Source organism: Telluria sp. ZT3P39, assembly GCF_059685935.1.
The window spans coordinates 1-57,671 of sequence record NZ_JCASIH010000001.1 but is presented as its reverse complement, the minus strand read 5'-3'; the positions used below and the strand labels follow the sequence as shown (position 1 = coordinate 57,671).

Here is a 57,671-nt window from a genome sequence, read left to right as displayed (position 1 = left end):
GCCCATAGTTGTTTCTTCTTACCGAATTGCATGTCAATCTCCTCGTTATTGTGGTCCCCTCCAAGGGGGCGGCCGTGGTGCGGAATACATCTCCAGACAGGTATACGCAGTCCGCACCTTATCGGATTCAAATTATTTTTATTTCATTAATGCCCGGTAAATGTGATAATTTTGTCCAGTCATCGTTAGCAAATTCGGCGATTTTTCTCTCTGCTTAGAAAGATTTTGTGGCTCAATCGATAAATTTGCCAAATCCATTAGATATGAACGCGTGGATTCGTGGCGCAGCGCTGAAAGATGTGCTTGCTTTCCGGAATTTGTACGACGCCAGCTCGCCGCGGCTGTTCGGCCTGGCCTTGCGCATCCTGCGCCGCCGCGAACTGGCCGAGGAGGCGCTGCAGGAAAGCTTCGTCTCGATCTGGGACCATGCGCGCGACTACCAGGAAGGCCTGGCGGCCCCGATGACCTGGATGTCGACGATCGTGCGCAACAAGTCCTTCGACCTGTTGCGGCGCCACCGGCACGAGGCGCAGCTCGACGGAGGCGAGTTCGACGATGCGGTGATGGCGACCCTGCACGACCCGGTCGCCAATCCTGCCGATCTGCTCCAGATGAGCAGCGAAGCGAAGGCGCTGGCCGCCTGCATGGCCGCGCTCGAGGAGCCGCACCGGCATGCGGTGGGATTGGCCTTTTTCCATGATTTGTCGCACAGCGAAGTGGCCCGCCAGCTCGCCCTGCCGCTCGGTACGGTGAAGACCTGGATCCGCCGCAGCCTGTCGCGGCTGCAAGCCTGCCTGAGCGGAAGGAGAGCGGGATGAAACTGCGCGACAACGAACCCTTGCGCGAGCGGCTGGCTGCCGAGTACGTGCTGGGCACCTTGCGCGGACGGGCGCGCCGGCGCTTCGAAGGCCTGATGCATGGCGACGCGGCGCTGCGCCGCACGGTGGCCGAGTGGGGGGACAAGATCGGGGCGATGGCGGAATTCGTGCCGGCGGTGGCGCCGCGCGCGCAGGTCTGGCGCGCAATCGAAGCCCGGCTCGGCCTGCACCGGCCGGCGCCGACGTGGCAGTTCTGGCGCCACGGTTCGCTCGGCTTCTGGCGCGGCCTGGGCGTGGCCTCGAGCATGGCCGCGGCGCTGCTGCTGGTGAGCGTGATACAGCAGGCACCGCAGCAGCCGGCGGTCAGCGATATCGCCACCCTGCTCGACGAGCAGGCCCGCACCGCGCTGCTGGTCACGGCCGACCGCGAGCGCAAGCTGCTCACTGTACGCCTGGTGGCGACCCAAGCGCTCAGCCCCGGACAGGCGCTGCAGCTGTGGGCGGTGCCGCTGCAGGGCAAGCCGCGTTCGCTCGGCGTGCTGGGTGGTGGGCGCCGGCTGGCGCTGCCGCTCACGGCGCAGGCGATCGGCGCCGACGTGGCCTTGCTGGCGGTCAGCCTCGAGCCGGCGGGCGGCTCGACCGACCCGGATGGCCCGAGCGGACCGATCCTCTACAAGGGCGGCTGGGTCAGGGTGATGTAGGGGCGGCCGCTCAGGCCGCGGGCATCGTGAAGGTAAATTCGGTCACGCCGCCGGCGGAAGTGGCCGTGACGGCGCCCGCGTGCCCGCGGGCAATCTGGTCGACGATATACAGGCCCAGCCCCAGCCCTTCGCTGCCCTGGCGCGACGCTGCGCGCCAGTAGGGCCTGAACAACTGCGTCACGACGTCGGCCGGGATGTCGGGGCCGCCGTTGACGACGTGCAGCGCGAACACGCCGTTGTCGACATGGGCATCGACCACGATCGGTTCGGCCTGGCTGCCGTGCAGGACGGCGTTCTTCAGCAAGTTGGAGAGCAGTTGCGACAGGCGGTCGGGATCGCAGCGCAGGCGCATTCCCGCCTCGACGCGGCTGTCGATCTGGCGTTCCGGATACACGTCGCACAGTTCGTCGACCACCTGGCGCAGGAACAGGTCTGCGTCAGGCGTGTCGCGCAGGTCGAGGGCGATGCCGCCGCCCATGCGGCCGCGCGTGAAGTCGACCACGTCGTCGACCAGCGCCGCCATGCGCGTCGTGCTGCGGCGGATGCGTTGGGCCACCTGGCGCGTGACCGGGTCCTGGTGCTTGAGCAGCAGGATCTCGGCGCCGGAACGCACCGCCCCGAGCGGCGTACGCAGGTCGTGCCCCAGCACGGCGATGAACTGCTCGCGCAGTTCCGCCGTCTCGCGCTCGGACAGCAGCTCGCCTTGCACGTGTCCGAGCGCCTGCTCGGCTTCGAGCTGCTTCGAGATGAGTTCCGCGAACAGGGTCAGCGTCGAGACGGTCGTCTCGCCGGTCAGGCGCGCCGGTTCGGGATCGAGCCCGCACAGGGTGCCGAAATACTGGCCGCCCGGGCGGAAGACGGGAATCGAAAAATAGCTCTGGAAACCGTAGATGCGCGGCGTATGGTGTTCGTGGTAGCGGGCGTCCTCGCGCACATGGTCGATGATCACCGCCGCTTTGGTGTCGCGCACCTGTTCGCACAAAGTCGTGGTGACGTCGAGGCTGCCGCCCGGCTTGAGGCCGAATTCGAGCCCGTCGAGCACCGCGCAGGCGGTCCAGGAATACTGGGTCACATGGGCGATGCAGACGAAGCGCAGCCCGGTGATGGCGGCGACGGTTTCGAGGATCTTCGGGACGGCTCCGATGGCCTGGATTTCGTTGACGAATGGAAGGATGTCGTCTGCCATGGAACGCTCTGCAAATGGATGTCAGGCCGGTATCGTAGCACCGAATCGCACCCCCTCGTTCAGCTGTTACACGTCCAGCGGCCGTCGGCATAGACGCGTTCGTCGCCGAGGTAGACCGCGTCGGTGACCGCGAATACGTCGATGTGGAAGCGCGCATCCTTGCGCTTGAAGCCCGGTTTCGTGTACACGCCATGCTTGGCGCCGAGCGACAGGTGGATGCCGCACATGCGCTCGTAGGTGCCGATATCGTCGACCCGGCGCTCGCGCGTGAAGGCGCGGTTCATGCCGAAGCCCAGCTCGCGCACCCAGACTTCGCCCTCGATCTCGGTGATGTTGTCGAGCACCTGCTGGAATGCCGGCGTGGCGTTCTCGGTGCCCACCACGCGCCCGCGTTCGATGATGAGCGTCACCGGGACCTCGGGCCGGTTCGACCGGTAATTCGTATCGCCGAAGACGTGCACCTGCACGCGGCCATGCACCGCTTCCAGGTCGAGCGCCTCGGTGAACACTTCGCCGATCGGGAACTGGCCGCCGACGTTGTGCATGTCGCTGTAATCGCCCACGTTCAGCTTGGCCGGCTCCAGGCTTGACGCAAAGCTGAGCGTCTCGCCGCCGCCCTCCACGCGCGCATGGGCTGCCTTGTCGATCCGGGCTTTCAGCGCACGGCCGACGCCGCGGAAATAGGCCGGGTCATAGGCCAGCGCCTCGATATAGTGTTCCGACTGCGGGCCCGGCATGCGCGACAGGTGCACGTGCTCGATTACCTTCAGCCCCAGCTTGAACAGCTCGACCCGGATACGGAAACCATCGAGGCGGAAATTGGTCGATTGCAGCAACACCACCAGGTCCTTCGGCGCCATCGCGCGGAAGGCCGCCAGCACCGCTTCCGGAGTGGCGGCATCGAAGTCGATGAACACCGCGTCGGGCAGGTTGCGGCGGTAGCCTTCGAGCAGCGCGCGCGCCAGCGGAGTGCGGGTGTCGTAGACGACCAGCGCGGCGTGCGCCGGGCCGTGTTCGAGTGCATGCGCGAGCACGTCGTGAAGGTGCGTCGTGGCGGCGGCGATGGCGCCTGGCGGCAGGTCGTCGGTGGATTCGGGAGTATGCATGTCTGGCGGGGGAGATCGGAAGCCGGGCCGCCATTATACGGACGACAGCCAAAAGTTCCCCGCACCGCCGCCCAATCAGCCCGTTTATTGATCCCAAAAGTGTCATGGCGCGCTACCCCGTGTACGGCGCGCCGCGAGCCAGTCGCGAGCGCTATGATTTGAGCAACAACAAAGCCCGCATGGGCTGGGTTTCAATCGATCAAATGACTGCAAAAAGGGGCACCGAGGTGGCGGCATGACATACAGATGGGAAACGCCTGCCAGTGTCTGGCAGGAAGACGAGCGCAGCGGGGAGTTCGAGCTGCTGGCAAGCGAAGGCCTGGGCCGCATCGACTGGCAGGCCCACGCCCACAGCCGCCTGCCCGACGTCGCCCGCCTGCTCGGCGCCTCCTTGCCCGACGCCTGCAGCTGCGCACCCATCTATCCGGAAGGTTTCGCCTTTTGCCCGAACTGCGGCCGCGGCTTGCTGCGGCTGCCGGCATTGCCGTCGCGCCAGGCCGGCTGGTGGGGCCCGGGCGTGGACGCCATGCTGCCGCGCCATGTGCCGCATGGCTTGCCGGTCACCTCGCTGCCGCTGGGAGACAGCCTGGAAGAGCGTCCGGCCGCGCCCCACGTCGGCCGCCACGACCTGGCGATGCCGGCGCCACCCAACGCCCAATGCGTGTTCGCAGCTTCGCACTACGGCTTCCCCGAGCAGCGCCTGCTGGCGCTGGCCCACACGCGCGGCGTGCTGCAATACTGGGACCCGGTCGCCGGCCTGTGGCATGTCATGGCGCCGGACGACGGCGCCGCCAGCCTGGCCTTCACCGCCTCCTGCTATGCCTGGCTGCCGGTACGCGAGCCGCGCCGCGGCGAGGTGGCGATCGTTCCCACCACCAGCGGCCTGTACCGGCTCTGGATCAACCCGGTCAGCGAAACCTATCGCACCGAGCCCGTGCTCGAGGCGCCGCTGGTGGCCGCACCCGGCGCCATGCGCCGCCACATCGCCTGCCTGGTCTGCCCCGACGCCGACGCGGGCGGCGCCGTGCGCCTGTGGAGCGCGCGCAGCGACCTGCTCGAAGTGGAAGAATTCGCCTGTCCGGATCTTCCCCGGGCCGGGTGGTCGCGCCCGATCGGCTATGACGGCCGCCTGTTCTGGCTGCACGAACAGGGCCAGCTGGCCTGGCGTCCGGGCGAGCCGCCGCTGTTCACGCCCTGGCCTCCCGGCTGGCAGCCGCGCCTGGATTTCGGCGGCCCGACCCAGAGCCGCGACGGGCGCCTGTGGCATATCGGCCATGACGGCCAGGGCTATTCCTTCCTCGAGCTGGGCACGGACCGTCCCGCGGATTCAGCTCCCGAACGTGCGCCGATCGACGGCGCGCGCCTGGGCTTTGCCAACTTCCTGTTCCGGCGCGGGCATCCGGTGGTCGACGAGCCCTGGTCCGGCGAGCATATCGAAGACCTGAACCAGGACGACACCCTGGTGCTGCCGCTGCTGCGCGCCTTCAACAACAACCGCAGCCAGCCGAGCGGCCTGGTGCTGCGCTTCCACAAGTACACCGGCCGCGCCGAAGAAGCGCTGGAGGCGCGCGTGCTGCCGCGCACCACGGTCGAATGGATCGGCAGGCGCAACGTGATCCTCGATGAGGTGGTGCGCCTGTCGCGGCCCCTCGACTGCCTGCCCTTCGTGTACGCGGGCTGCCTGTGGCTGCACCATCCGGACTGGAACGCCATCCGCGGCTGGCGCCTGGAAGAGACGGCGTGATGGCGGCCGCGATCAAACAACTGGCGGCGGCCTTGCTGCTGCTGATGTCGAGCGCATTGCCCGCAGCCGCGACCCCGCACGTCTTCCTGGTGCAGAACTCGGGCTGGATGGAGCCCTTCTATACCGATCCGCAGTCCCAATTCAAGCCCTTGATCGGCGCGCTGGCCGGCGCCGTGGTGCAGCCGGGCGATGCGCTGGTGCTGGCCGCCTTCAACCAGTCCCTGCCGGGCGCGCCCTCGCCCAGGGCGCTGCTTTCCTTCAAGGCCGACCCGAAGACCGTGCGCAGCCGGGTGGGCGGCGCATTGGCCGGCCTGGACACGGCGCGCAAGCCCGGCAGCGCCGCGCTGGCCGACACCGACCTGGGCGAAGCGGTGCAGGCGGCGATCGGCACCGCGCTCGGCGGCAAGCCCGGCATCGTCTGGCTGGTGACGAACAACCGCAACAGTCCGAACAACGACCAGGCCACCGCCGCGCGCAACCGCGAATTCTATGAGCTGATCCACCGCGGCGCGGCGATCGACAAGGTGGTGGCTTTCCCGCTGCGCATGCCGGTCCAGGGCAAGCATTACCAGGCCAATGGCCTGATGGTGTATGCGTTCGCGGTCGGCGCGCCCGGTACCCGCGCGCTCGATGCGCTGCTGGCCTCAGGACGCATCGCCGGCGTGATCACCGAGCAGCCGGCGCGCCTGAAGCCCCTCGACCGCGACACCGTGCGCCTCAGTCCCGCGCAGGTGGAAAACGCGCCCGGCGTGGCCTTCTCGCAGGCGCAGGGTGGGGCGCTGCGCGCCGACGTCGACCCAAATGCGACTACGCCCAAGGCCAGCATCCGGTGGAACCTCGAGAACACGATGTACCCGTACACCATTACCTCGGCCACGCTCAGCGCGCGCTCGATGCTGGCCGGCGAAGACCGCAAGATCGACCTGGCCAGCACCCGCGTAAGCAACCTGGCGCCGGGCAAGCCGGTGCCGCTCGGCTCCACCATGCAGCTGCCGGTGGCCCAGCTGCCCGATAAATGGTCGATGCAGGCGTTGAAATCGGCCGGCTCGGCCTATGTGTTGCCGGGCCGGATCGAGCTGCACCTGGCGAACCAGAAGCTGGAGTTATCGCAGGCTTTCCGCCAGCGCATGGCCGCGCTGTTCCCGGGCGACCCGCTGCCCGAGATCTTCACGCCGCCGGGCACGGTGCAGGCCTCGAACGCGGTGCTGCCGCTGGAGGTGCGGGTCCATTACGGCATGGGTCCGCTGGCGGCGCTGGGCGGCATTGCGGCAGCGCTGCTGGCGGCGCTTGGCGCCGCGGCATGGGCCTATGGCCGGCCGCGCGTGGCCCAGGTTACCGTCGAGGACGAACTGTGCACCATGCGCGCCCGCCCCGGCACGACCCAACCGATTTACGACAAGGCCGGCGCCCAGGTGGCGCAGCTGAAAACCACCCTGTTCGGCCACCAGCTGCTCGACCTGCGCGAAGGCGCGCAGGTCCGGCTCGGCCGCTGACAAAAACAAGAAAGGAATCCCTCCCCATGCAAGGAACCCAGTCACCTTCAGCGCCAATCCCGGCCGATCCAGGCTTCAAGCTGCCCGAAGAGTCGGCCTCGCCCCAGGATTCGCTGCCGCAAACGTCTCCGGACACCGCCGGCCGGCCGGTCGAAGTCGTGCCCGGTACCACGACGGCGCCGGTTCCCGCGACCGATACCTCGACGCGCGACCTGGCCATCGGTGCGGTGGTGTTCGCGGTGCTGCTGGTGGTGTATTTTTTTGTGCGCAACGCCTACGTGCATCACCTGGTCGTGCGGCGCGTCGCGCCATCGTCCGCGGGCAGCGCCGGCTGGATGCTGTTCGTGGGACTGGGCTTTTTATCGGCCGCCGCCGTGCTGGCGATCATCAATGCCAGCAAATTCCTGACCGTCGCCGTCACCGGCCCGCTGGTGGCGGTGGGCGTGATCGCACTGGTCGCGGCGCTGTTCGTCGGCCGCCGCTAAGCCCCAAGTAAAAATCGAAAGAACACGATATGGCAGATTTCCCCAACCCAGCAAGCCTGAACGCCAAATCGGAGCTCAAGGTCGACCTGCGCCCGACGCTGTTCATCGGCGCCGGCGGCACCGGCATGGAAGTGATGATGCGCATCCGCCGCCGCATCCTGTCGGCCGTCTGGAACCGGCACCACCCGACGCGCGTCGAATCGATCGGCGACTTCCCGGTGGCGCGCTTCCTGCACTTCGACCTCGACAACAATGCCGTCATCGACGAGGGCAAGTCGCAACGCACCGACCCCTGGTATGAACTGGTGAAGCTGACCGACGAAGAGCGCCTGGTCGAGCCGCTCGACCTGCCGCAGTATCACGAGTCCGACGACAGCCTGGCGCGCTTTCCGCTGATCGAAAGCTGGATGCCGCTGCGTCCCAAGAAACTGCGCTCGCTCGGCATCGACCCGTCCAAGGGCGCGGGCCAGATCCGCGCGCTGGCCCGGCTCTACCTGTTCGACAAATATCCCAAGCTGCGCGGCCGCATCAAGGGTGCGCTCAATTTCCTGAGCAGTAATGCCGGCATCGAGCGCAAGGAAAACTACCAGCGCCTCGGCCTGCAGGTGGATACCTCGAAATTCCGCATCGTCGTCATCGCCTCGTGCGCCGGCGGCACCGGCGCCGGCAGCGCGATCGACCTCGGTTGGCTGTCGAAAGCCATCGCCCGGCAAGAGGTATCCGACAGCCAGGTCGACCTGGTGATGTTCATGCCGGGCGGTTTTGCCAAGGCCAACAAGGAACGCACCGAGGCCAATGCCTACGCCACGCTGATGGAACTTGAGACCGCGATGCGCGACATGAACGCACGGGTGGCATGGATGGACCCGGACAGCATCGCGGGCAAGGGCGCGCCTTTCGACGACGTGTATTTCGTCGACACCGCCAACCTCGCCAACAAGGCCACGCTCGACGTCAAGGATGTCTACCAGATGGTGGCCGACACCCTGTTCGAAGATTTCGCGTCGGCCGATTTCGCCAACCGCAAGCGCTCGGTGGCGGTCAACCAGCAGCAGCACAAGCTGGGGCCCTACAACCCGCGCGTGCCGGAGCAGCGCTTCGGCGACATGCGTCTGTCCTACTCCAAGGTGTACTCGGCCTTCGGCCAGGCCGTGCTCGACACCCAGCAAAGCCTGCGCGACGACATCCGCGCCTACGAGCTGGCCGGCCTGATGGTGAAAGCCTTCTTCGGCCTGGTGGGAACCGACGGCGCGATGGCGCGCCGCGCCGGCGACCAGGAGCGCGACAGCTTCATGCGCGAACACATGGAGATGGGCGAGCGCCCCTTCGACGCCTTCCCCGACTTCCGCAAGGGCACGGTGGACATCACGCCCTTCCCGGAATACGCGCTCACCAGCACCCTCCTGCTCGACAAGGACGGCCGCTCGCTGCTCGAGCGCGTGGAAAGCAAGGTGCAGCTCGAAGTCGACCGCATCATGGCCTCCTACGACATCAAGCAGTGGCGCGAGAAAGTGGCCGAACTGCTGCCGCACCTGGAGCGCGACGCCATCCGCGAGGCCGGCGCCACCGCCGAGACCAGCGAAGACCGCATCAAGCGCCACACGGGTGAACTCAGCAGCCGCCTGAAAACCCGCGTGCGCGAGCGCCTGTACGCGCTGCTGGACGACCGCAAGCAGGGCGGGCTCGAATTCGTGCTGTCGCTGCTCGAGCAGGTCAAGGCGCGCCTGTCGCAGCGCGACCTGGCCAATGCCGAGCGCAATGGGCGCCGCTACCGCGACATCCGCGATGCGCTGCGCACCCGCCAGGTCGAGGAATCGCTGAATAACCTGTCGCAGGCTTCCGGGCGCATGTTCGGCAAGGAGCCGCAGGCGCGCGAAGTGATGAACCACCTCAAGCGCGACATCGCCGACTACCTGCGCTTCCACCTGCTGGCGGTGGCAGCCGGGGAGTCGATCGAAGTCATGCGCAACATGTCGGCCTGGCTGGGCGACCCGCAAGCCACTGACGAGCAGGGCCAGGCCCAGTGGAGCGGCATCGCCGGCGAGTTCCAGGAAGGCCGCCGGATGGTCTCGGCCATGCTGGCCGCAGCCGACCAGCGCATCAGCCAGCTGCGCGCCGACGCGCGCCAGGAGCATGCCACCTATATCAAGCTGGCGGCCGACGTGCTGCCGCCGCCGGTGCGTCTCACGGGCGACGTCAGCGCCTGGAGCGAGGAAGTGCTGCTGGAGTTCGGCGGCTCGGCGCGGCTGTTCCCGCAACTGGGCGACGAGCGCCTGCGCTCCGATTTGCTGCTCAAGCTGTTCCGCCGCGCCCAGCTGCAGCTCTCCAGCCAGGAACTCGAGCAGCCCGAACCTGTCGACCCGCTGCTCGAACGGCTCTCGAGCATGACGCCGCAGGAGCGCCAGCGCGTCTTTGCCGAATGGATCCGCAGCGCCATGCCCTGGGTGAACGCGCGCTTCTCGGCCGAGTTCACGCCCGTGGCCGACCAGTTCAAGTGCTTCATCGGCGTGGGCGACGCAGCAAGCTGGCGCAAGATGGAGCTTGAATTGCGTGCCGCCGTACCGACCGGGTACTTCCATGGCGACCTGCTGTCGGTGGTCAATACCGGCATCTCCGGCAAGGCGGTCTGCTATATCGAGCTGTCGGGTTATCCGATGACGGTGCTGCGCGGCCTGCCGACCTGGCGCGCCTCGTACCAGATCGAGAACCCGAAGATCCCGACCCACCTGCATTTCGACGCCACCCGTTTCCGCCATCCGCTGTCGCCGTCGATGGACGAGCTCAATCGCCTGGCCGACGACTACGAGTGGTTCCTGCAGGCGATCGCGCTGGGCGTCATCCGCCGCAAGCCCGATCTCGGCGACCGCGAGGCCAGCTTCCAGCCGCGCGGCCAGTATGTGTTCGAGGTCGAGCCAGGGTCGGGCGAGTGGCTCCAGATCGGCAACGAGTTTGCAATCCGCTCGAATGGCCTGCCGCCTTACTACCGCGATGGGGTGATTCAGGCCGTGCGCCACCGGCTGGCCAATGTCGGACCCCACCAGCTCACGCTGCTGGCGGCGCTGATGCGCCACTACCAGCTGCGTGTCTACGAGCCGCGCCTGGAAGTGGACGAGACCGGCGCCCAGCTGCCGTCGCCCTCGCTGCCGAACATCACGGCGCGGCGCCTGTACGACCAGTGGATCCGCCGCGCCGCCGCGCTCGACCCGTCGCTGTCCCCAGCGCAGATCGAGACCGCGCTGGCCGGTATCGCGCAGTGGACCGAGACCGTGCCGGATTCCGCCGGCGACGCCTACAGCTGGGAAGTCGAGCGGCCGGTCGACAAGCGGGTGATCCTGCCGGAATTCCTGATGAACGACGAACGCGCGGCCGCGGTGCTGGCAGGGCGTGCGGCGCCGTCGGTCGAACTGGCCAAGGCGCCCGCCGCCTACAACACGCAGCCAGTCGATCAGGCGCGCTACAAGCTGTTCGTGCAGGGCGCCCAGCGCGGCCCGTACACGATCGACGAGATCGCCCAGCAGGCCGCGCGCGGCGAGGTCGACGGGGCGACCCGCGCCTGGAACATGGCCTGGAACCCGAAGGCGGACAAGTGGAGCACGGTCGGCGCGCTGCCCGAGCTGGCGGCGGTGCTCAATAACGCGATTCCCGATCCGGACGACGTGGACGACGCGATCCCGGATCCAGAATGAAGGACGGTATGGTGCAAGACGACGCGGTCTACCGCTGCATCGGCCTCTCATGCGGACGCTTGACGCCGAGGCGGGTGAATTACTGCCCCTGGTGCGGCGCCGCCCAGCAGGTGGTGCAGCCGGGCGTGAGCCCGCCGCAGGTAGCGGCCAAGCCGCCGGTGGCCCCGCCACGACCGGCGCCGGCGCCTGCCCCGGTGGCGCCTGTCGCCCAGCCGGCGCCGGCGCCGCCTCCAGCTGCACGGGCTGCTTCGCCTGCGCCGCCGCCCGCGCCCGAGCCGGGAGAAGGGCGCGGCATCCCCCCGCCGCCCGGCATTCGCGGCGCCCCGATGCCGGCCCGCCCGCCGCAGCGCGCGCCGGTGCGCCTGCGCTGGTGGGTCGCCGCGCTGGTCATGCTGTGGGTGATCTGGATGGTGGTCAAGCCCGAAAGCAGCCGCACCGAGCGCCGCATGGACCGCGCCGTGGCCCTGGCTGTCGAGTGCAAGGCACGCGAGGCGCAGGACGAGCTGATCGCCCTGCGCGGCGGCAGCGCCACACCCGAGCAGCTGCGCCAGGTGCAAGCGTCGCTCAACAAGGCGGCGGCCGACTGCACCCGCGCCGAGCAGCGCGCCAGGGCCTGGACCGATACCGGCGCCGCCGTGCAAAGGCTGCGGCGCGCCCGCACCTACGACAGGGCGCTGGCCCGGCTGGCGGTGTTCACCAGACGCTGGGGCGAGGACGACGCCACCCGCGCGCTGCGGCAGGAGATCATCGACGAGCGCGAGCATCCGCTGGCCGACCCGTCGCGCGGCGAGTAAGCGCTCGCCCTCCAAACGGTCAACCAGGTTTTTCGCCGCAGGTGTATGCTTGTCGGCAAGCAAATAGCAGGAGTGGACCATGAAGACGACAATGCTGGGCACGCTGCTGGCCCTGGCCATGCTGGCAGGCTGCAGCCGTGATGAAGACGCGATCGGTCCGGCCCAGAAGGCCGGCAAGGTGCTGGACGATGCCGGCGTGCGGGTCTCGCGCCAGGTCGAGGGCGAACTGGCCAAGGCCGACCGCGCCGCCGCCGAAGCCCGCGACAAGATCAAGGACGCGACCAAGGACGCCAAGGGCGGCCTGGAACGCGCCACCGAGGAAGTGGGCAAGAAGGTGGAAGACGCGGGCGAAAAAATCCAGGACGCGGCGGATTAGCCAGGAATCCGTAGGGTGGGCGGCTTCGCCGCCCGCGCGTTCAACTAGTGCGCGCTACGAGTTGCAGGTCGACGGAACAAGCACGGTTTGAACGCGCGGGCGGGAGACGCGCCCACCCTACGAAAACCTGGTCAGGCGCTGACCCGCTGGTCCTGCACATCCCCATGCACGACCGACAAATTCACCTGCCCGTTGCGCCACGCGCGTTCGAGGTTCTGCTCGATGTCCTCGAGGCAGACCTGGGCCGGGTCGCCGAAGCCGCGCACGCAATAGGCGCGGTTGCGGCCATGCGCCTTGGCCAGGTACAGCGCCATGTCCACCAGGTTTACCGCGCGTTCCCAAGGCAACACCTCGCCGCCGCAGGCGAGCGGGAAGGGCGCGAAGCCGATCGAGACGTTCACCCTCAGCGTATGCCCTGCGTGCGCAATCGCCACCGCTGAAATGCCGCTCAGGATGCGCTGGGCGACTTCGTCCAGGCTCGAGCGCGGGACGGTCGGCAGGAAGGCCAGGAATTCTTCGCCGCCCCAGCGCACGATCATGTCGGTTTCGCGCAGGATCTCGCGCAGGCTGGCCGAGATGGCCGTCAGCACGGCGTCGCCGGCCGCGTGGCCATAGGTGTCGTTGATGTTCTTGAAGTGGTCGACGTCGAGCAGGAACAGGCCGCCGCACTGGTCGCTGCCTTCGCGCAGCTCCGGCTGCGGCGTGCTGCGCATGTAGTCCAGGAAGTGGCGGCGGTTGTACAGCCCGGTCAGCGGATCGCGCACGCTCTGCTGCTTGAGCTCCATGTTCTTCTCGTAGAGCTGGGCGTTGGCATGGCGCACCTTGCGGTACAGCAGGCCGACCACGACGGCCGTCAGCGCAAAGACGGCCGCCAGCAGCCACATGACCCGTTGCTGCAGTCGGTTGACTTCGTTTTCGCTGCGCAGCAGTTCGATCTGGCGCTGCTTTTTCTCGGTCTCGTATTTTTCCTGCAGGTCGAGCACCGCGCGCTGGCGCCGTTTCTCGAACAGCTCGTTGGAAATCTTGCGCTCGCGGTGATAGGCGCGCAGGGCGCCGGGCAGGTCGCCGACGCGTTCGAGGGCCTGGCCGTATTCGACCAGAACCAGTTGCAGCTCCGGCTGGTCGCCCAGGTTCTCGTAGGCCGTCATGCCGGCCTCGATATGGCGCTTGCCCTCGCCGAGGCGGCCCATGGCGAGGTAGGCCTGGCCCAGGTTCAGGCGGCCCGTTGCCTCCAGCCCGGTATTGTTCAGCGAGCGCGCGACGGCGACGGCCTGCTCGGCATAGGTGGCGGCGTTGCGGTAGTCGCGCAGCTTCAGGTAGCAATCGGACAGGTTCACCAGCGTGTAGGACGACAGCGACTCGGCGCCGATGCGGCGTTCGATCGCCAGGCTGTCGAGCAAGGCCTTCAGGCCGCGCGCGTACTGGCCGGTGGATACCGACAAACCGTATTCCGCATGCTTGAGCGTGGCCATGCGTCCCGGCGAATTCGTTTTCTTCGCCGCCTCCACCGCCTCGGCCAGGGCTTCGAAGCCCTTGCCGTATTCGCGCATTTGCTGGTACAGGTCGATCAGGGCATTGAGCGACATGACGATCTGAAACGGGTTGCCGTTCTGGCGCGCCATGGCGGCGGCGGCCTGCAGGCGCTCGAGCGCCTTCGGGAAGTTGCCTTCCTCGGCCCAGGAATCGCCCGACGAGATCGCGGCGCGCACCTTCAGTTCGGGGTCATTGGTGGTCAAGGCCAGCTTTTCCGCTTCCCAGACCAGGCGGTGCGATTCGGCCAGCTCGGAGCGGCGGAAGGCCATGTAGGCCTTGCGCAGCAAGCCCTTGGCCAGGGCGACACGGTTGTTGTGCTGGCGGCCCAGCGCCACCAGCTCGTCCGCCAGCGCGTTCGCTTCGTCCAGCTTGCCCACCTCGTCGTAGGCATTGGACAGCTGGTTCAGGAATTCGATGCGTTCAGACAGCGGCGCGGCGCGGCCCTCCAGCTCCATCCCCTGCAGCATCGGCAGGGCGCGCTGGCCCGCATATTTGTTGATTTCCCGGATTTCCGCCAGCCGCTGCGCGAGCGGCAGCGCGTCGGCCGCACCGGCGACCGTCGGCCCAACGCACAGCGCTGCGGCAAGCGCGATGTGTCGGGAGCGCACGAAGATGCGGGGCAGGCCAGTGAGCATGAGCTTGGGTCTCGGAATGCAGACAAAAAGTAATACATGGTATCCGAAACATTATATTCCTGTTGCAACAAGGAAATTGTATTTCTATTCAACTGTCACTAAAAAGACACATGGGCTTTGCCACGAGAACCCCACCCGGGCCGTCTATCCGTCTTGCCCCGGAAGCGCTCATCCTTGCTTTTCGACCTCCTGTCGCAAAACACTGGTAACCGGACCACTGCGTTCTTATAGTCAGGGCAAAACTTAATCAGGAGAATGGCATGCTCGAACTGCGCGGCGTCACCAAGCAATTTGGCAAGGAGCTCAAGGCGGTGGACGAGCTGTCGCTCACCCTCGGGCATGGCGTTATCGGCCTGATCGGCCACAATGGCGCGGGCAAGTCCACCCTGATGCAGATGATCGCCACCCTGAGCCGCCCCACGCGCGGCCAGATCCTGTTCGATGGTGTCGATATCGTCGCCAGGCCCGACGCAATGCGCCGCCGCCTGGGTTACCTGCCGCAGGATTTCGGCGTCTACCCGAACCTGAGCGCGCTCGAATTCATGCAGTATTTCGCCGCGCTCAAGGGCGTGCGCGACCCGGCCCGCATTCGGCGCCTGCTGGAACTGGTGAACTTGCACGACCAGGCCCACCGGCCGGCGGCCTCGTTCTCGGGCGGCATGAAGCGCCGCCTCGGAATCGCCCAGGCGCTGCTGAACGATCCGGACATCCTGGTGGTCGACGAGCCCACCGCCGGCCTGGACCCGGAAGAGCGGCTGCGTTTTCGCAACCTGCTGGCGGAGCTGGGCTACGGCAAGCTGGTGCTGCTGTCCACCCATATCGTGTCGGACGTCGAGAGCATCGCGACCGAGCTGGCCATCATGCGTTCCGGCCGGCTGGTGGCCCACGAAACGCCGGAAGCGATCTTGCAGCGCGCCCGCGGCCAGGTCTGGACGGCGAACGTCGCCGAACACGATTACGCGGCGCTGCGCGAGCGCGTGCACGTGTTGCAGGCCCAGCGCCAGGGCGAACGCATGGCGCTGCGCATCGCCCACCCCGAGCTGCCATGCCTGGGGGCGCGCGAGGCCGAGCCGAGCCTGGAAGAAGCGCTGATGGCGCAGCGTGATGCCCTGCAGGCGGAGGCGGCATGATGCGGCAACTCCCATGGCGCATGGTCGGCGCGCTGGCGGCGAACGAAGTGCGGCTGCGCATGCGCCGCTTGTCGACCCTGATGGCCGTACTGGCGGTCGCCGCCATCAGCTGGGCCATGATCGAAGACCCCGCCACCGGCAGGACCCTCCTGATCGTCGAGGACGCGCGGGTGCTGTACACCAGTTCCGCGCTGGCGCTGGGCAGCGCCACGCTGGCCGGGCTGCTGTTCTCGCTGGCCGGCTTTTACCTGGCGCGCGGGCGCACCGGCGAAGACCTGCGCAGCGGCATCGGCGCAGTCGTGGGATCCACGTCCGCCGGCAACCTGGTACTGGTGGCCAGCCGCTGGCTCGGGGCGGTCGGCGGCCTTTTGATCCTGCTCGGCGCCTTCATGCTGACCATCCTCGCGCTGCACCTGCTGCGCGGCGAAGGGCCCATCCAGCCGCTCGTCTACCTGCAAACCTATTGCGTGCTGCTGCTGCCGATGGTGCTGTTCGCGGCCAGTTGCGCGGTGCTGTGCGACAGCTGGGCGCCGCTGATGGGCAAGGGCGGCGACATCCTGTATTTCTTCGTCTGGATCGCAATGCTGTCGATGGGCGCAATGATCGAGGAAGCCGGCGCCTCGCCCGCGCTGGCCATCCTCGACTTTACCGGCATGGCCCAGGCCATGGAAGCCATGCGGCTCCACATGAGCCTTGAGAGCGTGGGCATCGGCGCCATGACCTTCAATGCCGCGCTGCCGCCGCATACCCTGCCGCAGTGGCTGTGGAGCGGATCCCAGGTGGCCGGGCGCCTGCTTGCCTGCCTGCTGGCGCTGGCGCCGCTGGTACCGGCGGTCCTGCTGTTCCACCGCTTTTCGCCGGACCGGGTCAAGGCCGGCAAGGCGCGCCAGCGCCGCTCGCCGCTCGCCGTGCTCAACGGCTGGCTGCGGCCGCTGGCCCGCTCCGTGCAGCCGCTGATGCGGCTGGCCGCGCGCGTCCCCGGCACACCGGGGCAGGTGCTGGCCGACCTTGGCCTCGTCTTGACCACCGCGCCGAGCGCCATCCTGGCGATTGCCGCGAGTATCGTGGGCGCCCTGGTGCTGCCGGCCGAAGTGCTGCCCGGATTGCTGGTCGGCGCCGTCGCCTGGTGGGGCATCCTGTGCAGCGAAAGCAGCACCCGCGACTTCAGTGCCGCTTGCGATGGCCTCACCGCCGCCGTTCCGGGCGGCGCCGGCCGGCGCTTCCTGCGCCAGTGGGCGGCGTCCGCCTTGCTCGGGGCCTTGTTCACCGGGACCGTCGCCCTGCGCTGGAGCGCCGACGAACCGGTGCGCGCATTGGCCGTCGTCGCCGGCGTGCTGGCGCTGTCCGGCTTTGCCGCCTTGCTGGGGGCCTTGAGCCGCACGCCGCGCCTGTTCCTCGGCCTGTTCCTGTTCGGGCTCTATGTCGCGATCAATGCCAAGGGGATGCCGATGATGGACGTGGTCGGCTTTCATGGGGCGGCCAACCTGCAGTCCGCAACCACCTTCCTCGTGGCTGGATTGCTGGCGCTGGCTGCGGGAAGGGCATGGAGTCGGCGCAGCCTGTAACCATCGAGAATACGCTTTGGACGAAGGCGAGCGCGGTGATCGAAAAAATCTGCACGCGCATCCATGACGAAGACAATGACGCGTAGCTGAATGTAGGGTGGTCGGGTCCTCCCGGCCGCGCGTTCAACTGCGGCATGCGCCGTGGCGACGCGTGGTCTGGTTGAACGCGCGGTCGGCAGAGCCGACCACCCTACGAAAATTCACCGGTCCACCGCTCCCTGCACCGCGATCTGCTGCAGCAAATACAGCCGCTGGTACAAGCCACCCTCGATGCGCATCAGGTCCTCGTGCGCGCCGGCTTCCGTGATGCGGCCGTGGTTCAGCACGATGATGCGGTCGGCCGCGCGGATCGTCGACAAGCGGTGCGCGATCGCGATGATGGTCACCTTGCCGCGCAATTCTTCCAGCGCTTCCTGCACGATCTGTTCGGTGGCGCTGTCGATGCGCGAGGTTGCTTCGTCCAGCAGCAGGATGCGCGGCTCGCCCGCCAGCGCGCGGGCTATCGCCACCAGCTGCTTCTGGCCCGAGGACAGCCTCGAGCCGCCTTCGCCGAGCTGGGTGTCGTAACCCTGTTCGAGCTGCGAGATGAAGCCGTGCGCATGCGCCGCACGCGCCGCCGCTTCGATCGCTTCTTCCGGCAGGCCGCGGCCCATGTCGATGTTCTCGCGCGCGGTGGCGGCCAGGATGAAGGGATCCTGCGGCACCAGGCCCACTTCGTTGCGGAAGCGCTCGTTGCCGATCGAGGCCAGCGGCAAGCCGCCGATATCGATGCTGCCCCGGTTCGGCGTGTAGTAGCGCAGCAGCAGCGAGAGCAGGGTGGACTTGCCGCTGCCGGTGTGGCCGACGATGCCGAAGAACGCGCCCTGCGGGATCTCCAGCGACAGGTCGTGCAGCACGGGCTGGCCGTCGATGTAGCCGAAGTTCAGGCCGCGCACGCGCACCGCCGGCGCCTTGGGGTCGAAGGCTGCATCGTTGCCGATCCGGCCCGTCGCGTGTTCGGCCGCGCCTGCTTCGTCCAGCAGCGCTTCCACGCGCGCGGTCGCGACCACCGCCTGCTGCAGGCCGCTGAACTGCATCGTGATCTGGATCAGCGGCTCGACCACGCGCGCGATATAGCTGATGAAGGCGTACAGCACGCCGACTTCGATGGCATTCATCTCGCGCCGGCCGAAACCGAAAATCACGATGGTGAGCAGCACCACGTTGAGCAGGTCGAGCGCGGGGCGCAGCAGGAAGGCGTTGGCCTTGAGTTCGGCCAGGCGCGCGGTGCGGTGGGCGCGGTTGGTGGCCAGGAAGCGCTCGCCGAAGCGCCCTTCGGCATTGCTGGCCTGGAGCACGCTCATGCCGCCGATCGATTCGGCCATCTGGCCATTGATGTCGCTGCGCAGGGCGCGCGCGCGGGTGACCGCCGGCGCCGACAGGCGCTGGTAGAGCCAGACGATGCCGACCACCGCCGGCACCAGCGCCAGCACCACCAGCATCAGGCGCCAGTCGAGCCAGGCCATCGCCACCAGGGTCCCGGTCAGCACGATGCTCGAATCGAGCATCACGAACAGCACCTGGATGTAGAGCGTCTTGACCGCCTCGGTATCGTTGGTCACGCGGCTGACCAGCTGGCCGGTGATGGCGCGGTCAAAGAAGCTCATGGGCAGGCGCAGCACGTGGCCATAGACCCATTCGCGCAGGCGCCGCACCGAGCGCATCGCCAGCCCCGACAGGCGGATCAGCTGCAGGTAGCGGATCCAGGACGAGGTCCAGCCGGTGAGCACCAGGCCGCCCAGCAGCAGCCAGATGCGCGGCCAGTCCAGGTTGCGCGTCAGGAGGTGGTCGTCGATCAGCATCTTGCCGAGCAGCGGTCCCACCACTTCGAGGGCGGCGGCCAACACCAGCCACAGCGTGGCCCAGTAGAGGTGGCGGCGGTCCGGGTATGCGGCGCGGCGCAGCAGGCGCGCGGCGTGCCGGGCCTGGACCTTCATGGCATCACTCTGCATCGATGCTGGCCTCCAGTTGTTGATAGCGCCACTGGCTGGCATACCAGCCGTCCAACAGCAGCAGTTCGTCGTGGGTGCCGGATTCCGTGATGCGGCCTTCGCGCAGCACCACGATGCGGTCGGCCGCGGCCACGCTCGACAGACGGTGGCTGGCGATGATGGCAGCGCGCTCCGGGCGCGCTGCGCGCAGTTCGGCCAGGTGCTCCAGGATGCGCGTCTCGGTGCCGGTGTCCACCGCCGACAGCGCGTCGTCGAGCAGCAGCAGCGCGCTGTCGGCCAGCAGCGCGCGCGCGATCGCCACGCGCTGGCGCTGGCCACCGGAGAGCGTGATGCCTTTTTCGCCTACCGGCGTGTCGTAACCCTGGGGGAAGCGCAGGATGTCGTCGTGGATCGAGGCCATGCGCGCGGCGTGTTCGATCTCCGCGCGCGAGGCGCCCGGGCGCGCCAGCGCGATGTTTTCCGCGATGGTGCTCGAGAACAGGAAGGACTCCTGCGGCACCCAGCTCAGGGCCGCGCGCAGCGCGCTCAATCGATATTCTTCCAGCCGGTGGCCGGCCCAGCTGACCGTGCCGTCTTGCGGCGTGGCCTGGCGCAGCAGCACGCGCAGCAGGGTCGATTTGCCGGCGCCGGTCGGGCCCACCAGCCCCAGGGTCTGGCCCGGCTCGATGGCCACCGAGACCCTGCTCAAGGCCGGGCGGTCCGCCTCGCCATAGGCGAAGCTGACGTCCTCGACGACCAGCGCGCCGCGCCCGACCTGGCTCAAGCTGCCCTTGTCGTCGACCGTCAGCGGCGCGTCCAGCAGCGGCTGCAGGCGGGCCAGGCCCGCGCGTCCGCGCTCGATCAGCGACAGCACCCAGCCGGCCGCGAACATCGGCCAGATCAGCTGGCCCAGGTACATCGAGAAGCTGGTCAACGCGCCGACGGTCAGCTCGTTGTTCCAGACCAGGTAGCCGCCCAGGCCCAGCGTCAGGCCCGTCGCTGCGCTCAAGGTCAGGCCGACGGCCGGCTCGTAGGCCGCTTCCCAGCGCTGCGCGGAGAGGCTGGCGTTGGCTGCATTGCCCGCCAGTTCGCTGAACTGGGCGGCGCTGCGTTCTTCCAGCCCGAGCGCGCGCAGGGTGCGCACGCCGGTGAGCGATTCCTGCACGTGGTCGTTCAGCGCCGAGAAGCGCTTGAGCGCATCGCCCTCGGCGGTGTGGATGTGCGAGGAGATGCGCCAGAAGGCCAGCGCCATCAGGGGGAAGGGCAGCAGGGCGATGCTGGCCAGGCGCCAGTCCACGCCGAGGGTCATGATCCCGAGGACCATCAAGAGGGTCAGGGTGCCGTCGAAGCCGGCCAGCATGGCTTCGCCGGCGGCCATTTCGATGGCGTCGATGTCGTTGGTGGCCAGCGCCATCAGGTCGCCGGTGCGCTGGCGCCCGAAGAAGGCCGGCCCTTGCGCGGCCAGGCGCGCGTACAGGCGGGTGCGCAGCTCGACGCCGAGGTTGTAGGCGGCCGAATACAGGCGGATGCGCCAGCCCACGCGCAGCACATAGATCGCCAGGCCGAGGCCGAGCAGCTGGGCCAGCCCCAGCAGTAGCGCATCCTGGTCGAGCCGGTGCGCGGCCAGGCCGTCGATCAGGGCGCCGACCTTACGCGGAATCAAGACCGTGCAGATGGCGACGCCGGCCAGCATGAAGGCCGACGAGACATAGGCATGCCAATGCCGGCGGACAAAGCCGCCGATCAGCCTTGCGAGACTCATGTACTTCCTTGGAGATGGTGTGCCCGAAAAACGACAAAGCGGGCCGAAGCCCGCTAGTGTAGACGCTTTGCCTGTCGGGCGCAGCGCCCGAGGCCGGAGCGTGGCGCCGTTTACTTCCTGCGCTTGGACGACGAGCCTTGAGCGACCTTCACCCGCACATTGGCTTCTTCGGCAGGCAGTGGGGCCGCAGCGGGATGCGGTGCGACGCCGGCCTGCGGCTCGCCCTGGCCGGCGGCCATGACGATCTCGGTCTGTTCGGCGACCGGCGCCGGTTCGGCGTCGATGGCCAGCCGCTCGGCCACCTGCTCCTGTTGCGCCACGACGACCGGCTCGGCCGATGCGTTGTGGACCGGCGCGGCTGGCGCTGCCGGCGCCTTCCCGCCCAGGGCAAACGGCTGGACGCTGCCGGCAATGCTCATCAGTTCACGGCTGTAGTCGAACAGGCTGTGCATCTGTTCTTCGGCGGCGCCGCCAAGGGTCAGGACGTCGCGCGGATCGCGCGAAGCGACCAGGGCCTGCGCCGCGCGGGTCGAGCGCTCGAGCGAGGCGCGCGAGGCGGCCAGGTTCAGGGCGAGGACGCGGCTGGCGCTGTCGAAGGCCTGCCTGGTGAACGACTGGAAGAAATCGACCTGAGTTTCGAACTGGGTCCGCAGCTGGGCCGGAATCTGGACGGGAAGCTGGGACGCCGGCTGGCCTGCGAACGGCGCCGAAAACGGGGTCTTGCCTGCTGCTGCTGCGAAAAATTGTTCTGCAAGTGAAGTCATATGATTTCCTTTAGTCATTTATGGCGCGCTGCAATATCGGCTAGTGTAGCCATGATTGCACGAGCTTGCAAAGGTATATTGCTATATTCTTGAGCAGAAATATTGCGGTGCAGCATTACCAATGCAGGCTGCATGCGTGACGGTTCCAGTCCGGCAAGCTCGAAGCGGCCATTCGTCGCTACAATCAGCAAAACACAACGGAGCGCACGCATGGATCTCGTGATTCGCAACGCCACCCTGCCGGACGGCAGCCGCGGCATCGACATCGGCATCAAGGATGGCCTGGTGGCCGCCGTGGAAGCGCGGCTCGCCGCGCAGGGCGCACGCGAGATCGACGCCGGGGGCGACCTGGTCACTCCGCCTTTCGTGGACCCGCACTTCCACATGGATTCGGTGCTCAGCCATGGCCTGCCGCGCGTGAACCGCAGCGGCACCCTGCTGGAGGGCATCCAGTTATGGGGCGAACTCAAGCCGCTGCTGGCGCAGGAGGCGCTGATCGAGCGCGCCTTGCAGTATTGCGACTGGGCGGTGGCGCGCGGCCTGCTGGCGATCCGCAGCCACGTCGATATCTGCGACAACCGCCTGCTTGCCGTCGAGGCGCTGCTGGAAGTCAAACGGCGCGTGGCGCCTTATCTCGACCTGCAACTGGTTGCGTTTCCGCAGGACGGCATCCTGCGCAGTCCTGGCGCCTTCGACAACCTCAAGCGCGCCATCGCGATGGGCGTGGACGTGGTGGGCGGGATCCCGCATTTCGAACGCACGATGGCGCAGGGCGCCGAATCGGTGCGCCTGCTGTGCGAGTTCGCGGCCGAACAAGGCCTGCGGGTGGACATGCATTGCGACGAGACCGACGACCCGATGTCGCGCCACATCGAGACCCTGGCCTACGAGACCCAGCGCCTCGGCCTGCAGGGGCGGGTGGCCGGCTCGCACCTGACCTCGATGCATTCGATGGACAACTACTATGTGAGCAAGCTGCTGCCCCTGATCGCCGAAAGCGGCGTGGCGGCGATTGCCAACCCCCTGATCAACATCACGCTGCAGGGCCGCCACGACAGCTATCCGAAGCGGCGCGGCATGACCCGCGTGCCGGAGCTGCTGGCCGCCGGCGTGGACGTCGCCTTCGGCCACGACTGCGTGCTCGACCCGTGGTACGGCATGGGCTCGGGCGACATGCTGGAGGTGGCGCACATGGGACTGCACGTGGCCCAGATGACGGGCAGCGAGGCGATGCACCAGTGCTTCCTGGCGGTGACCGAGACGCCGGCGCGCATCCTCGGTTTGCAGGGATATGGTCTGGTGCCGGGCTGCCGGGCCGACCTGGTGCTGCTCGATGCCGGGTCGACCGTGGAGGCGATCCGCCTGCGCGCGGCGCGCCGGCTGGTGATCCGGCGCGGGGCCGTCATCGCCGAGGCGCCGTCCGCGCGCGCGACCCTGCACCTGCCCGGGCGGCCCGAGGCCACCGGTTTCCGGCATGTGCCTCAGGGTGCGCACGATACGTGAAGAGACTGGCAATCCCGGCTAAAATAGGCCGCTTTCAAGTTTCGGCAATGTATCCCAAGGCTCCGTGAAAGACATTCAGATCCGCCCGGCCGGCGACCAAGACTTCGACGCGATATGGAGCATCTTCAGTGCCCATGTCGCCGCCGGCGAAACCTACCCGTTCACCACCGCGACCTCGCGCGAGGCGGGCCATGCCTACTGGCTCGGCCCCGACGTGACCAGCTTCGTCGCGACCTCGAACAACTCGCGGGTGCTCGGCATGTACCGCCTCATCCCGAACCAGGTCGGGCGCGGCCACCACGTGGCCAACGCCTCCTACATGGTCAGCCCGTCGGCGCAGGGCGCCGGCGTCGGCCGCATGCTGGGTGAGCACAGCCTCGACGAAGCGCGTCGCCAGGGTTACCTGGCCATGCAGTTCAACTATGTGGTGAGCACCAATACCGCGGCCGTGCGGCTCTGGAAAAAACTCGGCTTCTCGATCGTCGGCACCCTGCCCAAGGCCTACCGCCACAAGGCGCTGGGCTATGTGGACGCCTACGTGATGTACCAGCTGCTGCAGGACCCGGACCACTGGCCGACGGCGGACGCATGATGGCCGAATCCTCCAGCGGCCGCGCCGACATCCTGCGCACCGCGCGCCTGCGCCTTCGCCTGGCCGACCCGGGCGATTGCGCCTTCTACCTCGAACTCGTGAACGACCCCGCCTTCATCGCCCACATCGGCGACCGCGGGCTGCGCACGCTGGAGGCCGCGGCGCGCGCCATCGAAGAAGGACCGGTGGCGATGCAAAGCGCGCGCGGCCATTCGCTGTACGTGGTGGAGCTGTTTGATTGCGGCACGCCGATCGGGCTGTCGGGCCTGGTCAAGCGCGATGCGCTGCAGGACGTGGACATCGGCTACGCCTTCCTGGCGCGCCACCGCGGGCAAGGCTATGCCTTCGAGGCCGCGCAGGCCGTCGCCGGCCATGCGCGCACGCTGGGCCTGACACGCCTGGCGGCGATCACCGACCCCGACAACGCGGCCTCGATCGGACTGCTGCGCAAGCTGGGCATGCGCTTCGAGCGCTTCGCGGAGCTGGTGCCCGGCCAGTCCGGGGTCAATGTTTACATGATGGACCTGGCGCCCTAGGAAAAGGGAAACGGAACGCGGTCGGATACGGGCTGGTGTTACGATGGTCTTGTTACATCGTCCATATGCCATTCACCCGAAAACCATCGATGCCGACCACCGAGCCGAGTCCAGACGCGCCTTTTTTCATTGTCCTCAATGCCGGATCGGGTCATTCCGAAACCGAGTTGCGCCGCTCGACCATCGAAACCGTGCTGGCCGCCGCCGGCCGCAGCTGCCATCTCGAGCTGGTCGACGATCCGGCGGAGCTGCAGGCCATCGCGCGCAGCATGGCGGCGCGCGCCATTGCCGCCGGCGGCATCCTGGTGGCGGCCGGCGGCGACGGCACCATCAACACGGTGGCCCACGAAGCCGTGCTGGCAGGCTGCACCTTCGGCGTGCTCCCGCAGGGCACCTTCAATTATTTCGGCCGCACCCACGGCATTCCCGAAGACCTGGGCGAAGCCGTGTATGCGCTGCTGCGCGCCCACGTGCGGCCGGTGCAGGTGGGCGTGGTCAACAACAAGGTCTTCCTGGTCAACGCCAGCGTCGGGCTGTACCCGAAGCTGCTCGAAGAGCGCGAAATCGACAAGGCGCAGTACGGGCGCAGCCGGCTGGTGGCCTTTTTCTCGGCGGTCAAGATCATGCTGCGCCCCGCGCGCCACCTGCGCATCACGCTCGAACTCGACGGCAAGGAGCGGCGCCTGCGCACCACGACGCTGTTCATCGGGAACAACCGGCTGCAGCTCGAGCAGGTCGGCATGGATGGCCTCACCGAGGCGGTCGAAGAAGGGCAGCTGGCGGCCATCGCCCCGCGGCCGATGGGCAGGCTGGGCCTGATCGGCTTGCTGGTGCGCGGCGCGCTGGGCCGGCTGGGCGACGCCGACGTCGAAGCCTTCGCCTTCAAGCGCCTGACGGTGCGCACGCCGGCCGTGTATGGCCGCAAGCGCATGAAGGTGGCGGCCGACGGCGAGGTCGAGCCGATGGCCATGCCGCTGGAGTTCCGCGTGCTGGAAGGGCGGCTTTACCTGATGGTGCAGGGGGCCTCGCGCAAGGAACCGCGCTCGGCGCCGGATGTAGGGTTCGAAACCGCGTGAGGTAGCCGGTCGTCCGTAGGGTGGGCGGGTTTCCCGCCCACCCTACGAGCAGGCGACGACGCTTGCGTGATCGGCCAGGTTCAATTAGCCGCGTCCAGCTCGAGGATCACGCTCGCCTTGGCCGGCAAGCGCAATTCGCTACGCAAATCGAAGCGCTTCCCGCTCAACACATCCACGCCGCCCGCCACGCCGGCCAGCATTTCGCGGAAGCGCGCGGCATCGAGCACCATCTCCTTCGCATTGGCGTTGAAAGCCACCAGCACCTTCTTCTCGCCGTCGTAGCGGAAATACACATAGGTGTTGGCCTGCGGCCCGAAGTGCATCAGCTTGCCGTGGTGGATGACCGGCTGGCCCTTTCGCCAGTTGGCCAGCCTGCGCACCAGGTCCTGCGCCGCCTTCTGCTGCGCGCCCAGGCCCTTGCCGGCGAAGGCATCGACCTTGTCGCCGGCCCAGCCGCCGGGGAAGTCGCTGCGGTAGCTGACGTCGTTGCGCTCTTTGGTGGCGCTGGTCATCAGGATCTCGTCGCCGACGTAGAACTGGGGGATGCGCGGCAGCGTCATCAGCATCACCAGGGCCATGCGGTAGCGCTCGAAGTCTTCGCCGACCACGCTCCAGATGCGCGACATGTCGTGGTTGTCCGCAAACAGTACCAGGTTGCCCGGCTCCGGGTACAGGTAATCCAGCGATAGCGTCTCGTACACGTCGCCGAAGACGTTGCGGCCCTCCTTGTCGGCCAGCGCGGTGCGCAGGCTTTCCGCCACCGGGAAGTCCATCAGGCTCGGGGTCGAGGCGCGGTAGCCGTCGAAGTTGTGCTTGCCGCGCTGCCAGCGCGCCACCACCGGCACCAGCTTGCTCCATTCCTCGCCCACCATGTTCAGCTTCGGGTATTCGGCCATGATGCGGCGCGTGTACTCGGACAGGAAGGCGCCGTCCGAATAGCCGAAGGTGTCGATGCGCAGGCCCGACAGGCCCGCGTACTCGATCCACCAGATGTTGTTCTGGATGAGGTAATTCGCCACCAGCGGGTTGGACTGGTTCAGGTCGGGCATGCTCTCGACGAACCAGCCGCGCGTGAAGTTGTCTGCGTCTTCCTTCGATGCATACGGATCCTGCACGGCGGTGCGGTGGTGCTGGGTCGGCACGAACTTGCCGTAGTTGACCCAGTCCGGCGCCGGCAGGTCCTTCATCCACCAGTGCGACTTGCCGATGTGCGAGAGCACCACGTCCTGGATCAGGCCGATGCCGCGGCGCCTGGCCTCTTGCCCCAGGCGGCGGAAATCGGCATTGCTGCCGTAGCGCGGGTCGATGCGGTAATGGTCGGTCGCGGCATAGCCATGGTACGAGTAGGCCGGCATGTCGTTCTCGACCAGGGGCGTGGGCCACAGCTGGGTGAAGCCCATGTCCTTGACGTAGTCGAGGCGGTCGATGATGCCCTGGATGTCGCCGCCGTGGCGTCCGGAGCCGTTGGCGCGGTTGGCCTTTTCCAGCGTGTCCGGGGTGCTGTCGTTGGTCGTGTCGCCATTGGCGAAACGGTCGGGCATCACCTGGTAGATCGCATCGCTGCTGTTGAAACCCACGCGCCGGCTCGACCCCTGTTCGCGCGCGAGCAGCTGGTAGGGATAGCTGGCCTGGCGATTGGCGCCCTTGAACAGGATCTCGAACTTGCCCGGCTTTGCGTCCTCTTCGACCATCAGGTCGATGAACAGGTAGTTCTTGCTGGGCACCCGGGTGACGCTGGCGATGCGCACGCCGGGATAGGAGAGCGAGGGTTCCAGCTCGGCGATGCGCTCGCCATGCACCATCAGCTGCAGGCCCTTGTGCTGCATGCCGGCCCACCAGAAGGGCGGCTCCATGTGGGCGATGGCGGGGGACTGGGCAAAGGCGGGAGCAAGTGCGGCGCTGCCGAGGAGGATGCTGGCGAAGAGCTGTCTCATGGGATCTGGGGCGTCCACGGTTCGCGTCGCCCCGGCGCGTAGTCAGACTACACGTATGTGCCAAGCTTGAAGCCGTGTGAACTGCCGCGCGTAGTTATATTGCGTAAAGAATACTACAGAAGGGACAGACGAGACAAACCACGGATGCCCGTTTATCTAGTCAAAGTACACCTTTCTATAAGGTAATCTTCATTTCCACATCGAATTATCAGCTCCGCTTCTAACGCGATGCACTAGCATGGTGCGACCGCCTCCGAAATGGCATTGCTGAGGTGCATTTGTAGTCCGACTACAATGCCTTGGCCCGAGCTCTGTAGCCCAAATACAACGCAAAACACCTGGTTTCACGCCTGCTTTTGTAAAATCATGCCATTATCGTAGTTACAAGCAACTCTCGTTGACAGTGCATCTAGTTTTAGTACAAAATTCTCGGCAGAACGTCTAAATCGTTGGCTTGGGGCTGCTGTGCTGCCTGTTGCGCTGTAGTTTCGAGAAAATAAAATCTGTCTTTTTGAGGGGACACATGAACATCTTCGCAACCAAGCGCGTCGCTCCGGCCCGCCTTGCATTTCAACTGAGCCCGGTCGCCGCAGGCTGCGCCGTATTCCTGTCCGTGTTCGCGGGCAGCGCCTATGCGCAAGCGACCGCGCAGGACAACACCACCACCACGACCAGCGCCACCTCGAGCGTCGCGACCGCACCGGCTTCGGCCGAGCAGGCCGCCGCCGCCGCCGAGCCGACGCCGCCGGGCTCGACTGCCCAGCCTGGCGTCGCGACGGTCCAGGTCACCGGTATCCGCCGCGGTATCGAAGCTGCGATCTCGATCAAGAAGAATTCCAGCTCGATCGTCGAAGCCATTTCGGCCGAAGACATCGGCAAGCTGCCTGACCAGAGCGTGGCCGAGTCGATCTCGCGCCTGCCTGGCGTGTCGGCCCAGCGTAGCCGCGGCTCGGGCAGGGCAGCGGACATCTCGGTGCGCGGCCTGTCGCCAAGCTTCAACGGCACCCTGCTCAACGGCCGCGAAATGGCCTCGACCGGCAACGCCCGCTCGCCTGAATTCGACCTGTTCCCGGCCGAGCTGATGGGTTCCATCGTCATCTACAAAACCCCGGACGCGAGCGTCATCGGCCAGGGCCTGGCTTCGACCATCGACCTGCGCACCGTGCAGCCGCTCGATTTCAGCAAGCGCACCGTCGCCGTCAGCTACAAGAAGACCCGCCTCGGCGTGAAGCACCCTGACGGCCTGCCGGAAGGCGACGGCAAGCGCGCGACCCTGTCGTACGTCGACCAGTTCGCCGACCGCACCATCGGCGTGGCAGTCGGCTTTACCCGCTACGAAGAAACCGGCGGCGGCCAGACCACCTTCAATTCCTGGGGCACCGCGGACATGGCGTACAACGGCGCCACCGTGAAGACTCCGGGCGGCTTCGGCTACGACACCGTGGTCGACTCGCACGAACGTGATGGCGCTTTTGCGTCGCTCCAGTTCCGTCCTAACAAGAACTTCAAGTCGACCGTCGACCTGTTCTACTCGGCAGGCGAGACCGGCCAGAAGAAGACCGGCTTCGAAGGCGGCGTGGCCTACAACGCCGGCGGCGCCTACGAGCTGCCGCACGTGCTCAGCGCAGCCACCGTGACCAACGGCGTCGCCACCACCGGCACCATCAGCAACTGGAAAGGCGTGGTGCGTAACCACTACGAAGGCGCCAAGGACGATCTGAAGACCATCGGCTGGAACAGCGAACTGAAGATCGCCGACTGGACCACCGCCGCCGACCTGACCTGGTCGAAAGCGACCAAGCTGAGCTCGCGCTACGAAACCACTGCCGGTATCGCCGGCCGTGCCCAGGACACCCTGAAGTACGCCAATTTCAACGGCTCGAACGTTACCCAGGTGCAGTACACCCCGGGCTCGAACTACGCCGACCGCGGCGTTGCGCGCCTGACCGACGTGATGGGCTGGTCCGGCGGCGAAGCCTCGCCACAGGCCGGTTACCTGGCCCAGCCTTACATCGAGGACGAAGTCAAGGCGATCCGCCTGACCGCCAAGAAGGCCGTCGAATGGGGCCCACTGGTGGGCACCAGCTACGGCTTCAACCATACCTCGCGCGACAAGGCGCGTACCGGTCCTGAAGGTCGCCTGGTGATCAAGGGCGGCAGCGGTCCTTACGCGGCCACCGCCGTGCCGGGCAGCGACATCGCCCAGGCAGGCAATTCGGGCTTCAACGTGGTGTCGTGGGATCCGCGCGGTTCGCTCGGCAGCGTGTACGAACTGGCGCCGAAGGTCGACGCCGACATCTACAACAAGTACTGGGACGTGAGCGAGCGCATCAACACCGCCTATGTCATGGGCGACCTGGAAGGTGAACTGTTCGGTCTGAACTACCGCGGCAACGCCGGCCTGCAGGCGATCCACACCAACCAGACCGGCGGCGGTTTCGTCATCGACAAGGCGCGTTGCACCGGCAATACCGCCCAGACCTGCCCGGCGCAGCGCGTGAGCGAAGGCGACAGCTACTGGGATGTCCTGCCGAGCATGAACCTGTCGTTCGACCTGAAGAACGAGCAGAAGGTACGCCTGGGCATGGCCAAGGTGGTCTCGCGCGCCAACCTGGACGACCTGCGCGCCGGCGGCAACTTCGGCCTGGCGACCCAGGGCGTGTCGATCCTGACCGGCGGCGCCGGCAACCCGCAGCTCAAGCCGTTCCGCGCCAAGGCCTTCGACCTGTCGTACGAGAAGTACTTCGGCAACAAGGGCTACATCAGCGCTGCTTACTTCTACAAGAAGCTCGACAGCTACATCATCCGCGTGCCGCGCGCCTTCGACTTCGGCCCGTTCGTCACCCCGACGACCGCGCTGCCGCTGACCGGCCCGTACAAGGGTTCGACCGTGGGCCTGCTGAACCAGCCGATCAACGGCGATGGCGGCAACCTGAAGGGCTTCGAAGTGGCCGTGAACGTGCCGTTCTCGATGCTGACCGAGTACCTGGACGGCTTCGGCGTGATGGTCAACCACTCGGACACCAAGAGCAACGTCAACCTGCCGGAAACGGGCTTTGCCAACGTGAACGGCGACATGACCAGCATCCCGCTGCCGGGCCTGTCGCGCAAGGTCACCAACCTGCGCCTGTACTACGAGAAGAATGGCTTCCAGATCGCTGCCGCGGCGCGCAAGCGTTCGAGCTTCCTGGGCCAGGTGTCGGACTTCCAGGACAACGCGCAGCTGACCTTCATCAAGGGTGAGACCATCGTCGACCTGCAGGCATCGTACGAGATCCAGCGCGGCTGGCTCAAGGGCGTGAGCCTGTACGCCCAGGCGCAGAACTGGAATAACGCACCGTTCCTGGAGTACACCACCGACGAAGAAAACCCGTCGAACCGCCGCGCCTACGGCCGTACCTACCACTTCGGCGCCAGCTACAAGTTCTAAGCTTGATCTGAGCTGACTGCGGTAAAGTAACGACCCCTGCCGGGCACCCGCCTGCCAGGGGTCGTTTTTTGTATTGCATCCGGACGAACAACATGCACAACGAACCAATCAAAGACATCGTCATCGTCGGCGGCGGCACCGCCGGCTGGATGACCGCCGCGGCGCTGTCGACCATGCTCAACGGCCGCTACAACATCCGCCTCGTCGAATCCGACGAAATCGGCATCGTCGGCGTCGGCGAAGCGACCATCCCGATGATCCAGCGCTTCAACCGCGTGCTCGGCATCGACGAGCACGAATTCATGCGCGAGACCCAGGGCAGCTTCAAGCTCGGGGTCGAATTCGTCAACTGGGGCAAGCTGGGCGAGCGCTACATGCACGGCTTCGGGCGCCTGGGCCAGGACCTGGCCACGGTGCCCTTCGACCAGTACTGGCAGAAGATGCGCCGCGCGGGCAAGGCCGCGCCGCTCGAGGAATACTCGATCTCGCGCATGGCCGCCAAGGCCAACAAGTTCATGCCGGCCCGGCACGACGTGCCGAACTCGCCGCTGCGCGATATCGCCTACGCCTACCACTTCGACGCCAGCCTGTACGCGCGCTACCTGCGCAAGCTGGCCGAGTCGCGCGGCGTCATCCGCATCGAGGGCAAGATCACCCGCGCCACCCAGCGCGAAGGCGATGGCCACATCGACGCCGTGGTGCTGGAGAGCGGCGAGCGGGTCGAGGGCGAGCTGTTCATCGACTGCTCGGGCTTCCGCGGCCTGCTCATCGAGCAGACCCTGCAGACCGGCTACGAAGACTGGAGCGGCTGGCTGCCGAGCGACCGCGCCCTGGCCGTGCCCTGCGAATCCGTGGCCGCCATGACGCCCTACACCCGCGCGACGGCGCACCAGTCGGGCTGGCAGTGGCGCATCCCGCTGCAGCACCGCACCGGCAATGGCCACGTCTACTGCAGCCGCTTCATCAGCGACGACGAAGCCGCCGGCACGCTGCTGGCGAACCTGGACGGCAAGGCGCTGGCCGAGCCGCGCCTGATCAAGTTCCAGACCGGCATGCGCAAGCAGGCGTGGAACCGCAACGTGGTCGCCGTCGGCCTGGCCGGCGGTTTCCTGGAGCCGATCGAATCGACCAGCATCCACCTGATCCAGTCGGCGATCCAGCGCCTGATCGACTTCTTCCCGGACCGCCGCTTCAGCAGCGTGGACCGCGACGAATTCAACCGCCAGTCGCGCTTCGAATACGAGCGCGTGCGCGATTTCATCATCCTGCACTACAAGCTGAACCAGCGGACCGACTCAAGCTACTGGACGGAATGCGCCCACATGGCCATTCCCGAGACCCTGCAGCGCAAGATGGACATGTACCGTTCGCACGGGCGCGTGGTCCGGGTCGACAGCGAATTGTTCTCGGAAGTCGGCTGGATCCAGGTGCTGGAAGGGCAGAACATGCCGATCGACGGCTACCATCCGCTGGCCGACACCCAGTCGGAAGCGGACATCGCCGATTACCTGGAAAGCGTGCGCAGCGTGATCGCCCAGTGCGTGAAGGTGATGCCGACGCACAACGAGTACATCGCCAAAATGTGCCCGGCCAAAAAGATGTAGCGTTTACCTGTATCATTCGCGGCCCCGTGCGCAAAGCTGCATGGGGCCGTTTTTCATGGGACGGGCGGGTTTCCCCGCCGCCCCACACCCCGCCGTTCCAAATTGTGCCCGCCCTCTTTGTGCAAGAGAGTAAACTGGCGGTTTAGTTCCGTTTTTGAAAGTTTTCTATGTCAGACACCCCCCTCCCGTCGTTTTCCGACCTCGAACTGTCGGCGCCCGTCCTCAAGGCGCTGAAGGACGTCGGCTACGAAACGCCGTCGCCGATCCAGGCTGCAACCATCCCGCTGCTGCTGGCCAACCGTGACGTGCTCGGGCAGGCCCAGACCGGCACCGGCAAGACCGCGGCCTTCGCGCTGCCGATCCTGTCGAACATCGACATCAAGCAAATGACGCCCCAGGCGCTGGTGCTGGCGCCGACGCGCGAGCTGGCGATCCAGGTGGCCGAGGCCTTCCAGACCTACGCTGCCCACATCAAGGGCTTCCACGTGCTGCCGATCTACGGCGGCCAGAGCTACGGCCCGCAGCTGCAGGCGCTGCGCCGCGGCGTGCACGTCATCGTCGGCACCCCGGGCCGCGTGATCGATCACCTCGAAAAAGGCTCGCTCGACCTCTCCAAGCTCAAGACGCTGGTGCTGGACGAAGCCGACGAAATGCTGCGCATGGGCTTCATCGACGACGTCGAGCAGATCCTGAAAAAGACCCCGGCCGAGCGCCAGACCACGCTGTTCTCGGCCACCATGCCGCCGGCGATCAAGCGCATCGCCAAGACCTACCTGCGCGACCCGCAAGAAGTGACCGTCGCGGCCAAGACCGGCACCGCCGAGAACATCACCCAGCGCTACTGGCTGGTGTCGGGCATGCAGAAGCTGGAAGCGCTGACCCGCATCCTCGAAGCCGAGCCGTTCGACGGCATGATCATCTTCGCCCGCACCAAGCTCGGTACCGAAGAACTGGCGACCAAGCTGCAGGCGCGCGGTTTCGCCGCCGTCGCCATCAACGGCGACATGGCCCAGCAGGCACGCGAGCGCACCATCGAGCAGCTCAAGAACGGCAAGATCGACATCCTGGTGGCGACCGACGTCGCCGCGCGCGGCCTCGACGTCGAGCGCATCAGCCACGTGATCAACTACGACGTGCCGTCGGACCCGGAAAGCTATACCCACCGCATCGGCCGTACCGGCCGTGCGGGCCGCAGCGGCGACGCCATCCTGTTCATCACCCCACGCGAGCGCAGCCTGCTCAAGGCCATCGAGCGCGCCACGCGCCAGCCGGTGTCGCAACTGACGCTGCCGACCGTGAAAGCCGTGAACGACGTGCGCATCGCCAAGTTCAAGGACCAGATCACCGAAGTGCTGGCCGCCGGCGGCCTGGAGCAGTTCCGTTCGCTGATCGAGGAATACGAGCGCGAGCAGAACGTGCCGGCCGTCGACATCGCCGCCGCGCTGGCCAAGCTGGGCCGCGGCGACGTGCCGCTGCTGATCGAGCGTCCGGACCGCGAGCCGCGTGCCGAATTCGCGCCGCGCGAAGCCTCCGGCACCTGGGAAGACCGTCCTGCACGTGCACCGCGCGAAGCACGCGAAGCGCGTGAACCGTCGTTCAAGAAAGAGCGCGTGGCGCGCGAGTCCGAGCCGGGCATGGCCACCTTCCGCATCGAAGTCGGCCACCAGCACGGCGTCAAGCCGGGCAACATCGTCGGCGCGATCGCCAACGAAGCCAACATCCCGTCGAAGTACATCGGCCGCATCGAGATCTACGACGACTTCAGCACGCTCGACCTGCCGGACGACATGCCGCCGGATCTGGTCAGCCACCTGAAGACCGTGTGGGTGGCGGGGCAGCAGCTGAACATCACGCGCGATGGTGAAACGCCGTCGGCCCCGTCGGAAAAGAAGAAGTCGTTTACGAAGGCGGGCACGAAAAAGCCGCATCGCAAAGGGTAAAGTACGTCGTAGGGTGGGCGGCTTTGCCGCCCGCGCGTTCAAACCACGGATGCATTGATATACCGCGTTCATTCGACCGAATGTTGAACGCGCGGGGGCACGTCAGGCCACTGGCCTGACGTGCCCTGCCCACCCTACATGCGCTCAGCCGCAAACATCCACAGCAGCGCCTCGCGCAACTCCCCCGACCAGAACTTCTCGTTGTGCTCCGCCCCCGGCACGATCTTCAACACCGTGTTGGTCGCCGGATGCCCGGTCTTGTGCACCACCTCGGCCATGCGCTTGACGTCCGCCACCATCTCCGGACCTTCCTTCTCGCCCATCAGCATGAATACCCGCGCGTCTTTCGGCACCGGCTTGGCTGCCACGAAGCCGAACGAGGGTTGCGCCGTCCAGTAAGCAGGCGAGAACACGCCGGCCTTGCTGAACACGTCCGGATACTGCGCCAGCGCGTAGTGCGAGGCCAGGCCGCCCATCGAGCTGCCCATGATGGCGGTGTGCTGGCGGCCGGGCAAGGTGCGGTAGCGCTGGTCGACCAGGGGCTTCAGGGTCTTGACGATGAAGTCCGTGTATTCGCGGCCCTCGGCGGCGCCGAAGCGTTCGCTGTTCCAGGCGTTGAGCTCTGTCATGCGCTTCTCGCCGCCGTTGTCGATGCCGACCACGATCAGTTCCAGTTTGCCTTCCTTGGCCAGCGCGTCAAGGGTCTCGTCCACCTTCCATTCGCCCGCATAGGCGGTGGCGGTGTCGAACAGATTCTGGCCGTCGTGCATGTACAGTACCGGGTAGCGCTTGTTTGAGGCGGCATAGCCGGGCGGCAGGTAGAGCCGCACCAGGCGCTTGCGCTTCAGGCCCGCCATTTCCAGCGGTTCGCCCAGCAGGCTTACACCCGGCAGGGCGGTCGAGGCCTTGGGCGCCTCGACCTTGTCGGCGGCGGCAGCCGGCAGGCACAGGCCAGCTGCGAACAAGAGCGGAAGGGCAGGGCGGAAAAGCAAGCGCATAAGGGAGTCTCCTGAGGTGAATTCTTCTGTTGTTTGACTACAGAAACGGGCTATTTTAGCCTCGGTGTTGTGGCGATTCTACTATGAGAGCTCTTCGATTGACACCCATAAATCCCCATGTTATTTTGCTACAGCTTTGAGTAGGCTGTACCACTTCAGCCTGCCGACATCACACGAGAGCCCGGCATCCTTTCGGGCCAGATTGGGGACACACATGGATATGCACACCGGCGTGATCAAGCCGCGCCTGTCGTTCTGGCAGCTCTGGAACATGAGCTTCGGCTTCTTCGGCATCCAGTTCGGCTTCGCGCTGCAGAACGCCAACACCAGCCGCATCTTCTCGACGCTCGGCGCCGACCCCGACAACCTGCCCCTGTTCTGGCTCGCCGCGCCCGTCACGGGCCTGCTGGTACAGCCCATCATCGGCTACCTGAGCGACAACACCTGGCACCCGAAATGGGGCCGCCGCCGTCCGTTCTTCTTCATCGGCGCCGTGCTGGCCGCGATCGCGCTGTTCCTGATGCCTAATTCCTCGGTGCTGTGGATGGCCGTAGCCGTGCTGTGGCTGATGGACGCCGCCATCAATGTGTCGATGGAGCCGTTCCGCGCCTTCGTCGGCGACAAGCTCGATGTCTCGCAGCAGACCGCCGGCTACGCGATGCAGACCTTCTTCATCGGCTGCGGCGCGGTGATCGCTTCGCTCCTGCCGACCTTCTTCGAATCGATGGGGGTGTCCAACGAAGCGGTGGGCGGCCTGATTCCGGACACCGTGCGCTATTCCTTCTATGCCGGCGGCGCCATCTTCTTCCTGGCCGTGCTCTGGACCGTGCTCACCGCCGACGAGCTGCCGCCGCCAGACCTGGCGGCCTTCGACAAGCAGCGCAAGCACGCCCGCAGCATCAAGGTCGCGCTGGCAGAGATCATCGGCGGCTTCGCCAAGATGCCCAAGACCATGGTGCAGCTGGCCTTCGTGCAGTTCTTCACCTGGATCGCGCTGTTCGCGATGTGGATCTACACCGGCTCGGCCATCGCCGATAACGTCTTCGGCACCACCGACGCGCAGTCGTCCGCCTTCCAGTCGGCCGGCAGCTGGGTCGGCATCATGTTCGCGGTCTACAGCGGCGTCTCGGCGCTGGCCGCCTTCATCCTGCCGATTTTCGCGCGCGCCACCAGCCGCAAGACCGTGCACGCGACCTGCCTGGCCATCGGCGGCCTGAGCCTGGCCAGCATCTATTTCATCACCGACAAGCAGACCCTGATGCTGCCGATGATCGGCGTCGGCCTGGCTTGGGCCTCGATCCTGACCATGCCCTACGCGATCCTGGCGGGCTCGCTGCCGGCCAAGCGCATGGGCTATTTCATGGGCCTGTTTAACTTCTTCGTCGTGATCCCGCAGATCTGCAGCGGCCTGCTGCTGGGCGGCGTGACCAAGCATTTCTTCGGCGGCCACACGGTGCAGACCCTGGTGCTGGGCGGCGCCTGCATGCTGATCGCGGCCGTGCTGACGTTGTTCGTCACCGACCGGGCGGCCCCGGCCAAGGCTGTGGCCTGAACCACGCCGCGCGCGCCAGTGATTTCGCGCCTGTCGTATCGTAACGTTTTACCAACATCGCCTGCGTCCCGCCGCGATGTGGCAAGACCTTATCACGACAGGAGCGAAGCATGACCATCCACGCCATTCCGACCACGCCCTTCGCCGGCCAGCGGCCCGGCACCTCGGGCCTGCGCAAGAAGGTAGTCGAGTTCCAGCAGCCGGGCTATCTCGAGAATTTTGTCGAAGCGATCTTCCTGACCCTGGGTGAAGGGGCAGGGCGCACCATCGTCGTCGGCGGCGATGGCCGCTATTTCAACCGCGAAGCGATCCAGATCATCCTGCGCATGGCCGCCGCCCACGGCGTGGCGCGCGTGCTGGTCGGGCGCGGCGGCATCCTTTCCACCCCGGCGGTGAGCTGCGTGATCCGCAAGCACGCGGCCTTTGGCGGCATCGTGCTGTCGGCCAGCCACAACCCGGGCGGGCCGGATGGCGACTTCGGCATCAAGTACAACATCGAGAACGGCGGACCGGCCCCGGAAAAAGTCACCGAGGCGATGTTCGCCCATACCCAGACCCTCACGTCCTACCGCATCAGCGATGCCGGCCCGGTCGACCTTGACCAGCTTGGGAAAACCCGCATCGAGAACATGGTGGTCGAGGTCATCGACCCGGTGGCCGACTATGCCGAGCTGATGGCGCGTCTGTTCGACTTCAAGGCTATTTCAGCCCTGTTCGCGAAAGGCTTTCGCATGCGCTTCGACGCCATGCACGCGGTCTCGGGACCCTACGCGAAAACCATCCTGGAAGGCATGCTGGGCGCGCCTCTGGGCACGGTGGTCAACGGCGAGCCTTTGACCGACTTCGGCGGCGGCCACCCGGACCCGAACCCGGTCAACGCGGCGGAGCTGATCGCGCACATGGAAGGGCCGGATGCACCGGACTTCGGCGCGGCCTCGGACGGCGACGGCGACCGCAACATGATCGTCGGGCGCGGCTTCGCCGTCACGCCATCCGACAGCCTGGCCATCATCGCGGCCAATGCCACGGTGGCGCCGGGCTATGTGGGCGGCATCAAGGGCATCGCACGCTCGATGCCCACCTCGCAGGCGGCCGACCGCGTGGCCGAGGCGCTGGGCATCTCCTGCTTCGAGACCCCGACCGGCTGGAAGTATTTCGGCAACCTGATGGACGCCAACCTGGTGACCCTGTGCGGCGAAGAGAGCTATGGCACCGGCTCGTACCACATCCGCGAGAAGGACGGCCTGTGGGCCGTGCTGTTCTGGCTCAATTTGCTGGCCGTGCGCGGCACGTCCGTCGAGCAGATCGTACGCGAGCACTGGGCGCGCTTCGGCCGCAACTATTATTCGCGCCACGACTACGAAGCGGTCGACGCTATCAGCGCCGACGCCATGATGGCCGCGCTGCGCGAGGAGCTGCCCGAATTGGCTGGTAAAAGCTTCGGCCACTACCGGGTGGCCCTGGCCGACGATTTCGTCTACACCGACCCGGTCGACCATTCGGTGGCGACCCGCCAGGGCATCCGCATCGCCATGGTCGACGGCTCGCGCATCGTGCTGCGCCTGTCGGGCACCGGCACCGAAGGCGCCACCGTGCGGCTCTACCTGGAGCGCTTCGAGGCCGACCCGGCGCGCCACGACATCGATACCCAGGCCGCCCTGCACGACCTGGCCGCCATCGCCGAGAACGTCTCCGGCCTGCGCGCGCGCACCGGCCGCGAGCGCCCGACCGTCATTACCTGATCCATCCACCCCACCACAGGAACCCGCATGAAACTTCCCGTCCTTGCCAGCGCCATCCTGCTCGCTTTCAGCGCCAGTGCCCACAGTGCACCCGCCCAGCCCGCGGGCAAGCCCTTCGTCTGGGAGAATGCGACCGTCTATTTCCTGCTGACGGACCGCTTCAACAACGGCGACAAGGCGAACGACCACGCCTACGGCCGCAAGGATGACGGAGCCAAGCTGCGCGGCTTCATGGGCGGCGACCTGGCCGGCATCACGGCCAGGATCAAGGACGGCTATTTCAAGGACCTGGGCGTGAACGCCATCTGGCTCACGCCCCCCGTCGAGCAGATCCACGCGCCGACCGACGAAGGCACCGGCAAGACCTATGGCTTCCACGGCTACTGGGCGAAGGACTTCACGGCGGTGGACGCCAACCTGGGCAGCGAAAAGGACTTCCGCAATTTTGTGGACACCGCGCACGCCAACGGCATCCGCGTGATCCTCGACGTGGTGATGAACCATACCGGCCCGGTCACGCAGGCCGATCCGGTCTGGCCCGCCGACTGGGTGCGCACCAAGCCGAAATGCACCTACAAGGACGCCCCGACCACCATCGACTGCACGCTGGTGGACAACCTGCCGGACTTCCTCACCGGCAGCAACGAGAATGTCGCCCTGCCTCCCGCCTTGGTGACGAAGTGGAAGAAGGAAGGCCGCTATGACCGCGAAGTGAAGGAGCTGGACGCCTTCTTCAAGCGCACCGGCTATCCGCGCGCGCCGCGCTACTACCTGGTCAAGTGGCATGCCGACTGGGTGCGCAAGTACGGCGTCGACGGCTTCCGCGCCGACACCGTCAAGCACACCGAGCCGGGGGTGTGGAAAGAACTGAAAACGGAGGCCAGCCTGGCTTACGAAGAGTGGAAGCGCGCCAACCCTGCCAAGCGGGTCGGCAACCTGCCGTTCTTCATGACCTCGGAAGTCTACGGCTATGCGATCAACCACGCGCGCAGCTTCGACATGGGCGGCGGCGTGAAGGTCGACTACCTGGCCAACGGCTTCGACAGCATGATCAACTTCTCCATGAAGACCGATGCCGCGCAGGGCTACGAAAAGCTGTTCTCGGAGTATGCGAAGGTGCTGCACGGCCCCATGAAAGGCTATTCGGTCCTGAACTACATCAGCTCGCACGACGACGGCAGCCCCTTCGATCCGCTGCGCCAGCGTCCCTTCGAATCGGCCAACAAGCTGATGCTGGCCCCGGGTTCGGCCCAGATCTATTACGGCGACGAGACCGCGCGCCTGCTCAAGGTCGAGGGCGCCGAGGGCGACGCCACCCTGCGCTCGTTCATGAACTGGGACGAGCTGGCGGCCAACACCCGGCGCGGCGCCAATCGCGTGGCCGAGGTGCGCGACCATTGGGCGCGCCTGGGGCGCTTCCGCGCGGCCCATCCGGCCGTCGGCGCCGGCACCCACCAGATGCTGGCCGCCAGCCCCTACACCTTCAAGCGCAGCTGGGAAAAGGATGGCGTGAGCGATCGCGTGGTGGTTGCGCTCGACCTGCCGGGGGACAAGACGCTGCCGATTTCAGTGGCGGGCGTGTTCAGCGACGGCCAGACCGTGCGCGACTGGTACACGGGCAAATCGGCCGTGGTCAGCGGTGGCAAGGTGCAGTTCGGCACCCCGGCGCCGGTAGCGCTGATCGCGCTGGACTGAGGCCGCGCCCGGTGTTCACGCCGGGCGCCAATGCTGGTATTCTGGGACGCATAAAACCTGCAACCGAATCGGGAAAATTGCGGTCCGGAAGCGTCAATCGGCATGGACGACTGTGAAATGCACGCGAACTGGCCAGAAGGGTGGACGTACAGCAGGATTGCGCTGACCGGCGGAATCCTGGACGCGGGGAGTATTGCCCATCTACCCGGCCATGGTGGCCGCGACCGGGTGATGCTCGAGCCTTCCGATACCAAGCTCGACTACATCACCCGCCTGGCCGTCAGCCTGACCGGCTCGGACATCGGCGGCATCAGCCTGGTATTCCGCTCGCAGATCTGGCTGCCATCGCGGGTCGGCGCCGACGCGCGCCTGCTGCCGCTGGCCGGCTCCTTCTGCAACTGCGCGGTGCGCGCGAATGCGCCCCTGTTCGAGGTGGCCGACGCCCGCCTCGACGCCCGCTTCGCCGACAATCCGCTGGTCACCGCGCCGCCGCACTACCTCCACTATGCGGGCATCCCGCTGGACGGCAGCCCGGCACGCCTGCTGGGCACCTTGTGGGTGATGAGCAAGGAGCCGCATCATCTCGACGCCGAGCAGGTCGCCCAGTTCCAGCTGTTGGCGCGCATCGTGGTCGACCTGCTCGAGCACCGGTATTTCGAGCCATCCACCGGGATGTTCAACCGCACCGTTTTCCTGCATCACCTCGAGACCATGCTGGAGCGCGAGGAGGCCAGCGTGACGGTCGGCTTCATCGACCTCACTGGTTTTCGCCAGGTCAACGAATTGTTCGGCAGGCTGTCCGGTGACCGCATCCTGGGCCAGCTCGGCGACCGGCTCGCGGCATGGGGCGGCGATCGCGCGCTGCTGGGCCACCTCGGCGGCGACCGGTTCGCCTTCGCACTCGAGCTTCCGCCAGACCAGCTCGATACCTGCCTGGCCCAGCTGCGCGACACCATCGACCTCCCGTTCGCGGTCGGGAATGGCTATGTGCAGCCGCTGCACGGCCGCATCGGCATCTGGCGCCAGGGCGCAGAGCGTGGCGCCAGCGCAGTGGATGCACTCGATGCCGCCGACGGCGCCGCGTCGTCGATTCGCCGCAGCCTCGACCGCAGCGTGATGCTCGAGTACGACAGCGCGATTGCCGCGCGTGCGCGCTTGCGTTACGAACTGCGCCACGCCATGCGCGGCGACAGCCGGCACGGCCGGATCGAGGTGCATTACCAGCCCCAGGTCGATGTCGAAGCCGGCAAACTGATCGGCCTGGAAGCACTGGTGCGCTGGTGCCATCCGGAGTTCGGGCTGGTCGGTCCCGCGATGTTCGTCCCCCAGGCAGAGCAGTCGGGACGCATCTTCGAGCTCGATGCCCACGTCGCGCGCCTGGTCTGCGAAGATGTGAAAGGGTGGCTGTCCAGGGGCCTGGATCCGGTCCCGGTGGCGCTCAATTTCTCGCGCGTATCGCTCATGCATCCGGAGTTGTTCGGGCGGCTGGAATCGGTGCTGGCCGATACCGGCGTGCCGGGCAGGCTGATCGAGCTCGAGGTGACCGAAAGCGTCGTGCTCGACTCGCTTCAGTCCCTGTGTCCACGTATCACCGCGCTGCGTTCGCTGGGTATGCACATCGCGATCGACGATTTCGGCACCGGTTCGTCCAACCTCGATGCGCTGGCCGGTTTCACCTTCGACCGCCTCAAGGCGGATCGCCAGTTCGTACACGGTGTCGCGGCCGACCACAAGAAGGCCGGTCTGTTCTCCCTGATCCAGGGCGCGGCCCGGGTCTTCGACGCCGAACTCATCTGCGAGGGACTGGAGGACGAGGCCGATCTCGCCTGGCTCACCAGCCACGGCGTACATTGCGTGCAGGGCTGGCTGTTCAGCCGTGCGCGCACTGCCGCCGATATCGAGCACCTGCTGCTGCGTTTGCGCGAAACACAGGAAACGATGCGCTCGATTGGCGATCTGCGCGCCTTGCTGCACCATGAACCGCGGGCCTGAGCCGCCGCCGCCGGGGCCTCGATCCTGAGGTTTTTCCGTCGATCAATGGTATCCTTATGCCATGACTGTTGAACCCGACACCGAACAGAAACCCTCCCGCGCCGCGTTTGCCGACGGCCCGCGCCTGCTGGCGGACATCGGGGCCACGCATGCGCGCTTCGGCCTCGAAACCGCACCCGGCGTGCTGCGCCAGGTCGCGGTGCTGCGCTGCGACGAATACACCGGCATCGTGCCGCTGCTGCACGGCTACCTGGCGCAGCTGGGGGGCGTGCGCATCAACCATGCGGCCTTCGCCCTGGCCAACCCGATCAGCGGCGACACCATCCGCATGACCAACCGCGACTGGCAGTTCTCGACCGACGAGGTGCGCCGCACCCTCGGCCTGGCGACGCTGCTGATCGTGAACGATTTCACCGCGCTGGCCATGGCGCTGCCGGGCTTCAAGCCCCAGGACCTGATGCAGGTCGGCGGCGGCGCGCCGCAAAGCCATGCGGTGGCCGGCGTGCTCGGGCCGGGCACCGGCCTGGGCGTATCGGGCGTGATCCCGACCATCGACGGCTTCGTCACCCTCGGCAGCGAGGGCGGCCACGTCAACTTCGCGCCCAGCGACGAACGCGAATTCGCGATCCTGCAATACGCCTGGCAGGAATGGCAGCACGTCTCCAACGAGCGCCTGATCTCCGGCCCCGGCATCGAACTGATCTACCGCGCGCTGGCCAAGCGCAACGGCGTGGAGGCGCCAAGCCGCAGCACCGCCGACATCGTCAGCAGCGCCCTCGACGCGCGCGACCCGCTGTGCCTCGAAACCCTGGAAACCTTTGCCGGCATGCTGGGCGGGGCCGCGGCCAACCTGGCGGTGACGCTGGGCGCCTTTGGCGGCATCTTCATCGGCGGCGGCATCGTGCCGCGCATCGCCGAGTGGTTCGCCACCTCGCCTTTCCGCGCCCGCTTCGAGGCCAAGGGCCGCTTCACCGACTACATCGCCCAGATCCCGACCTACATCATCATGACGCCGAACCCGGCGCTGCATGGCGTGTCGACGATTTTGTCCGAGCACCTGCGCGGACGCAGCGGAGCCAACACGCTGATGGACCGCGTGCAGCAGCTGCGCCACGAGCTCTCGCCCGCCGAGCAGCGTGTCGCCGCGCTGGTGCTGGAACACCCGCGCAAGGTGCTGGGCGAGCCGATCGCCGAGATCGCGCGCCTGGCGGACGTCAGCCAGCCGACCGTGATCCGCTTCTGCCGCTCGCTCGGCTTCCAGGGCCTGGCCGAGTTCAAGCTCAAGTTCGCGGGCAGCCTGACCGGGACCATCCCGGTACGCCACAGCCAGGTGCGCATGAGCGACTCTACGCACGACCTGTCGGCCAAGGTCATCGACAACACGGTGTCGGCCATTCTGAAATTCCGCGACCAGCTGGACGTGCACGGGATCGACCGCGCCATCGAGCTGCTGCGCCGCGCGCGCCGCGTCGAGTTCTACGCGATGGGCAATGCGAGGGCGGTGGCGCTGGACGGCCAGCACAAGTTCTTCCGCTTCCGCATCCCGGCCGCGCTGTACGGCGACTCGCACCTGTTCACGCTGGCCGCGGGACTCCTGGGGCCGGGCGACGTGGTGATCGCGATTTCCACCGCCGGCCAGCTGCCCGAGCTGCTGGCGGCGGTCGACATCGCGCGCGCCGGCGGGGCGGACGTCATCGCCATCACCAGCAGCAAGTCGCTGCTGGCGAAGAAGGCCAGCGTCTGCCTGGCGGTGGACCACAGCGAAGACAGCACCACCTTCCTGTCGATGATCTCGCGCATCCTGCAGCTGCTCCTGATCGACATCATGTCGGTCGGGATTTCGCTCGGCACCCAGGGCGAAGCAGGGGGCGACGGCGAGAACGACCAGCGCCGGCTCCTGATTTCCCACCTCGACAGCTGACGGTATTTCCCCATGCTTGAGCATTCCCCGCGCCGGCGCCAGTTGCTTGGCGGCGCACTGAGCCTGCCGCTGGCCGGCATCGGGTCCGCCAGGGCGGCAGCCAGAACAAGGGCGCCGCTCCAGGTCGGCGGCCTGCCCGTCACCTGCAACCTGACCCTGCCGATCGCCTGCAAGGCCAAGGCGGCCGCCGACGGCAAGCCGGACGCGCCCTTCACCGCCTTCGAGTACAACAAATTCTCCGGCTGGCCCGAGATCAAGGAGTCCTTGATGACGGGCCGCATCCAGGCCGCCTACATGCTCGCGCCCCTGGTGATGGACCTGACCGACTGGCGCATTCCGCTGAAGATCGTCTCGCTCGGCCACCGCTCGGGCGCGGTCATCATGGTGCGCACCGATTCGCCCTACCGGAAATTCGCCGACCTGCGCGGCAAGAGCATCGCGATTCCCAGCCGCTTCGCCGTGGACTATCTTTTCCTGCGCAAGATGCTGGCGCGCGAAGGCATGTCGCCGAAGGACATCGAGGTGATCGAGATGGCCCCGCCCGACATGCCGGCCGCGCTGTACGCGAAAGCCGTCGACGGCTATTGCACCGGCGAGCCCTTTGGCGCGGCGGCCCAGCGCGCCGGCTATGCGCGGCCGCTGTCGATGACGCGCAACGAATGGCGCAACTACATCTGCTGCGTGCTGACCGTGCGCGAAGAACTGATCCAGACCCAGCGCCCGCTGGTGCAGGAGCTGGTGAACTACGTGCAGGCGGCCGGCAACTGGCTCGATGCCAGTCCCCTCAACCGCAGCAAGGCGGCGCACATCGCCGCCGACCGCAAGTTCTTCAACCAGGACCCGAACATCATCAAGTTCGTCATGGAGAACCCGCAAGACCGCGTCACCTACGGCGACCTGCGCATGCTGCGGCCCGAGTTCGACGAGCTGATGAAGCTCTCGGTGGAGGCGGGCACGCTCAAGCGCCCGGTCGCGTACGAACAGTATGTGGACGACAGCTTCGTGAAGAATATCCGGCCCGTGAAGGTGGCGCTGTGATACGCCGCCTCGCTGCCGCAGTCCTGCTCTTGTCCGCCATGGCGGCACAGGCGGCGCCGGCATTGAAGTCCGGCGTGTTCTCGCCCGCACGCGCGGCCCCCGAGATCGCGCAAAAGGCGGCCGACGGCAGCGACTTCCGCCTGTCCGCGCTGCGCGGCAGGGTGGTGGTGCTGGAATTCGGCTTCACCCACTGCGCGGCCGTGTGCCCGGCCTCGCTCGCCGCCCTGGCGGCCGCGCGCCAGAAGCTCGGTCCCCACGCCGACCGCCTGCAGGTGGTGTTCGTCTCGGTGGACCCGGAGCGCGACACCCCCGCGCGCCTGAAAACCTACCTGGCGCAGTTCGATCAAGGCTTCATCGGCCTCACCGGCAGCGTGGCGCAGATGGCGGCCATCCGCAAGGACTACGGCATCACGGCCACCAGGCACCCGGTGGGCGACAGCAAGACGGAATATCAAATGGGGCACTCGTCCTACCTCTACTTCATCGACAAGAAGGGCATGCTGCGCGCCCTGATGCCTTTTGGACGCCCGGCCGACGAGATCGTGCATGACGTGAACGTGCTGGCGGCCGAATGAACAGGCGCATCGCCGTCGCCGCCCTGGTCGCGCTATTGGCGGCATCCTTCGGATGGGCCGCCTTCGCGCCGCTGCGGGCGGCCTCGCGCGACCAGCTGTTCGAGATCCCGAAGGGCACCTGGGAGGCCCGCATGAAGGGCAGCAAGGCCAGCATCCTGCCCGAGCACATCACCTTGACACTGGGCGTGCGCGACGTGCTCCTGCTGCGTAACAGCGACACGGTGCCGCAGATGTTCGGGCCGGTCTTGATCATGCCGGGCCAGGACTTCCGCCTGCCGTTTGCCCAGGCCGGCGAACATCCCTTCGACTGCACCGCCCACGCCAGCGGCAAGATGACGGTGCTCGTCGTCGATGCGCCCGCTGCCGGGCTGGCGCGCCTGCGCTGGCGCCTTCACTCCCTCGTGGGCGACAAAGCATGAGCATGGATAGACTCAACCGGATCTGGCCTCCGCTGCTGGTGCTGGCCGCCATCGTGGCGCTGTGGTGGCTGGTGGTCGCGCAGAGCGGCAGCGTGATCTTCCCGTCGCCGCTGCAGGTCGCGGCCGGCACGCTGGAGCTGGCCCGCGACGGCACGCTGTGGGAGCACATCTGGGCCTCGCTGGCGCGCGTGGCCACCGGCTTCATGCTGGCTTTGATGTTCGCGCTGCCGCTGGGCCTGTGGATGGGACGGGTGGACGCCGCCTACCGCACACTCAACCCGGTGTTCCAGATCCTCCGTCCGATCTCGCCGATCGCCTGGATCCCGATCGCGATCCTGTGGTTCGGCGTGGGCGACCTGGCGCCGGTTTTCCTGATCTTCCTGGCCTCGGTGTTCCCGATGATCGTGCAGACCGCCGCCGGCGTGCACGCCATCGAAGGGCGCTACCTGCGCGCGGCCGAGAACTTCGGCGTCTCGCGCGCCAAATTGTTCCGCCAGGTGATCGTGCCGGCGGTGCTGCCCGAAATCCTGATCGGCATGCGCATCGGCCTGGGCGTGGCCTGGCTGGTGGTGGTGGCCGCCGAGATGATCGTGCGGCGCTCGGGCCTGGGCTACCTGATCATGGATGCGCGCAACGCCGGCAACCGCTACGACCTGGTTGTGGCGGCCATGATCATCATCGGACTGATCGGCCTGGGGTTGGACACCCTGATGCGCCGTCTGGAGGGACTCAGGGGAGTAAGGTGGCGCTATGCACGCTAAAGTCATGAATGCAGGCGACGAGGCCAGGGCCGCGGTGCCGAAGGTCGCCATCCGCGCCATCCGCAAGGGCTTCAAGTCGCTGCCCGTCATCGACGGCATCGACCTGGCGGTGGCGCCGGGCGAGTTCGTCGCCATCGTCGGCCCCTCGGGCTGCGGCAAGTCCACCCTCATGAAACTGCTGGCCGGCTTCGAACACCCCGACAGCGGCGCCGTCATGATCGATGGCGTGCCGGTCACCCGGCCGACGCCCAACGCCATCGTGATCTCGCAGCATGGCTCGGTGTTCCCGTGGCTGACGGTGCAGGAAAACCTGATGTTCGGCCTGTCGGGCAAGGACGCCGCAAAGGCGGCGACGGCAGACCATTACGCCGAGATGGTGGGGCTGAAAGGCTTCGAGAAGGCGTACCCGCACGAACTGTCGGGCGGCATGCTCAAGCGGGTGGAAATCGCGCGCGCGCTGGCGGTCAAGCCGGACATTCTGTTCATGGACGAGCCGTTCTCGGCGCTGGATGCGCTGACGGCGCTGAAGATGCGCATCGAGCTGCTGCGCGTGCTGCGCGAAGAGCGCCACACGATCATCCTGATCACGCACGACGTGGAAGAGGCGATCTACCTGGCCGACCGCGTGGTGGTGCTGTCGCCACGGCCGACCAGGGTCGCCTCGGTGTTCCCGATCGCGCAGGCGCACCCGCGCAAGGTGTCGCAGCCGGAACTGCAGGCGATCAAGGACGCGATCCTGGGGCAGCTGGGCTTGTAGGGCGGGTGGCCGCCGGTGTTATTGCTGGCGCGCCCGCTCTTCCTTCTTGACCTTCTTGGCTTCCTTCTTTTCCTTCATCGTCTTGGCCGGTTCTTTCTTGGTCGTTTTCTTGGCATCCTGGCTTTTACTCATGGTAGTGCTCCGTTCGGTAATGGACTAGGGTGGGTTCGGGTCGTGCGCCTGCCACGCCACTATACAGCGCGAGGCGGGCAAATGGCTGCTACGGTGCGGGACGGGACGGCGCCGCCAGCGGCAGCCGGATCGCGAAGGTGGCGCCCTTGCCGCGGCCTTCGCTGCTCACGCTCAGGCTGCCCTCGTGCAGCTCGACGATACGGCGCGCGATGTACAGCCCCAGCCCCAGGCCGGTCGCATTGTCGTGCTGCTGCAGCGTGAACGCGCCGAATACGTGCGGAAGGTCTTCGGGCTCGATACCCTGGCCCGAATCGGTGATGTCGATCGCCACGGTGTCGCTGCTGCGCCTGACCTCGATGCGGATGGCGCCGCCGTCAGGGGTGAACTTGGTGGCGTTGAACAGCAGGTTCCAGATCACCTGTTGCAGGCGCCGGCCGTCCGCCTCCAGCGCGATGTGGTCACCGTAGTCGCTCGGGGTGACCTGCATCAGGATGCCCTTGGTGTGGGCGAAGGTCTCCACCGTCGAGATGGCGTCACGCAGCACCTGTCCGAGTTTCACCTGCGAGCGCGTGATCGACATCTGGCCGGTCAGGGTGCGCGCGGCGTCGATCAGGTCGTCGACCATGCCGGCTTCCTGGCGCACATGCACGCGCATCGATTCCAGGCCGCTGACGACCTTCGGCGGCAAGTCGGGCTCCGTGCGCAGCATCAGGTCGATGCGCATCGACAGCGCCGACAGCGGGGTGCGCATTTCGTGCGAGACGGTAGCCAGGAACAGTTCGCGCGTGCGGTTCACGCGGGTCAGGTCGTCGATGGTCTCGCGCTGGCGGTCGAGCGTGGCGGCCAGGGTGCCCAGCAGCGCCGCATAGGTTCCCATGCGCCCCTCCGACACCGGCGCGTCCAGCCGCACCTCGTTCCACAGCAGGTGGCCGGGCAGGCCGACCTGCTTGGCGATGCGTTCGCACTCGAGCGGAGAACTGAAATCGGCAAAGCGCCAGCCGAACACCAGCACGCCATACACCTCGCCGCGCAGCAGCAAGGGCAGCGAGCACACGCGCAAGCCCTCGAACTGCGCCGATTGCGCCTCGCCGCTCGCGCACACCGACGCGACCAGGGTGCGCTCGAGCGCCGTGCCGGGGCCGTCCTCGGCCCACAGGCGCGAGCCAGCGAGCAACTGGGCCAGGCGCGAACCGGTCTGCGGCCCGATGCGGCGCACGCCGTCCGGGTCGTAGGCCGAGGTCACCAGGCTGGTGGCCTCGGTGAACTGGCGCAGCGGCGTGCCCCAGTCGTCCCAGTCGACCGGGGCATTGCCGGGCAGCTTGGCCGTGATCACTATGGCTGTTCGGTCGGCAGGTCTGCCGATTCGGGCAGCTCCCCGCCCCGCGCCACTGCCTCCTCGATGACCGGGCTTTGCCGTGACGGCGAACGCGACAGCAGGCCGTAATACGAGGAAAACGGCAGTTGCGGCACGGCGCCGGCCTGGGTGTCCTTATCGCTTTCGTCGAGCAGCAGCAGGCCGCCCAGGCCGATCGTGTATTCGCGCGTCACTTGCAGGTTGCGGCTGCCGCGCACTTTCGGCACCGCGATCGCGCGGCGCAGGACGGTGGACACCTCGACATAGTTCAGCAGGATGATGTTGTCGACCAGGTGCGAGCCCTTGAGCTCCTCGCTGATCTGCGACACGCCCAGCAGTTCCGGGCTTTCGTAGTTGAACAGCGTCGTGGCCAGGCGGTTCTTGAAGAAGGTCGCCAGTGCGTACAGGTAGTCGGCCACTTCGGGACGGCTGGTCATTTCGTAGACGGCGATCGAATCGAACACCACGCAGTCGATCTGCTGATCTTCGACCAGCCTGGCGATGCGGTCGAAGTGCACGTCGAGTTCGAGTTCCAGCGGCGACTCGTAGTGGATGAACAGCTTGCCCGAATCGACCAGTTGCTGCAGGTCGAAGCCGAGCGAGCGGGCATTGCGCATCAGCTGGGCCGGATGTTCGTCCAGGCTGACCAGCAGGCCCTTGTGGCCTTCCTTGATCGCATTGCTCAGGAACTGCACGCTCAGCACCGTCTTGCCGGTGCCGGAAATGCCGCTCACCAGCGTGACCGACCCCTTGTAGATGCCGCCGTCCATCATCTTGTCGATCGCGGGCGAACCGGTCGACATGCGTTCTTCGGAAGTCGGCTGGTGGACCGAGGCGATCGGGCGCGACTGGGCGCGGCGGTAGACATGCACGCCCATGCCCGCTTCGATACGCATGGTGTGGCTGCCGCCGATGAAATCCTGGCCGCGCGATTTCATCACGGTCAGGCGGCGGTGTACGCGGCGCCGGGTTTCCTCGCGCGAGAGGGTGATGATGGTGTCGAACACGAAGCGCTCGTGCGCCAGCACGCCGGCATGCGACTCGTCCTTCTCGGCGGTGACCATGGTGGTCACGCCGAGCCGGGTCAGGCCTTCGATCAGGAGGTGCACGTCTTCGCGGAAGGGCATGTCGTGCGCTTCCGCGTACAGGCGCAGCGGCGTCAGGCCGTCGATCAGCAGGCGCTTGGCGCCCATCTCGCGCAGCGAGGCCGCAAAGGCGCCGTCGTCGCTGCGGAATTCGCTCAGCAGCACGGCCGGGCTGGTCTGGATGATCCTGATCTTGCCCTGGTCGATCAGGCCCTGCAGGTCCCAGTTGAAGCCGGCGGCGTCGCGCAGCAGCTTGGCAGGGTCGAGCTCGAAGGACACGATGGCGCCCGGTTCGTCATGGTCCAGCGCGCCATGGTAGATGAAGCCCAGTCCCAGGGTGGTCTTGCCCGAGCCCGGCGGCCCCTCGACGATCAGGTTGTTATTGCGGGGAATGCCTCCATGCATTACTTCGTCGAGGCCGGCAATGCCGGTCTTCACCAATCCGTTCATGTGACCCGCCCTTTATCTGTGTGTCTGCCAGCTTAACATGCAGCGTGGAAATTCACCTGCCATGCACGGCGAATCCGCGTGCGTGGCGACACCGGTCGGTCCAGTGTAGTAAAGGACGCCTGCCTTGGCCAGCCGATAATGGGCGAGCTTCCCCAGGGAGAAACGCTCCCCGTGGGAAGTTCTACTCGGCGACGAACACGACGGCGGTACGCGCCGGCACGGTGAACGTGCCGCTGGCGCTGTCGAAGCTTGCCTGCGCGGCGCGCTTGTCGGCCGCGCCGGCAGCCGTGTGCACCGGATGCAGCGTGAGGCGCTTGCCGCGCAGCAGCGGGTCGCTCACGCGCTGCTCCACCTTGTCCACGTTCACCAGGTAGCTGATGGCGCCAAAACGCGCGCCGGGATAGCCCTTGCCGTCGATCGAGGCCGCCAGCACGGTCGCTACCTGCTGCGGCCCGGTGTTGAAGAAGCGCAGGCGCTGCACGATGTCGCCGGCGGTGCGCATCCGGAACAGGGTCGAGCTGGCGCGGATGGCCAGCAGGTCGCGGAAGGCGTCGCGCGCGAAGGCGATGTCGGCGGGCTGCGGCTTGATCGCGGCATTGGCCAGGTAGGGCTTGAGCAGCGCCCAGTCCTTGCCGTTGTCGTCCGATTGCGGCAGGCCGGTGCCGTAGTAGTTGTCCTGGTAGGTCCAGTCGATGCGGTTGAACCAGTCGCCCGAATTGAAGCTGTTGCGGTCCAGCGACTTCGAGCGCAGGGTGTCGATGCCGGCGTGGTAATAGGCCACGCCCTGGCTGAAGGCATTGATCGCCATGCCCAGCACCTGCACGCGCGCGCGCTCCAGCGTCGAGGTGGCGACGGGGAGTTTCAGCACGTTGATGTCGAACAGGGTCTGGTTGTCGTGGTTCTCGACATAGTTCACGACTTCGCCCGGCTGGCTGGCATAGCCGGCCGGCTGGTTGCCGTAGGCGATGTCTTCCAGCCTGCGCACCTGGCCATCGAGCGTCTGCAGCGGATAGCTGCGCACCGAGCCGGCCAGGCCGACGCGGATCAGGTCCGCCGCGCGCAGCAGGTCGGCCGGCTTGTGGCCGGCTGTCGATGCATTCGGGTCATACACCAGGCCGTTGATATAGCCTTGCTGGCGCACCATCGCCTCGCCCGAGTCGCCGGCCGAGCCGCCGCGCACGGCGTCGCGCGCGCGGTCGCTGAAGGTGCCGATGCCGGAGCCGTTCAGCGAGAGCTGCGAGGCCTGCACGAAGCGGGCGCCATCGGCCACCTCGCCGAAGTTCCAGCCTTCGCCGATCAGCTGCACGTGGCGGCCGGCCGCCTTGTCCACGCGCCGCTGCAGGCGCTCCATGGCCGCGCGCGGCTGGTGGCCCATCAGGTCGAAGCGGAAGGAATCGATCTTGTAGTGGCGGGTCCAGAGTTCGGCCGAGTCGATCATCAGCTTGGCCATCATGGTGTTTTCGGTGGCCGTGTTGTCGCAGCAGGTCGAGCGCTCGATGGCGCCTGCCGCATTCAGGCGGTGGTAATAGCCCGGCACCACGCGGTCGAGCACCGATTTCTCGTTCTGGCCGGCGATGAAGGTGTGGTTGTAGACGACGTCCGTGCCGACGCGCAGGCCGGCGCGGTGCAGGTCCATCACCATCTGGCGCATCTCGACGATGCGGCGCGCGCCGTCCGATGGATCGGTCGCGTAGCTGCCTTCCGGCGCGTTGTAGTGGTAGGGGTCGTAGCCCCAGTTGAAGCAGTCCGTCTCGGCGCTCTTGCGCGTCAAGGCCTGCTGGGTCTCGCCATCCGGCGTGCCCGAGGGCTGGGGCACCGCGCAGTCTTTTTCCGGGACGCTGCCCAGGTCATAGACCGGCAGCAGGTGGATGTCGGTCATGCCGGCTTTGGCCAGCGCCTTCAGGTGGCGCATGCCGTTCGAACCGGCTTCGCCGAAGGCTGCGTACTTGCCGCGCTTGTTCGCCGGCACGCTCGGGTCGTTGAGCGAGAAGTCGCGTACGTGCAGCTCGTAGATGACCATGTCGGTCTGCGCTTTTACCGTGTTCGGCGCACGCGTGCGGTCCCAGCCCTTCGGCTTCAGGCTGGCGGCATTCAGGTCGGCGATATAGCTGCGCTTCGAGTCCGTGGTGAGGCTGACCGAATACGGGTCGGTGACCAGGTTGCGCACCAGGCCCATGCCGTCGACCGCCACGTCCACCGCGTACTTGTAATAGCTGCCGGAGAGGTCTTTCGCGACCTTCGCTGCCCAGGCGCCGGTGCGCGCGTCGAAGGCCATGTCGTGCACGGCCGTGGCGCGGCCGGTGCCGCTGTCATAGGTGCAGACGGCGGCCGCGCGGGCGGTAGGCGCCCACAGGCGGAAAGCGGTGCGCCCTTTCCCTGGCGTGGCGCCAAGGTCGGCGATGCGTTCGGCCGCTGCATGGATGTCGTCCAGGGCGCCCGCTACCTGGATGCGGGTTGCGGCGACGACCAGGCCGTCCGGCGTTTCCTGTACCAGCACCAGCTGGCCGCGGTGCAGGTCTGTCAAACGGGCCAGGTCGGCTGCGCGCAGCGACAGCACCGGTCCGGAAGCGACCCACTTGAAGCGGGTGGCGGCCGCCGCCGGCACCTGGCCGCTGAAGACGTCCAGCGCCAGTGCGCCGTCCGCGCCTTCCACCTTCGCCCCCGGTTTGGCGACGATCGCCGCCTTGGCCGAGTGATACAGGCGGTAGGTGCCGGCGGCGGCGGCGCCCGGCCATTTCACCAGGCGCTTGTCGAGCCAGACGGCGCGTGCTTCGAGCGTGGCGCTGGAGGCGTGCAGGACAAACTGGAATCCTTCTTTATTGCAGGCGTCAACAGGGACCGCGGCGTGGGCGGAGGAGGCGAGGAGGGCGGCGGCGAGGGCGGCGTATCGAAGTTGGGTCATGTAGGGTGGGCGGGTCTCCCGCCCGCGCGTTCAAGCGGCAGTGACCCGTCGATAAAGTGGATGAATGAAGGATAGTTGAACGCGCGGGCGGGAAGACCCGCCCACACTACGGTCATCGATGTTCCGACGACCGTGGTGATCGATACGATGAATCAGCCGCGGTAGTTATCGACCATCTTGTAGCGCCGCGCGTACAGGCCGAAGACCAGCGCCGCAAGCAGCGCGAACCCGGCGAAGAAATACATCTGGAAGGCCAGCACGCCGACCCCCGAGCTTTCGATGTGGGCCAGGACGGCGTCGTTCTTGACGCCCGAATTCACGATCAGCACCCACAGGTTGCCGACCGTGACCGCCAGGTACCACAGCGCCATGATCACGCCCTTCATCGAGGCCGGGGCCTGGCTGTAGGCGAATTCCAGGCCGGTGGCCGAGACCAGCACCTCGCCCAGGGTCAGCAGTGCGTAGGGCAGGATCTGCCAGGCGATCGAGACCGGGTCGCCGGCGTCGAGCTGCACCTGCAGGTTGCCGACCACGATCCAGGCCAGCGCCGAGAAGGCGATGCCGGCGGTCATGCGGCGCAGCGCGGTCGGCTCGAAGCCCATCTTGGCCAGCAGCGGGAACAGCACCAGGTTGTTGAACGGGATCAGGATCATCACCAGCAGCGGGTTCAGCGCCTGCATCTGGGCCGGCAGGACGCTGAAGCTCCAGCCCAGCAGGCTGACGTCGGTGGACATGGTATTGGCCTGCACGATCCAGGTCGAGGCCTTCTGGTCGAACAGCGACCAGAACGGGGTCACCAGCGCGAACACGATCAGGATGCGCAGCACGGCGCGCACGCCATCCACGGCGGCGTCGGGATGCACGCCTCTAGCGCGATCGAGCTGCATCGAGGCCCCCGTGCCGACGAAGGCGATCAGGAGCACCAGCGCCAGGCAGGCGGCGATGACGAAGCCCCAGTCCGGGGTGCGCGCCAGCGAATAGACGGCGCCGATCACGCCCAGGACGGCGACGATCAGCCCGGGACGGCCGGCGCCGGGCTGCTTCGCCAGCACGGCGCTGCGCACCACGCGCAGGAAGGAATGCGGGTCGCTCGGCGCGGGCGGCACGTGGACGTATTTCTTCTTGCCGCTCCACAGGACCATGGTGGCGACGAACATCAGGATGCCCGGGATGCCGAAGGCGACCGCGGGACCGTAATCGCGCAGGAACAGCGGCATCAGCAGCGACGCAAAGAAGGAGCCGAAGTTGATGATCCAGTAGAAGGCGTCGAACACGACTTTCGCACGGCTCTTGTTGGTCTTGTCGAACTGGTCGCCGACAAAACTGGCCACCAGCGGCTTGATGCCGCCCGACCCGAAGGCGATCAGGAACAGCCCGAAATAGAAGCCCTTGACGCTGTCTTCGAAAATCGCCAGGCAGGCGTGGCCCGCGCAGTAAACGAGGCTGAACCAGAAGATGGTGTTGTACTTGCCGAAGTAGCGGTCGGCCATCCAGCCGCCCAGCAGCGGGAAGAAATACACGCCCATCATGAAGGTATGGAAGACGTGCTTGGCTTCGCCGGTGCGCTCGGACTCGGCCACGAACAGCAGCAGCGTCGAGATCAGGAAGGGCGTGAGGATGTTGCGCATCCCGTAAAAGGAAAACCGCTCACAGCCTTCGTTGGCGATGATGTAGAGGATCTGCCGCGGCATGCGCGCGACCGGGCTGGCTACCGTCGTTGGTGGAGAACTCATGGCTTCCTCGAAAATCGAAACAACCGCGATCCTATGCCGAGGCTGAGCCAGTTTGCAATAAAAATATTGTTGCGAAACAAAGGAGTTACAAAATCGGCGTAGTTTTGCTACTTTTTCTTGAAGCGCGGCTCGGGAAAAAACGCATTAACTCATTGAATTGAAACGAATAAGATCGGGTTTCAGCGGAGTCCGGCCGATTGTAAAGTATATTCTGCTGCTGTATATTGCCTAGAATTCTCAAAATTTTCGGACGGACCAGCCATGACCCAGACCTTGAAGAACGACAACCCGAACTGGTGGCGCGAAGCCATCATCTACCAGGTCTATCCGCGCAGTTTCCTCGATACGAATGGCGACGGCGTGGGCGACCTGGCGGGCATCACCGCAAAGCTCGATTACATCGCGCAGCTGGGTGTGGACATCGTCTGGCTCTCGCCTTTCTTCAAATCCCCGATGAAGGACTTCGGCTACGACATCGAGGACTATTGCGACGTCGACCCGCTGTTCGGCAGCCTGGCGGACTTCGACAAGCTGGTGGCCAAGGCGCACAGCCTGGGCCTGAAGATCATGATCGACCAGGTGATGTCGCACACCGCCGACACCCATGCCTGGTTCGTCGCGAGCCGCAAGAGCCGCGACAATCCGAAGTCCGACTGGTATGTCTGGGCCGATCCGCTGCCGGACGGCTGCCCGCCCAACAACTGGCTGTCGGTGTTCGGCGGCTCGGCCTGGCAGTGGGACACGCGCCGCAAGCAGTACTACATGCACAACTTCCTGGTGAGCCAGCCGCAGCTGAACTTCCACAATCCGGAAGTGCAGCAGGCCCACCTGGACGCCCAGCGTTTCTGGCTCGAACGCGGCGTGGACGGCGTGCGCATGGATGCCTGCGTCTTCCACTTCCACGACCGCCAGCTGCGCAGCAACCCGCCGGCGCTGGTGCGCGACACCTCGACCGTCACCGACGTCAACCCCTACGGCATGCAGGCCCACGTCTACGACAAGACCCAGCCGGAGAACATCGCCTTCCTGCAGCGCGTGCGTGCCCAGCTCGATGAATTCGGCGCCGTCTCGATCGGCGAAGTCAGCTCCGACGACGCGCTCGCGCAGATGGCCGAGTACACCGAAGGCGGCGACAAGCTGCACATGGCCTACAGCTTCAACCTGCTCACGCCGGTGCACACGGCGGCGCATGTGCGCACCCAGGTCGAAGAGTTCAACGAGCGCGTGAAAGACGGCTGGGCCTCCTGGTCGGTGAGCAATCACGATGCCATCCGCGTGGCGACGCGCTGGAGCGACGGCAAGCCGACGCCTGCGCTGGCCAAGCTGGTGCTGGCCATGCAGCTCTCGCTCAAGGGCACGCCTTGCCTGTACCAGGGCGAAGAACTCGGCCTGGAAGAAGCCGACGTGCCGTATGAATTGCTGCAGGACCCGTATGGCATCACCTTCTGGCCCGAGTTCAAGGGCCGCGACGGCTGCCGCACCCCGATGCCGTGGCAAGCGAATTCGCCGCAGGCCGGCTTCACCAGCGGCCAGCCATGGCTGCCCGTGGCCGCGCCGCATGCGGCGGTCGCGGTCGACCGCCAGGACAGCGACCCGGACTCGCCCCTGAACTTCGCGCGCCGCTTCATCGCCTGGCGCCGCACCATGCCGCAGCTCACGCGCGGCGAGATCGTCTTCTTCGACGCGCCGGAGCCGGTGCTGGCCCTGCGCCGCGACCTGGAGGGCATGGATGGCGTGCTGGCCGCGTTCAACCTGGGGCCGGAGCCGGTCAGCTTCGACTGGGCCGAGGCGGCGCAGGCCACGGCACTGGACAGCTTCGGCCTGCCGGGCAGCGCCACAGGCAGCCGCGTGACCCTGCCGCCTTACGGCGCCTGGCTGGGCCGCGCCGCGCCAACCGCCGGATAATGGGCGGCCAGCGGGCGACATCGACGTTCGCGCACAATGCCGCCCGCACGGTCTTCCAAAATCGGGGTCATCTTCCAAAATCGGGGTCAGGTCCTGACCCTTCCCCTCAAATTCTCACCTCCTGCACCAAGGTAATCAGTTCAATAAGGGCGGTCTCGAACGCGTGTGGAGGTAATCGAGGTCGCGTACTCTCCATCAAATAACTTCGTGCCAGTGTGTGCACTGAGAGCGTCGATCCGGATTTCTTCTTGCTGCCATACTTCACATGGTAGCCAGCATGCGCCGCCGCAAGGCCAA

43 protein-coding genes (1 of these 43 running past the window's edge) are annotated in these 57,671 nt (G+C 66.7%); 28 read left to right on the top strand and 15 right to left on the bottom strand.

What is annotated here, in order from left to right:
- Positions 1-32, bottom strand: partial view of a DUF4331 domain-containing protein gene (locus AC56LR_RS00215; protein WP_497126148.1) — the 5' portion only. The gene continues 1,465 nt to the left of window position 1, outside the view; only the first 32 of its 1,497 coding nucleotides appear in the window; the start codon lies at positions 30-32; its stop codon lies off the left edge, out of view.
- 267 nt (positions 33-299) lie between these two features.
- Between AC56LR_RS00215 and AC56LR_RS00210 the strand changes: the two genes are divergently transcribed.
- Both AC56LR_RS00210 and AC56LR_RS00205 read left to right on the top strand, forming a co-directional pair.
- Positions 300-818 carry a sigma-70 family RNA polymerase sigma factor gene (locus AC56LR_RS00210; RefSeq protein WP_497126145.1) on the top strand — a complete coding sequence of 173 codons (519 nt, stop codon included), beginning with the start codon at positions 300-302 and terminating at the stop codon, positions 816-818.
- Positions 815-1,519: an anti-sigma factor gene (locus AC56LR_RS00205; protein ID WP_497126143.1), complete on the top strand. Its 705-nt coding sequence runs from the start codon at positions 815-817 to the stop codon at positions 1,517-1,519. The genes AC56LR_RS00210 and AC56LR_RS00205 overlap by 4 nt, the downstream gene beginning before the upstream one ends.
- Before the next feature lie 10 nt (positions 1,520-1,529).
- On the opposite strand, the gene AC56LR_RS00200 is transcribed toward AC56LR_RS00205, so the two are convergent.
- Both AC56LR_RS00200 and AC56LR_RS00195 read right to left on the bottom strand, forming a co-directional pair.
- Positions 1,530-2,705, bottom strand: a complete 1,176-nt coding sequence (locus AC56LR_RS00200) for a GAF domain-containing sensor histidine kinase (protein ID WP_497126141.1) — start codon at positions 2,703-2,705, stop codon at positions 1,530-1,532.
- A gap of 59 nt (positions 2,706-2,764) precedes the next feature.
- On the bottom strand, positions 2,765-3,811 hold the full coding sequence (locus AC56LR_RS00195; protein WP_497126138.1) for a M29 family metallopeptidase: 1,047 nt from the start codon (positions 3,809-3,811) through the stop codon (positions 2,765-2,767).
- Between the two features lie 235 nt (positions 3,812-4,046).
- Between AC56LR_RS00195 and AC56LR_RS00190 the strand changes: the two genes are divergently transcribed.
- From AC56LR_RS00190 to AC56LR_RS00165, 6 genes are all read left to right on the top strand, one after another.
- Positions 4,047-5,555, top strand: coding sequence for a hypothetical protein (locus AC56LR_RS00190; RefSeq protein WP_497126136.1), 1,509 nt, complete (start codon positions 4,047-4,049; stop codon positions 5,553-5,555).
- Positions 5,555-7,048 carry a hypothetical protein gene (locus AC56LR_RS00185; protein ID WP_497126134.1) on the top strand — a complete coding sequence of 498 codons (1,494 nt, stop codon included), beginning with the start codon at positions 5,555-5,557 and terminating at the stop codon, positions 7,046-7,048. The genes AC56LR_RS00190 and AC56LR_RS00185 overlap by 1 nt, the downstream gene beginning before the upstream one ends.
- Before the next feature lie 26 nt (positions 7,049-7,074).
- Positions 7,075-7,533, top strand: a complete 459-nt coding sequence (locus tag AC56LR_RS00180) for a hypothetical protein (RefSeq protein WP_497126132.1) — start codon at positions 7,075-7,077, stop codon at positions 7,531-7,533.
- A 29-nt stretch (positions 7,534-7,562) separates the two neighbouring features.
- Entirely contained in the window at positions 7,563-11,219 is a 3,657-nt protein-coding gene (locus AC56LR_RS00175; RefSeq protein WP_497126130.1) for a tubulin-like doman-containing protein, read from the top strand.
- Complete coding sequence (locus AC56LR_RS00170; RefSeq protein ID WP_497126128.1) at positions 11,216-12,013, top strand: hypothetical protein; 798 nt, start codon at positions 11,216-11,218, stop codon at positions 12,011-12,013. Before AC56LR_RS00175 ends, AC56LR_RS00170 begins: the two co-directional genes overlap by 4 nt.
- A 79-nt stretch (positions 12,014-12,092) precedes the next feature.
- Positions 12,093-12,389, top strand: coding sequence for a hypothetical protein (locus AC56LR_RS00165; RefSeq protein WP_497126126.1), 297 nt, complete (start codon positions 12,093-12,095; stop codon positions 12,387-12,389).
- Between the two features lie 131 nt (positions 12,390-12,520).
- Here the strand turns inward: AC56LR_RS00165 and AC56LR_RS00160 are convergent, their stop codons facing one another.
- Positions 12,521-14,557, bottom strand: coding sequence for a diguanylate cyclase (locus AC56LR_RS00160; RefSeq protein WP_497126124.1), 2,037 nt, complete (start codon positions 14,555-14,557; stop codon positions 12,521-12,523).
- A 260-nt stretch (positions 14,558-14,817) separates the two neighbouring features.
- Between AC56LR_RS00160 and AC56LR_RS00155 the strand changes: the two genes are divergently transcribed.
- Together AC56LR_RS00155 and AC56LR_RS00150 are read left to right on the top strand one after the other, a co-directional pair.
- The gene (locus tag AC56LR_RS00155) at positions 14,818-15,687 is read left to right on the top strand and encodes an ABC transporter ATP-binding protein (RefSeq protein ID WP_497126121.1); all 870 of its coding nucleotides are present in this window, start codon (positions 14,818-14,820) and stop codon (positions 15,685-15,687) included.
- The gene (locus AC56LR_RS00150) at positions 15,684-17,252 is read left to right on the top strand and encodes a hypothetical protein (RefSeq protein WP_497126119.1); all 1,569 of its coding nucleotides are present in this window, start codon (positions 15,684-15,686) and stop codon (positions 17,250-17,252) included. Before AC56LR_RS00155 ends, AC56LR_RS00150 begins: the two co-directional genes overlap by 4 nt.
- Before the next feature lie 200 nt (positions 17,253-17,452).
- Here AC56LR_RS00150 and AC56LR_RS00145 read toward each other — a convergent pair whose 3' ends face one another.
- The 4 genes from AC56LR_RS00145 to AC56LR_RS00130 form a co-directional block, all read right to left on the bottom strand.
- Entirely contained in the window at positions 17,453-19,243 is a 1,791-nt protein-coding gene (locus AC56LR_RS00145; protein WP_497126116.1) for an ABC transporter ATP-binding protein, read from the bottom strand.
- Complete coding sequence (locus tag AC56LR_RS00140; RefSeq protein WP_497126112.1) at positions 19,233-20,984, bottom strand: ABC transporter ATP-binding protein; 1,752 nt, start codon at positions 20,982-20,984, stop codon at positions 19,233-19,235. Before AC56LR_RS00140 ends, AC56LR_RS00145 begins: the two co-directional genes overlap by 11 nt.
- A gap of 110 nt (positions 20,985-21,094) precedes the next feature.
- The gene (locus AC56LR_RS00135; RefSeq protein ID WP_497126110.1) at positions 21,095-21,748 is read right to left on the bottom strand and encodes a phasin family protein; all 654 of its coding nucleotides are present in this window, start codon (positions 21,746-21,748) and stop codon (positions 21,095-21,097) included.
- A gap of 14 nt (positions 21,749-21,762) precedes the next feature.
- The gene (locus AC56LR_RS00130; protein ID WP_497126106.1) at positions 21,763-21,960 is read right to left on the bottom strand and encodes a hypothetical protein; all 198 of its coding nucleotides are present in this window, start codon (positions 21,958-21,960) and stop codon (positions 21,763-21,765) included.
- Here AC56LR_RS00130 and AC56LR_RS00125 point away from each other — a divergent pair.
- The 4 genes from AC56LR_RS00125 to AC56LR_RS00110 all read left to right on the top strand — a co-directional run bounded on the left by AC56LR_RS00125 (position 21,959) and on the right by AC56LR_RS00110 (position 25,455).
- Complete coding sequence (locus tag AC56LR_RS00125) at positions 21,959-23,251, top strand: amidohydrolase family protein (RefSeq protein WP_497126104.1); 1,293 nt, start codon at positions 21,959-21,961, stop codon at positions 23,249-23,251. The two genes, AC56LR_RS00130 and AC56LR_RS00125, sit on opposite strands and share 2 nt — an antisense overlap.
- 64 nt (positions 23,252-23,315) lie before the next feature.
- The gene (locus AC56LR_RS00120) at positions 23,316-23,843 is read left to right on the top strand and encodes a GNAT family N-acetyltransferase (RefSeq protein WP_497126102.1); all 528 of its coding nucleotides are present in this window, start codon (positions 23,316-23,318) and stop codon (positions 23,841-23,843) included.
- Positions 23,840-24,379 carry a GNAT family N-acetyltransferase gene (locus tag AC56LR_RS00115; protein ID WP_497126100.1) on the top strand — a complete coding sequence of 180 codons (540 nt, stop codon included), beginning with the start codon at positions 23,840-23,842 and terminating at the stop codon, positions 24,377-24,379. The genes AC56LR_RS00120 and AC56LR_RS00115 overlap by 4 nt, the downstream gene beginning before the upstream one ends.
- Positions 24,380-24,468: 89 nt before the next feature.
- Positions 24,469-25,455: a diacylglycerol/lipid kinase family protein gene (locus AC56LR_RS00110; RefSeq protein WP_497126098.1), complete on the top strand. Its 987-nt coding sequence runs from the start codon at positions 24,469-24,471 to the stop codon at positions 25,453-25,455.
- An 80-nt stretch (positions 25,456-25,535) separates the two neighbouring features.
- Here the strand turns inward: AC56LR_RS00110 and AC56LR_RS00105 are convergent, their stop codons facing one another.
- Positions 25,536-27,389 carry a glycoside hydrolase family 13 protein gene (locus AC56LR_RS00105; RefSeq protein WP_497126096.1) on the bottom strand — a complete coding sequence of 618 codons (1,854 nt, stop codon included), beginning with the start codon at positions 27,387-27,389 and terminating at the stop codon, positions 25,536-25,538.
- Between the two features lie 523 nt (positions 27,390-27,912).
- Here AC56LR_RS00105 and AC56LR_RS00100 point away from each other — a divergent pair.
- The 3 genes from AC56LR_RS00100 (at position 27,913) to AC56LR_RS00090 (ending at position 34,363) form a co-directional block, all read left to right on the top strand.
- A complete protein-coding gene (locus AC56LR_RS00100; protein ID WP_497126094.1) occupies positions 27,913-30,819 on the top strand; it encodes a TonB-dependent receptor in 2,907 nt (968 codons plus the stop codon).
- Positions 30,820-30,911: 92 nt separating this feature from the next.
- Positions 30,912-32,423 carry a tryptophan halogenase family protein gene (locus AC56LR_RS00095; protein WP_497126092.1) on the top strand — a complete coding sequence of 504 codons (1,512 nt, stop codon included), beginning with the start codon at positions 30,912-30,914 and terminating at the stop codon, positions 32,421-32,423.
- Between the two features lie 167 nt (positions 32,424-32,590).
- A complete protein-coding gene (locus AC56LR_RS00090) occupies positions 32,591-34,363 on the top strand; it encodes a DEAD/DEAH box helicase (RefSeq protein WP_497126090.1) in 1,773 nt (590 codons plus the stop codon).
- A 134-nt stretch (positions 34,364-34,497) separates the two neighbouring features.
- Here AC56LR_RS00090 and AC56LR_RS00085 read toward each other — a convergent pair whose 3' ends face one another.
- Positions 34,498-35,361 (bottom strand): alpha/beta hydrolase, encoded by an 864-nt coding sequence (locus AC56LR_RS00085; RefSeq protein WP_497126088.1) that lies wholly within the window; start codon positions 35,359-35,361, stop codon positions 34,498-34,500.
- A 214-nt stretch (positions 35,362-35,575) separates the two neighbouring features.
- Here AC56LR_RS00085 and AC56LR_RS00080 point away from each other — a divergent pair, with 214 nt between their 5' ends.
- The 10 genes from AC56LR_RS00080 (at position 35,576) to AC56LR_RS00035 (ending at position 47,813) form a co-directional block, all read left to right on the top strand.
- A complete protein-coding gene (locus tag AC56LR_RS00080; RefSeq protein ID WP_497126085.1) occupies positions 35,576-36,913 on the top strand; it encodes an MFS transporter in 1,338 nt (445 codons plus the stop codon).
- A 110-nt stretch (positions 36,914-37,023) separates the two neighbouring features.
- Positions 37,024-38,655: an alpha-D-glucose phosphate-specific phosphoglucomutase gene (locus AC56LR_RS00075; protein ID WP_497126083.1), complete on the top strand. Its 1,632-nt coding sequence runs from the start codon at positions 37,024-37,026 to the stop codon at positions 38,653-38,655.
- Between the two features lie 27 nt (positions 38,656-38,682).
- Positions 38,683-40,350, top strand: coding sequence for an alpha-amylase family glycosyl hydrolase (locus AC56LR_RS00070; protein ID WP_497126081.1), 1,668 nt, complete (start codon positions 38,683-38,685; stop codon positions 40,348-40,350).
- A gap of 102 nt (positions 40,351-40,452) precedes the next feature.
- A complete protein-coding gene (locus AC56LR_RS00065) occupies positions 40,453-42,342 on the top strand; it encodes a putative bifunctional diguanylate cyclase/phosphodiesterase (protein WP_497126079.1) in 1,890 nt (629 codons plus the stop codon).
- 61 nt (positions 42,343-42,403) lie between these two features.
- Positions 42,404-44,263, top strand: a complete 1,860-nt coding sequence (locus AC56LR_RS00060; protein WP_497126076.1) for a glucokinase — start codon at positions 42,404-42,406, stop codon at positions 44,261-44,263.
- Positions 44,264-44,275: 12 nt separating this feature from the next.
- Positions 44,276-45,301, top strand: a complete 1,026-nt coding sequence (locus tag AC56LR_RS00055; RefSeq protein WP_497126074.1) for an ABC transporter substrate-binding protein — start codon at positions 44,276-44,278, stop codon at positions 45,299-45,301.
- Positions 45,298-45,876, top strand: coding sequence for an SCO family protein (locus AC56LR_RS00050; protein WP_497126072.1), 579 nt, complete (start codon positions 45,298-45,300; stop codon positions 45,874-45,876). The genes AC56LR_RS00055 and AC56LR_RS00050 overlap by 4 nt, the downstream gene beginning before the upstream one ends.
- On the top strand, positions 45,873-46,295 hold the full coding sequence (locus AC56LR_RS00045) for a cupredoxin domain-containing protein (protein WP_497126070.1): 423 nt from the start codon (positions 45,873-45,875) through the stop codon (positions 46,293-46,295). Before AC56LR_RS00050 ends, AC56LR_RS00045 begins: the two co-directional genes overlap by 4 nt.
- Positions 46,292-47,056 (top strand): ABC transporter permease, encoded by a 765-nt coding sequence (locus tag AC56LR_RS00040; RefSeq protein WP_497126067.1) that lies wholly within the window; start codon positions 46,292-46,294, stop codon positions 47,054-47,056. The genes AC56LR_RS00045 and AC56LR_RS00040 overlap by 4 nt, the downstream gene beginning before the upstream one ends.
- Positions 47,046-47,813, top strand: coding sequence for an ABC transporter ATP-binding protein (locus AC56LR_RS00035; RefSeq protein ID WP_497126065.1), 768 nt, complete (start codon positions 47,046-47,048; stop codon positions 47,811-47,813). The genes AC56LR_RS00040 and AC56LR_RS00035 overlap by 11 nt, the downstream gene beginning before the upstream one ends.
- Before the next feature lie 220 nt (positions 47,814-48,033).
- Here the strand turns inward: AC56LR_RS00035 and AC56LR_RS00030 are convergent, their stop codons facing one another.
- The 4 genes from AC56LR_RS00030 to AC56LR_RS00015 all read right to left on the bottom strand — a co-directional run bounded on the left by AC56LR_RS00030 (position 48,034) and on the right by AC56LR_RS00015 (position 55,469).
- A complete protein-coding gene (locus tag AC56LR_RS00030) occupies positions 48,034-49,278 on the bottom strand; it encodes a sensor histidine kinase (protein ID WP_497126063.1) in 1,245 nt (414 codons plus the stop codon).
- Entirely contained in the window at positions 49,278-50,834 is a 1,557-nt protein-coding gene (locus tag AC56LR_RS00025; protein ID WP_497126061.1) for an ATPase domain-containing protein, read from the bottom strand. The genes AC56LR_RS00030 and AC56LR_RS00025 overlap by 1 nt, the downstream gene beginning before the upstream one ends.
- A 181-nt stretch (positions 50,835-51,015) precedes the next feature.
- Entirely contained in the window at positions 51,016-53,736 is a 2,721-nt protein-coding gene (locus AC56LR_RS00020; protein WP_497126059.1) for an alpha-1,6-glucosidase domain-containing protein, read from the bottom strand.
- A 152-nt stretch (positions 53,737-53,888) separates the two neighbouring features.
- Positions 53,889-55,469 (bottom strand): POT-type proton-dependent oligopeptide transporter, encoded by a 1,581-nt coding sequence (locus AC56LR_RS00015; protein ID WP_497126056.1) that lies wholly within the window; start codon positions 55,467-55,469, stop codon positions 53,889-53,891.
- A 261-nt stretch (positions 55,470-55,730) separates the two neighbouring features.
- Here AC56LR_RS00015 and AC56LR_RS00010 point away from each other — a divergent pair, with 261 nt between their 5' ends.
- On the top strand, positions 55,731-57,374 hold the full coding sequence (locus AC56LR_RS00010) for an alpha-glucosidase (protein WP_497126052.1): 1,644 nt from the start codon (positions 55,731-55,733) through the stop codon (positions 57,372-57,374).
- Between the two features lie 106 nt (positions 57,375-57,480).
- Here the strand turns inward: AC56LR_RS00010 and AC56LR_RS00005 are convergent.
- Positions 57,481-57,671: hypothetical protein (locus AC56LR_RS00005; RefSeq protein WP_497126050.1), on the bottom strand; the 191-nt coding region annotated here is incomplete at its 5' end.

Coding starts and splice junctions, on each gene's coding strand:
- AC56LR_RS00205 (WP_497126143.1), top strand. CDS start 815: ATGAAACTGCGCGACAACGAACCCTTGCGCGAGCGGCTGGCTGCCGAG.
- AC56LR_RS00200 (WP_497126141.1), bottom strand. CDS start 2,705: ATGGCAGACGACATCCTTCCATTCGTCAACGAAATCCAGGCCATCGGA.
- AC56LR_RS00195 (WP_497126138.1), bottom strand. CDS start 3,811: ATGCATACTCCCGAATCCACCGACGACCTGCCGCCAGGCGCCATCGCC.
- AC56LR_RS00190 (WP_497126136.1), top strand. CDS start 4,047: ATGACATACAGATGGGAAACGCCTGCCAGTGTCTGGCAGGAAGACGAG.
- AC56LR_RS00185 (WP_497126134.1), top strand. CDS start 5,555: ATGGCGGCCGCGATCAAACAACTGGCGGCGGCCTTGCTGCTGCTGATG.
- AC56LR_RS00180 (WP_497126132.1), top strand. CDS start 7,075: ATGCAAGGAACCCAGTCACCTTCAGCGCCAATCCCGGCCGATCCAGGC.
- AC56LR_RS00175 (WP_497126130.1), top strand. CDS start 7,563: ATGGCAGATTTCCCCAACCCAGCAAGCCTGAACGCCAAATCGGAGCTC.
- AC56LR_RS00170 (WP_497126128.1), top strand. CDS start 11,216: ATGAAGGACGGTATGGTGCAAGACGACGCGGTCTACCGCTGCATCGGC.
- AC56LR_RS00165 (WP_497126126.1), top strand. CDS start 12,093: ATGAAGACGACAATGCTGGGCACGCTGCTGGCCCTGGCCATGCTGGCA.
- AC56LR_RS00160 (WP_497126124.1), bottom strand. CDS start 14,557: ATGCTCACTGGCCTGCCCCGCATCTTCGTGCGCTCCCGACACATCGCG.
- AC56LR_RS00155 (WP_497126121.1), top strand. CDS start 14,818: ATGCTCGAACTGCGCGGCGTCACCAAGCAATTTGGCAAGGAGCTCAAG.
- AC56LR_RS00150 (WP_497126119.1), top strand. CDS start 15,684: ATGATGCGGCAACTCCCATGGCGCATGGTCGGCGCGCTGGCGGCGAAC.
- AC56LR_RS00145 (WP_497126116.1), bottom strand. CDS start 19,243: ATGCAGAGTGATGCCATGAAGGTCCAGGCCCGGCACGCCGCGCGCCTG.
- AC56LR_RS00140 (WP_497126112.1), bottom strand. CDS start 20,984: ATGAGTCTCGCAAGGCTGATCGGCGGCTTTGTCCGCCGGCATTGGCAT.
- AC56LR_RS00135 (WP_497126110.1), bottom strand. CDS start 21,748: ATGACTTCACTTGCAGAACAATTTTTCGCAGCAGCAGCAGGCAAGACC.
- AC56LR_RS00125 (WP_497126104.1), top strand. CDS start 21,959: ATGGATCTCGTGATTCGCAACGCCACCCTGCCGGACGGCAGCCGCGGC.
- AC56LR_RS00130 (WP_497126106.1), bottom strand. CDS start 21,960: ATGCGTGCGCTCCGTTGTGTTTTGCTGATTGTAGCGACGAATGGCCGC.
- AC56LR_RS00115 (WP_497126100.1), top strand. CDS start 23,840: ATGATGGCCGAATCCTCCAGCGGCCGCGCCGACATCCTGCGCACCGCG.
- AC56LR_RS00110 (WP_497126098.1), top strand. CDS start 24,469: ATGCCGACCACCGAGCCGAGTCCAGACGCGCCTTTTTTCATTGTCCTC.
- AC56LR_RS00105 (WP_497126096.1), bottom strand. CDS start 27,389: ATGAGACAGCTCTTCGCCAGCATCCTCCTCGGCAGCGCCGCACTTGCT.
- AC56LR_RS00100 (WP_497126094.1), top strand. CDS start 27,913: ATGAACATCTTCGCAACCAAGCGCGTCGCTCCGGCCCGCCTTGCATTT.
- AC56LR_RS00095 (WP_497126092.1), top strand. CDS start 30,912: ATGCACAACGAACCAATCAAAGACATCGTCATCGTCGGCGGCGGCACC.
- AC56LR_RS00090 (WP_497126090.1), top strand. CDS start 32,591: ATGTCAGACACCCCCCTCCCGTCGTTTTCCGACCTCGAACTGTCGGCG.
- AC56LR_RS00085 (WP_497126088.1), bottom strand. CDS start 35,361: ATGCGCTTGCTTTTCCGCCCTGCCCTTCCGCTCTTGTTCGCAGCTGGC.
- AC56LR_RS00080 (WP_497126085.1), top strand. CDS start 35,576: ATGGATATGCACACCGGCGTGATCAAGCCGCGCCTGTCGTTCTGGCAG.
- AC56LR_RS00075 (WP_497126083.1), top strand. CDS start 37,024: ATGACCATCCACGCCATTCCGACCACGCCCTTCGCCGGCCAGCGGCCC.
- AC56LR_RS00070 (WP_497126081.1), top strand. CDS start 38,683: ATGAAACTTCCCGTCCTTGCCAGCGCCATCCTGCTCGCTTTCAGCGCC.
- AC56LR_RS00065 (WP_497126079.1), top strand. CDS start 40,453: ATGGACGACTGTGAAATGCACGCGAACTGGCCAGAAGGGTGGACGTAC.
- AC56LR_RS00060 (WP_497126076.1), top strand. CDS start 42,404: ATGACTGTTGAACCCGACACCGAACAGAAACCCTCCCGCGCCGCGTTT.
- AC56LR_RS00055 (WP_497126074.1), top strand. CDS start 44,276: ATGCTTGAGCATTCCCCGCGCCGGCGCCAGTTGCTTGGCGGCGCACTG.
- AC56LR_RS00045 (WP_497126070.1), top strand. CDS start 45,873: ATGAACAGGCGCATCGCCGTCGCCGCCCTGGTCGCGCTATTGGCGGCA.
- AC56LR_RS00040 (WP_497126067.1), top strand. CDS start 46,292: ATGAGCATGGATAGACTCAACCGGATCTGGCCTCCGCTGCTGGTGCTG.
- AC56LR_RS00035 (WP_497126065.1), top strand. CDS start 47,046: ATGCACGCTAAAGTCATGAATGCAGGCGACGAGGCCAGGGCCGCGGTG.
- AC56LR_RS00025 (WP_497126061.1), bottom strand. CDS start 50,834: ATGAACGGATTGGTGAAGACCGGCATTGCCGGCCTCGACGAAGTAATG.
- AC56LR_RS00020 (WP_497126059.1), bottom strand. CDS start 53,736: ATGACCCAACTTCGATACGCCGCCCTCGCCGCCGCCCTCCTCGCCTCC.
- AC56LR_RS00015 (WP_497126056.1), bottom strand. CDS start 55,469: ATGAGTTCTCCACCAACGACGGTAGCCAGCCCGGTCGCGCGCATGCCG.
- AC56LR_RS00010 (WP_497126052.1), top strand. CDS start 55,731: ATGACCCAGACCTTGAAGAACGACAACCCGAACTGGTGGCGCGAAGCC.